Origin of the sequence: Aerococcus sp. HMSC10H05 (assembly GCF_001806975.1) — a bacterium.
Classification (GTDB): domain Bacteria; phylum Bacillota; class Bacilli; order Lactobacillales; family Aerococcaceae; genus Aerococcus; species Aerococcus viridans_B.
In genome coordinates this window covers 7432-55098 of the sequence record NZ_KV786967.1, presented here as the reverse complement: position 1 = coordinate 55098, position 47667 = coordinate 7432, and the positions used below count along the sequence as shown (strand labels likewise).

The following is a 47667-nucleotide window of genomic DNA, read 5'->3' as shown; positions in this document are numbered from 1 at the left end:
GGTCACCAACACTATTTGACACAGAACCATAATTACTCTGGTCTGCCAACCGGAGTTTTTTTATTGCTTTTTTTAGTTTAATCCACTTTATTGCATCAATGTAGTATTGGGATACTATGATAATGTAATAGTGTAATAGTAAGATAATATAATAGTGTAATAGTAAGATAGGATAATAGTATAATAGTGTAATAGTAAGATAGTATAATAGTGTAATAGTAAGATAGTGTAATAGTAAGATAGTGTAATAGTGTAATAGTAAGATAGTATAATAGTGTAATAGCGTAACTAATAGCAATAAAAAAACCAGTCCTAAGACTGGTTTTTTATTAATCTTGATAACCAAATACATTCACGCCGTAGACGTAATCTTGTACCCCTATACCTTTTGTTCCTTTAGGAGTATCTCCAATTTGGATAGATACCCACATATCTGTATAGTTAGTCATCATATTTTCGTAATGTCCTGGACTATTTTTCCAAGTATTGAATAGTTTACTAGCTAAGTATTCTTCTGAATATAGAGTGTATGGATTGCCGTTATAGATTGTAGCAGCTATATTTTCACTTCTAACGTAATTGTCCTCTAAGTAATCAAAGTCCGTTACGAATAATTCGCGTTCAACATTTTCGTTAGTAGGGCGGGTATGATCAAGTTTAGCTTCATTAGCCAGAACATAACAGTTCGCTCCTTTTTAATCGCTGTAATATTAATCTATTTTGAATGCACTTCTAGCCATGAAGAAATAGCTTCCCATGTAAGGTCTTTATCTGTAGCAATCGCTACCGTATAGTCTTCTATTTCTTTATTGCTAACGTTTAATGTCACACCGTTTAAACGTAAAAATGTATGAACCGCAACCAATGCGGTCCGCTTATTGGCATTGTGAAAACAGTGTTTCTGAACTAGTTTTTGGTACAATATGGCTGCTTTATCAAACATAGTCGGATAAAGTTCTTTATCAAATACAGCCTGTTTCGGTAAAGCGACACACATATTCAAAGCGGTTGGCTCCTTTACACCGATCTGCTCCTCAGGGCTGTAGCGTTGAATCTGCAGCGTATTAATCATAACTAATTCCCGTTCAGTTAAATAACGGATCATCGGCTAACGAGTCCTTCAAGTGCAACAGTGTAGTCATCCATCACTGCGTTAACCGTTGCTAAAAAATCGTCTTCTTTTTCGGCAGCTTTACGGATTTCAACGTGACCATCTTTGATAACATATTCAATGGAATCACCCAAGTTTAAGTTGAGTTGCTGTAAGACATCGGGTGGGAGTGTCGTAATCACGCTGTGTCCCGATTTACGTGTACTTCTTTGAATCATTTTCATATTTATCACCTCATACATATAGTATATACGTATGTATTAAATGATTCAAGTATATACGTATGTATTTTAATACCTTAATTCTGTTTGACTGGTTCTCTCACGCGTCTCTTTCATAAAATGATTAAATGGCTGTGCTTCTCCCGCTATCATTTTTTCAAGTGTCGCTATATTTTCTTGCGGCGAGGTGATTCCAGGATGTTTCTCAACAAATGCGGTAAGGGCATGCTCCTTTAACCAGTCGGTGCCACTTTTTTCTCCCGCCCATGTATGTGCAATTTCATTAGGGGTTTTTGTCGTGAGAATCCGATATTTCTGTGGTCCCGTTGTTTTTGAATGCAGCTCTAAATCATAAACACGATGTGTCCCAATCTGCGTAATGGGTTCAATCGTATGAATAGAAAAGAAAGCCTGTGCTAGCGCGCTATTTTTTGATTTTGACGCGTCTTTTAAGTTCACCTGCACATTTAGTTGTTCATGCTCTAAAAGTGTCTCTAAACGTGAAATAAGGGTATGAGAAACATGCTTTACTTCTTCCAGAGCCGTTTCGAGTTCCGTCACGTGTTCTAAATTCTGCGTCCATTGTGCCGTGTAGTGCAAGGAATGGGCTTTCGTATCTAAGCCAAACGCATGTGCCACCACATAGGCCGTCATTTCAGCTTGGTATTCTAAGACTGGTGTCTCCTGCAGCGCTTTTTCATTTTTTAAGGCTTTTGTCCCAGCCTCATTTAGAAAGCGGATTCATCGTATTTTCACATTCTTTTCACGAAGCTTTTGCTTGAAAGAGACCCACATGAGTCTTATAGTTAATTTATCAGAAAAGAAAAAGGAGAATGTACAATGAAGGAAGTACCAGAAACAAAGATTAAACTTACCGAGGCGAAAGATTTATTTGATCACGGTTATAATCTTTTATCGGTGATTCGTGAAGATGTCGATGCTCCGGTAGCAAAAGCAAAATTTTTAACTAAAGAAATAATTACGATATATGGTGAAGAAGCTGCTAAGAAATTCTATGATCCAACAAAGTTTAAACGTGAAGGGGCAATGCCTAAACCTGTATTGAAAACCTTGTTTGGAGAAGATGGCGTTCAAACCTTAGATGGAGAAGCTCATCATCATCGAAAGAATTATTTTATGGACTTAATGGTCCCAGAACGGATGGATGAGTACGCTGAAATCTTAGACAGACACCTAACAGAAAAAATGGAGGCACAATACGGAAAGTTTGAATTATTTGAGTTAGCGAATCTAGTGTTGTTTGAAGCCGTTGCAGAATGGTCTGGGATTAACTTGGATTGTTTAAGTGAAAATGAGATTAAAGATTTAGCTGAGAAACAAATTTCTATGATCAGTGGAGCAATTACCTCACCAACCGATCATATTAAAGGAATTTCTGATCGAAATGATTCGGAAGAGTGGGCACAAGAGTTAATTAAAGAAGCTCGCGAAAATCCTGTTCCAGGCAAAGAACATTTAGCTTTATATACTTTCGCTCAAGCGACAGATTTAGAGGGAGAATTATTGCCATTAGAAGTTGCGGCAGTTGAATTACTGAACATTATTCGTCCAACAGTCGCTTTAACTGTCTGGATGGTATTGATGGGACATGCTTTATTTGCTAAGGACGGTGTATATGATGAATTGAAAGCTGACTTTAAAAACTTACAAGATCCTTTCATTCAAGAGATGCGTCGATACTATCCTTTCTTCCCAATGCTACCAGCAATCGCAATTGATGATGTTGAAATCAATGGTTACCATATTCCTAAAGACACTTGGACAGTTTTAGACCTTTATGGTACGAATCATGATGAACGAACTGTAAATGACCCAGAAAAGTTTGAAATCCGTCGCTATCTAGGGCGTGCAAAAGATTTATCTTATGAAGAAGAATATGAAATGATTGCTCAAGGTGGAGGAAAATTCAGAGAAATGCACCGTTGTGCGGGAGAATGGATCACTTTACATAGTATGCGAGTATTCTCGGATCATTTAGTCAATAAGAATGAGTTCTCGATTCCGGAGCAGGATTGGGAAATTCCAATGAATCAGTTCCCAACCTATCCGAAAGATCGATCATTACTTTTTAAAGAATAAAAATAAGCTATAAGCAAAAAATAGGCTTTTGTCCCAGCCTATTTTTTATTCCTAATTACACTTTCTAAAAGACTTATTATTAACAATATAGAGAAAAATATCTCTACTTCTCTACTATCAAAAAAAACAGAAGATATTAATCCAAAAATACTAAACCAAAAAATATTCCCTTACTTTGTCCATAGCTCCTCCTTTATTTTTCATCATTTACCTTATATAAATAATCATAGAATATTTAGTATGAAGTATATCATAGTCAAAATACGCAAATTTAGGGTCGTTCATAACGTTTTATACATGATTGCATATAATAAAATACCCTATAATAGTTTTAAAACGCCTCTAACCTCCTAAATTTTCGATAGAGAATGTGCAATTTTTTCTATTTCTTTTAACAATTTATATTCTTGATTTGTAAATTTTAATTGTTCGAATAAAAAAATACTTGATAAAGTTTGATATAAAGCTCGTGATTAAGCTTCTGGAGTTTATTTACCTTTTTCAATTCTATCTTTTGAAGTATTTAATAACTTTATTGCTTGTTTTACGCCTGCATTATTTTGATTTCTGATTTAATTTCAGAAATTAAATCAGAAATCAAAATTAAAATACCTTTATCATTAGCATTTTGCAATTGTAGCACCTGCCCAACTAACTACTGAAATGTTTCCAATACAATTAACCGTTTTTCCCCAATTAACTGTACATTTTTTAGTGGTTGTATTACAAGTTACACCATTTCCATAATATACACTTTTAGCATATGCTGTTGGAGAGAAAGCTCCTACCAGACTAATTATTAAAAGTATATAGGGTACCCCAAAAATTAGTCTAACTTTTGGGGTCCCCTATATAGACTTATGTGATATGCATAAGTCTTTTTTGTATCGCCTTTTCATAGAAAGGAGATATGTCCAAAAGACAGGAATGTACCCTCATTATCTAAGTTCGAATAGGAAAGAAGTGTATTTTATAAGATTTCCTTATTTTGATTGACCTATATTAGAAAAGATATGTTCAAAGTTTTAACTTATGAATACGCATATTAATGTGATTATGGAGAATTAAGTTAGTAAATGATGCTCTATATTTTTTGGATTTGTGGATCAATATAGAGAGTTTTTCAAATATATTTGAATATATAAACGTACTAGTGTGTTTGAAAATGCCACACAGAGCAAATATGAGCTTTACACGGCATTTTTATTTTTAGAGACTACTTTCATTTTCTATTCTTTCAGCATTTTTAGATTGAGATTCATTTTCAAGATTTGAAATAACTTCACGCGTATGATAAATAGATTAATAATCTTCCAGATATATATTTCTTTCAACATTTCGCCTTCTTCATTGGTGAAATATTTAGTTATTGTAATTTTCGGAGGCGCTCTTGAATCTCTACGAATATATTTTTAGAATCTTCATCTATTTTTTCAATGGAATCATAGTTGATATTCCCATGATCCCTTTTAAATTCTAACCGATCTCATTCAACCTTCCATGGTCCCCTTTAAAATTCTAACCGGTCCTATACATCCTTTGCACGGTACCTTTAAAATTCTAACTGATCTCATTCAACCTTCCATGGCCCCTTTTAAATTCTAACTGGTCCTATACTTCCTTTGCATGATCCTTTTAAAACTCAAACCGAACCCGTAAAACCTCCCTTGATCCTCTTTAAAATGATTCAAGACCTGACTGCCTAACCTCCCATTCTCTCTTTAATCCTCTTGCCGTCCCTTTCGATTTGCCGCTTTAATTTATACCGATGGCTCTTGAAGACTTGATCAGATAAATACACCTTTTTCTCTGTTTGGCCTTGCTAGGCTTTACTAGATAAGCTAGGTATACATTGTGATTGTTAAAAAAAGGGTGGAAGAGCATAAGGGAAAATGGTGCATTTTTATCATTTTCTTGTTACAAGTTGTTACACCAATGAACCACTTTTTGCAAGTTCTTGATGCACTTTTAACCTTGATATAATAGGCTTTTGAAGCTTGTTGCATCAAGAAAAAGTTTGTGAAAAACGCCTTTTTTTCTTTAGGGCTTACACTTTAGTTAAGTAGATTTTTGAAAAAGCCTACCCATGCCTTTGGAAATTTTTTGAAGAAATTTACCTGAAGCCTAGCCTACCCTCTTTGGAGTGAATGCAAGATTTTTTCTCAAAACCTTGCCTAAGCTATTTGTATGAATATAAGATTTTTTTACAATTCCTTGGCTAAGCTTCTAATATAAATAGAAGTTTTTTTGATAAAGCTTCGCCTATCATTTTGGCTTGAACAGGAGATTTTTGGATGAAGCTTCGCCTATCATTTTGGTTTGAACAGGAAATTTTTGGATGAAGCTTCGCCAATTCTTCTGGTTTGAACAGGAAATTTTTGGATGAAGCCTTGCCTATTCTTTTGGTTTGAATAGGAGATTTTTGGATGGAGCCTTGCCTACACTTATATAATGAACAGTAATATTTTTGATGAAGCACTCGAAATATTTTTGACCTAACCCAAGCGAATGAACTAGACGAAGTGGAAGATAGTTTAGCTAAGACGGAGAATAAATGAAGTAAGGATATCATGCTGACACCCACTAGTAGTTCTGACCTTCCCACCGTATACTTAAATTGAAAAGCAAAAAATACCAGAAAGGCATTGGCCATCTGGTATCAAAAACATTATATAAAATTGTTTTACTACTGAATTGCTTGACGTTGTTCTGGATTCTGGATTGTTTGCGACTGGTTCTTCGTTCTCCGCTTCAACTTCTGAAGAAAAATCTAACGTATTCAATAGACCTTTTTCTAATGCCATAGATAAAACTAACTCACGTAGTTCGTTATCAGACATCGCAGCATCAATTGCATCCTTACGTTTAAAATTAACGTAGTGATCAAACTCTTTATCTAGTTGATCAGGAGTTCCTAGCCCCTCTTTAACTGACATCGTTAACTATGTTAGGAGATTTTGTCGGAATCGCTTGTCTGAATATCAATATAAACGAACTCTTCACCATACAAAGCAATTTGATAATTCAAATCGATGATTGTACCACGTAATCTTTTTTAGCAACTACAGTTGAAGCATTCTAAGTGATACTTAGTGACTCTTCATTTGCTTCAGTAATCAATATTTTTTTCTTTTTTTTATCTATTATCGTTTCAATTATTTCTTATAAAGTTAACATGAATAATTCTACGGGATTCATATAGAATTTCAACAATTCATCATTATACACCCTCTTAAGGTCATCCCTCTAATTGTTGATTTCTATAATTCATTAAGGCATACAGACATAATTTAAATAAATTGTTTATATAAATTATTATATGGATTTAAAAATTAATGTTGTTATATCAAGGTTAAAGGGAGGATGAACACCTAAATTGTCGGCTAGCAACGGCAAAAGTTGGCATTTATAACGATATAATGATTGGAAATTTTTAAAGCAAAAGATTTTAAAAAACTTGTTTCAAATTGCCATTTTATTGGTTTCAAATCCTGTTTGAAACCTATTTTTTTAAATTACTGGTTTCAAACTGCCATTCTATTTGTCATGCAAATGACAACCCCCCTGTTATATCAAGCTTTATTTTTACGCAAAGTACTTAAATCTTTAAATTAAACGTTATTTAACGAATAGAAATAAGGTTAAGTTACTAATTCACCGTTAAACAAATCGAACGTAAATTGGTAATTCAAACCTTTAATAGTTTATTGATCACCTTTAAATAAACCACAATAGGTAAAAAAAGTGGTTATAAATAAATAATTTCAAAACAGCTATAACAAAAGTGATAAAATGTGGTTTTTACTACGTAAAATGTTGTAATAAACACAAAACCACTTATTTAAGTTATTGTGGTGATTGATTACGTAAAATGTGGTTTTTTAACGTGCAAAAACCTTGATACATACGGCTTTTGAATTGCGTAAAGTCTTTAAATATAAATATATATATCGTTCATTGACCTGATCAGAGTGAAAACAAATACTTTCAACAAGCAGTAGCTATAAATCTTGCTTTATGTCACCAAATATTTTCGTCATTTAACCCAATAAGGACGAAAATATATGTAAAAATTTGTTAACACCACCATTATTTTTCGTCATTCCCTTTATTAAGACGAAAAATATAAATATATTCGTTTTGAATGCCAATTTCTTTCGTCATTAGAATGTAAATGACGAAAGAAAATAAAAGAATCGTCATTAACGCCCACTTTTGTCGTTATATGCAGCAATAAATAAGAAATCTCCTTTTAAATAACGACAACTTTAGACTTTTGTCGTTATCAACACCAACTTTTGTCGTCAATAATGATAAACTACAACGACAAATTTCAGATTTGTCGTCAAGGAAGACACTTTGTATATTGAGAAATCACGAGAAATTTACGTATCATATATTAAATTTTTTAGTGAAATAATGAACCTTTTATATATCGTAAATACTTTATCTTTTATACCTTTTGGATAAAAATAAACCCAATGATATCAAGGGATACAGCGATTAAATGACGAGAAAATACTGTGTTTATATGTGGATAAGACGAGAAAAAACTGTGTATTAAACGAATTGCATTAATTTTTTTCGTCCTTTGATGTATACCAAAAAATAGAGAAATCTTCCCTCCGTCCGAATACCCATTTTAGTATAAGGGTCCCTATCTCAAAAAAAATTGATGCTCATCAAGAAAATCATTTCTTAATAGACGCTAGGCTTCTCTATTAAATTCAACTGAAATAATTAAAGGTATGAAGTCATTCCCTCCAAACAAAAATTTCATTAAAGTAGGGCCTAAAAAAAGAATAGCAACTATACTTTGTCAAAAGACCTAATTGCTATTTTTTTGCTTGTTATTCTTCAATTACCAAACGTCTTGCCTTGCAGGATATTTAGGAGATATGATTCAAAAAACGGGTGGCGCAATAAAGTTAAGATTTAATCCAGAGTCTTCAAAAAAAGGCAAAAGCGGTTCTTATCGAATCATTTATTTCATTGCGATGGAAGCTATTTATGCCTTTTTAGATGTATACCCTTAAAGTAAAAAAGAGTCTTTGACAGATAAAGACAAAAAAGAAAACAAACAATTTATCACTGATTTTAAAAAATAGTTAAAAATAGGAGCTAATTAATATGCGTGATACACTAAAAGACAGTATGAGTGAATTAATAAAGTTCGCTCATAACAAACCAAATAAAGTTATGGTTAGAAAGTACACATTAAATAATCTACCGGAATACAATCCATCGGCTGTCAAAACAGTCCGTAACAAAACACAAATGACACAAAAAGTTTTTTCCAATCTTTTAGGAGTATCGGTTAGAACGGTTGAAGCTTGGGAAACTGGAAAATCACATCCAAACGGTAGTGCTAGAAGATTACTACAATTAATCGAACAAAATCCTGAATGGTTGAAGAAATCGAATATGCTTCCGCAAAAGGATAATTATTTTGGCAGCGATATATATACAGATTAGAATATCTTTTTTGTTTAGCGAGCTCTACTTTGTTCGACACAAACGACGAAAAAACTGATTGATCTTGCCTAAAAATGAGACCGAAACGGCCACATTTCAGGTCTCTTTTTTTGCTCAAAACAGCTACGTTTTGAACGGGTTTATCAAGGGTATTAGTGGGGCAGAGTGTTCCCCAACAAGGTCGTTTGCGGCACGAAGTGGCTAGTAAACATAGAATTTGCCAAACCTACAAGCCTCTTGTCCTATTAGGACAAGTTAGAAAAATTGGTGTGCTATATTGAATTTAAATACACCTAGGGGCTGATAAAATGACCACAGCAAATGCACATATTGGGGAAGGTATGAGCTACGGAGGTTTGTCTAAAAGCCATTACGAATTAGACTCTCAAGCTTCAGCAATCAGAGACCAAAAACAAATATAGCTTTCAAATTCATGAACATGTAATTTTGAACAAAACTGCGTACACAGAATTACAAGCTAAGCAGAATCAGATGATCGAGAAGAGAAACCAAAAATATATAGAACGTGGCGAACATAAGAAAGTAGACGGCAATATTGATAATTTTTTACCAAAAAGAACAAGAACACCAGAATCAATCACTTTCAATCAAATAATTTTCCGTTAGTAATTACTGCATCAAATTATGACGATTACGAAAATTTCGCTCAAGCACTAAGGGATAGTGGTGTAACTGAAAACGACTTGAGACATGCATACGTAAAGACTTTGAAGAAGTCTGTTGAAGATATCAATGGGTTAAGTATTGTTGGTTTGGAAATTGATGAGTATTACATACATGCAAACCAAAAAGGCGTACCACATTGATAATGTATATAAAAAACACAATGGAGCGATTTTGAACAAGTGCATATGCCTCCGAATAAAATAAAAAATAATCATTTACAATCACAGCAACATTTATAATAGCTGTGCTTGCACAAGCAATAATCAGCGTAAAAAAAAGAACCCCACCATATTGGTAGGGCCGTTTTTAGAATAAATCATCATGCGTGCCAGTTCTAATTAAAGTCAGGATCAATTGATCGTTATCTACTTTATAGACCAGCAACCAGTCTTTCTCAATATGTAATTCACGAAAACCAGCATATTGACCTTTTAACATATGGTCATGGTATTGTGTACGCAAAGTTTCTTTTTCACCATTGATAATGAGTTTGATAACTTGAGCAAGCTTATCCATATCATAGTGTTTTTTCTTAAACTTTTTGTAATCCCGTTTGAAATTTGAAGTCCTACTAATCTTCATTTAAATCTTCCCAAAATTCATCAAAATTTTCAAAGGTTTCTAAATGACCTTCTTTAACTTCTCGTAGGGCATTTTCAGTTTCAATATTTCTTTTAATTTCAAATGGGACTTTATTTTCACGGACACTTTGTCTTAAAAATGTATTAATAGCTGTAGACGTGTTCATACCTAAATCTTCAAATAATTCGGCAGCTTCTTCTTTAAGGTCTTTATCCACTCTTATGGTAATTGTAGAAGATTCAGATTTGTTGCTTTTTCCTTTAGTCACTCTTTTAGGTGAAGTACGTGTTTTACGAGCTTTTTCCATATCATATACCACCTTTCTTATATAAAACATTGTAACACATTAGTGTTACAATGTTAATACAATAACCTACAATCGAAACGCCCAAGTATTCAAACTAAAGGTTGCCTAGATTTGAATTGACTTTTTTTAAATGAGATTAACTCTACGAAAGTATGGAAACGCAAAAAAACACAGGATATCAAAGGACTCTTGTGCTTTTTTCAAAATCTAAAAAAATTTAGAATGAATGATGTAACTACACTAACTCAACTATTAGTTTTTTATTCGTTGCATTTGCAATAGATACAATAGTATCCAAAGAAGCATTCACTTCACGAGATTCAATTCTACCTATAGTGGACTGCGGTTTACCAACCAATTCAGCAAATTCACGTTGGCTTAAACCTAGATTTTTGCGAATATTGTAGATTTGATCTGCAATCCGATTCTGTACTTTTTCATTTTCCCATTCTTCAGCGAATCCTGGCTCTTTTAATTCTCTTTCTGCAGCATATTCTTCTAATACTCTATTCATCTGATTTCCTCCTAACAAAGTATAATTTACGCCGATTTTTCCCACGTTCAATTTCACGTTTTGGCGTTTTCTGATCTTTCTTAGTGAAGAAGTGCGTAATAATATATCGTGAATCCTTTACATGGAAGTAAATCCCACGTTGTATATTATTACTAGATTTCGACCTAATTTCGAATAAGTTATCATCCAATTTCTTAACCCATTGGTTTTCGATGGATGATTGAATGCCTCTAATTTCAATATTATCAATCATAGACATCACTTTAATTGCATCTTTTGAGGGCAATTTATCTAAGAATTTTTTAAACTCTTCTTCATCAAAAAATTCAAATTCATTTTTTTGTTAACCATATTTATATGATAGCACAGATGCTATCAATTGTCACTCCATTCATTATTAAGAGATAGCACATTAATCAACCACTTCCAAATCACTGTCTGAAGCTTTTGCTACTGCTTGTTTGATAATTTTTGAATCATCTTTAATTTCACGAAGCGATATTCGTCTGTTGCCTACTTTGAATTCTGAATCATAAGTTTGTTCTAGTTCATTCCAGTAGGCAAAATCAATATTATCAGCTGAAATTTCATCTGTATCTACAACTGTTGTGACTGAAAAAGAAGAGAAATTTGAACGTGTAGAGAAAAAGTCCAACGAAAAATGGCCAACAATAAACGCTAAAATTGAAGCTGCTAACTTACATTTTCGGAAAGTAAAAAAGCGTTAGAAGATGAAAAAATGCTAAAAAATAAGCTGAAATGGCATTGAGAAAAGAACGTCATAAATTAAGAACAGAGCGACTAGACAGTCAGCTTGATTTGTTAGATAGTGTTGAAGAATCATTGAGTATTTATGATCCAACTGGTAATTAGTATTTAAGTTATGCGGAACATCATGATTTAACTAAAGATTATCTTGTCCATTGTGCCGTGTAGTGCAAGGAATGAGCTTTCGTATCTAAGCTAAACGCATGTGCCACCACATAGGCCGTCATTTCAACTTGGTATTCTAATACTGGTGTCTCCTGCAGCGCTGTTTCTTTTTGCGCCATTTTTTTCGGATAGTGCATTGCTACATGCGCCAGCTCATGTATAAGCGTATGAATGGATTCGCTTTCATTATTACGATCACTTAATACAATCGTATGCATATCAGGCCGGTAGTATCCTTTAGCAGGACTGTTACTGATTTTCGCTGCTTGAACCCCTATCTGTTCTTCCTTGGCATAACACAATAACATTTTCTTCAAAATCACCATCTGTTTCCCCGCATACTGAAAGTCTTTTTTTCGATTTGGAAACAAATCGGGATGATCTTCTGGCTGCGCATTTGTTTGCGTCACATCAAAGACCGTCCCCAACTTAAAGCTGACCCGTTTTCGTGTCTCAACTGTTGTTTTATGGGCTGGAAAATCCTATTTTTCTTCTTTTGTGGCAACACTCAGGTTTTTCCAGGTTCCCTGTTTCGTCTTGAATTGCTTGATTTCAACCGGTACAAAAATCTTGATGCCTTTTTCCCCTTTTAAGACAGATAATCCCCAATCTTTAAACGTCTTAAAAGACGCAACGCCAAACGCACCTTTAAATTGAGAATGAATCAATAACTGATTCTTCAACGAATAATCATAAACTGACTCATAAAAACGAGAAAAGCTTCTAACTCTTTCGGATCTGTCGCATAGTTGCGTAAGTTGACATCCATCTCATCGGTTAGGCCATCAATTTCTAATTTCCGTTCTTCTGCTGTTTTCTTTTTATAGTTGTAGGCCATGACGTTTCCCCTTTCAGATTACTCAGACAACCTGCTTCAATACCGTATCAAGCATGACAAAATAGCTTTCTTCTTCTCCAAGAGATACTTCAAATTCCGCTATTAAATCATCTCTTATCGTCACCTGTATGTCTTTTTTTTCTTCCAAGAGATAAAACGTCACTGTATTTTCTTCTTCAATATTTACAAGCATCGCTAAGGCCTTCGGCATCCCGATACCCCCCTCTCACATGTTTATTCCTGTGTTCTTTTCTTGATTATTATATCTATATTTAACTTAAAATAACGGTATAAAACAAGAAAAGCTATTGACTTAAGGTCTCACTTAACCTAGCAGAGGAGAGGGAAAGGAGCAAGTGGGCATAGTTGTACCCTAGTCATGCAAAATTTAAAAAATAATTCTGCAAACTAGGGTCAACACGTGTGCTATTTATTTGAATATTTAGCGTCGGATCGGTCAGTCGCTGCTTCACATCTGTATGCGTCGGTGTTGTTCGTGCAACACACCTAAAACTCTCTTAAAATCCTCCCTAAGAGCTTCGTTTTAGGCTACCGGGCTTTCGGCCCAGCAGGATTACCACCCCCACCGTTCAATCGGCCGTAGTTGCCATTCAGGGAAAGAGTGCATACAGTGACCTCTTTTGATCCCCTATCGCTAGTTATTGAAGTGGCTAGCGCCTAACCTGTCCCCTTAGTCCCAGTTTTTCATGGCTGCAGCTTGTCCCCTACAGTTTTAAAAAAGAGGATGCGTCAAGTTACTGTTGGATTAATATATGCTAAACTAAGCGAAGGAATCCTCACTTTCGATTTTTGGTTTGCGCTTAAATTGACAATTGAAGATTCAATTTTCCAAGAGTAATTTTACGCTAACCATTATTAATGCACGAACAAACATACGTTGTATTTATAATGTTTCACGTGAAACATTATAAATACTTTTAAATATCCTAATTAATATCAAGGAGTATTTATTAATATACTTATATCTATTTATTAAAAAAAACAATCTTTCTTTCTACTATTATTTCCTATACCAGATAAATAATCTGCTTAAATATTTCAGCATTAGAATTAATATTACGCTGACTTAAATAATTTAAGTTATACACCTCAAGAATTTTTTATAATACGCATCTCTTATATAGGTATAGTGGAAGTACAAAATACTTAGACTAACATAATACTTTAAGGAAGAAGTATAACTTTCTTTTGATACTAGCTGTCCATTTTGTGTATACTCTTCTCAAAAATGAAATCAGTAAATAATGTTTCACGTGAAACATTAGTATTATGAATGATTATTTTCATGTTTTAAAAAAAGTCATCCATAATAGTCTGTAATTTGATTTTACATATGTAGTGAAAATTTTTAAAGATATACTTCAGATAACGTTAACAGGAAATAGTGAGGTAAGGTGGGTCTCACGTTGCACTTAATTTTACAATTGAAGATACAAAAAAATTAACGTTTCCCCTCTTCTATCTAAACCTCATTCAATATATAACAATATGATTATTAATTTATTTCTGATAAGAATTATGTTCATTTTTATAGATAGCTTTTAGATACTTTTCACATCTGAATCGCAGCACTATATACATTAAAATTAAATCTACCATTATTACATTATTTAGCAATTCAATTAGTCGTCAATATTAATTAGTTTTATACAATTGTTTACTTTAATCATTAAATTCCTAAACTCTAGTATAAATCATCTGAGTATAGACAAGTGAAGTTTTAGCGAATATATTATTTGGACCATAAAATATTAATAATAATGTAGACACGTGTAACAACACCACCATACCTAGTATCTATACTATACATTCAGATGACGAAATCAATATTATAGCGAATAATGATAATGCAGCTTGTTCATTGTCCTACTTTATATTACTAGTGGATACATTGTCTAGTTACAAATTTTTTAACTAAATAAATTAGATAATGAATGATTGAAGATCTATCTAATAATAGAAGTAAAATATAGTGAGTTCTCATCTTATATATATATAATAATAATGTTTCACGTGAAACATTATAGATGATATGAATTGATCTTATTATACTTACTACTTGCACGCACAGACCGACTTGGTAACTAGCATGAGTGTAGAGTATTTGATAGTAATTAAGCTACGAGAATAGGCTATAAATTAAAATTGTGTCGTATATTAGTGTTTAATCTAATTAGAGATAAGGGATAGTGGATAGTAGCTGAGCTGGTGTGTATTTGTTTTATTTTATAGTTAAGGATAAAACTAGTGTCTAGTTAGGCTTGAACTTGCTATAAGTAAAGGGAACCATGAAATCCTTATTCATCCTTCTAGTAGAGAAAATCCCCACACCTTTATTTACTTTATACCAATTCAACAATAATACCTTCCACTATAAATGATTTTCTATGATAATAAAGTTAGATGAGTCAAAATTTGTTAGACTATTAGAAAATTACTATTTTTAAGTCTTAATCAGAACTAAAAAGGGAGATAATCATGATTCTAGGGCAATATATAGTTTTTAATAAAAAGAGTAATGTTTCACGTGAAACATTACTCTTTTTTACTTCTATACAAATCTTAAAGATAGAAATAGTAGGTTATCTCTATCCAGTAAATAGGCATGTATTTCTGCTCATTTGAAGACAAATCTCAATAGATCCCCAATAATGAAATATTACGCTGTGATTTGAGGAAGAATAGAAACTAGTTATATATGCAACAATATTAAAAATATAGTGACTAATATATTATATATTACCTAGATAAAAGGAGGAAGTGCAGATAATTAATGTCTTGATAGTCGATTAAATACTACTTATACTCACATGAAATGCTATAGTTTAACAAATTACTTTCCCATTACTAGTTTATACAGAGATAAACTACTATAAAGTACGGAATAGCAATAATTCTGGAAAGTCATTTAAAATTTCTATATGACTTATTTTATCGATTAGCATCTCAAAATATTTTTATATATTACTGAACAGTAGATATATATTTGATAAACAAAGCGCCATATGACCTCATATCCCATGTTTCCATATATTTCTTTCTTCTTTTCTTTATCATCAAAATCCCTTTTATTATTAATATCCTTCTTTATAATAGAATACTTCTTTATCTTTTTTTCCAAATTTGTTTGTGAAATTTCACATCCAGTTTATTGAGTAGGGTACTATTTATTAATTATCTTCTTCTATATTTTGATTTCTTCACTTATTTACCTTTAGCTGCCCAATTATTCATCTATTTACTTTCATCCAAATTTTTATATTTTAGTTTCCATATCAAAATCATCTTTCAATTCATTTTATTCTTCTCAAAAATTACATTTTTTTCAGCTTATATTTACGCTCTGTACTACAACAATTAATAAATATTTATGTTAGAAATCCTTACATCAATAATCATTATATTTCATTTTCCTTTGTATATAGAATTATTCAATAGCAGTAGCTGCTCCTTTTATACTCTCTACAAATTACCTTATATGTTTCATGTGAAATATCATTTTAAATAATCTAGGTATTATAGCTAGTCATTTCCACATGTGAATAACTTTTTAATTTATAAAATTCTTTCAAAAACATTTTTATCCACAGCTGTTTTCCTTATTCATTATCCTTTACCGAACGTAGTTTCGCCTTAATAACAAGTTTATCCACAGATGTTTGTTTCCTTTCTGCCTTTATTTCTATCTATTACTGGATGAATGATAAGGTCTTGTATAAAATAATTATTGAAATTTTTTAAGGAGCTAAAACTACCTGTTCTATTCAATCCTTACTAAATAGGAATCTTTTTACATACAGTTTTTTAAAGATGAGCATTTTAATGCTAATGACGATAGTAGAAACACCAATTATTCCGATACTGTTCCGTCAAGAAGTTATGCCAGTAAATAACCGTATAAAATACTACGACTATGCACATAATCCAGCAGATAACTTTGGATGGTATACAGTTGAAGTAACGGCTGACGCACCTGTTTCAGAATAAGTAAGCAGTTAAATATTATTCAACTTTCAGTAGTTAAAAATTAGGGCGTATATGGACAATGTTCATATACGCTCATTTTATGAGTATTTTTTAATTTAAAATGTCTTTTATTAGATTTTTTTCATTTTACCTCTTGCAATCCATTTTATTTTACGTTATATTAAATTCACATTAGAAAACGAAAGAGGTAGTCTCATGAAAAAGACAGCACAAGTGGTCATTATTATTAATAAACAGGACTTTACGAATTAGTGGTTTTCACTAATAAAAAATCGTAAGTCCTATTCGTGCTTGTTAAATGCTGAATGGGACTTAGGCCTCCCATCAGCGTGTGGGAGGCCTTTTCTTTTGCTAATAAATTGCTGACATTATTACTTTAGATTTAAACTTAAAGGAGTTGCTCATTATGACTGACAAATTAAACTGGGATGAATTAGATTTTTCTTATACAGAAGTACCATATCGTTGGCGTGCATATTGGAAGAACGGCGAATGGTATAAAGCAGGATTAGAAACTGATCCACAATTACCAATTCATGAAGCTTCGCCTATTGTAAACTACGGTCAAGGGGTATTTGAAGGTAACAAAGCTTATGGTACAAAAGACGGTAAAATCGTTTTATTCCGTCCAGATGAATTTGGTGAACGTTTAAACCGTGGTGCTCGTCGTATGGCGATGCCAGAAGTACCAGTTGAAGAATTTGTCCGTGCTTGTAAGGAAGTTGTTAAAGCAAATCGTGATTATGTGCCACCGTATGGTCATAATGGTGCGGCTATGTTTATTCGTCCTATGTTATTAGGTATTGGTGACCACGTACAAGTATCAGCAGCTGAAGAATATTTATTTACGATTTATGTAACACCAGTTGGTCCTTTATACAAAGGTGGTCTAGCACCTCATCATTACATTATCGATCACGAGCATGACCGTGTAGCAGCTGATGGTACGGGTAATATCAAAGCAACAGCTAACTATGCTTCAACATTAGCTACTGCAAAACGTATTCAAGAAGCAGGTTACGATGATGTATTATACTTAGATCCAGCAACACATACTAAAGTAGATGAATTCTCATCAGCAAACTTCTTTGCAATCGAAAAAGATACAAATAAATTTGTAACACCTAAATCAGATACAGTATTACCTTCAATTACTAAAAAATCATTACTTTGGTTAGCTGAACATCGTTTAGGCTTAGAAGTTGAAGAGGGTGATATTAAAGTAGATGATTTTGATAGATATGCTGAAGCTGGTGCTATGGGGAATGCGGCAGTTATCTCTCCAGCTGGTTCTGTAACATACAAAGACAACCGTCATGTATTCTACTCTGAAACAGAAGTTGGTCCAGTATCACAAAAATTATACAAAGAATTAACGGGTATCCAATTTGGTGAATTAGAAGCACCTGAAGGATGGATTGTAGACGTTGATGAAGATTAATCATTTCACCAAATGCCTTTCAATCTAATGATTTGAAAGGATGACTATAAAGAAAGAAGGAAAACAAGTATGTCTCTATCAGTAAATCTACCGAATTTAACAATTGGTGTTGATGCTTTTGATGCAATCGATGAATATTGTAGTCAATATGGTAAAACTGTTGCGATTTTAGGTGGTGAAAAAGCCTTAGCAGCTAGCAAAGAACATTTAGGAGCTGCCTTAGAAAAATCATCATTAGAAGTAGTCATTGAACAAGTTTACGGTAAAGAAGCGTCTTATACCAACGTTGAGAAAATGAAAGCCATCAAAGAAGTACAAGATGCAGATATGATTTTTGCAGTTGGTGGGGGACGTGCAATCGATGCAATTAAGGTAGTAGCACGTGACTTAGACAAACCTTTATTCACTATTCCAACCATAGCCTCTGTATCTGCACCAACATCAGCTGTTTGTGTCATGTATCATGATAATCATGAAATGGCCGGTTTAGCTTATCGTAAAGCACCAGCTAATCATACCTTCATCGATACACAAATTATTGCTGAAGCACCTGTAGAGTACTTATGGGCAGGTATTGGTGACTGTATGTCTAAAGAAGTAGAGACAAGTTTTTCTTCTCGTGGTCGAGACCTAAGCTTTGAGAACCGTTTAGGGGTTAATATTGTTAAAGGTACAAATGACAAATTAATGGCTGTCGGTGCCGAAGCTTTAGAAGCTGTTCGTAACAAAGAAACAAACCAAGCCTTAGAAGATGTTGTACTTGAAATTATCGGGGCTTCAGCATATGCGTCAGTATTAGTGGAAAATGATATCAACTCAAACATGGCACATGCTTACTACTATGGCTATACCGTCTTACCACAAGCCCATGAACATTTACATGGTGAAGTAGTTTCTTATGGTATCTTATTGTTACTAACAATGGACCAGCAATTTGAATATCGTGATCGCATGAAAGCTTTCATGGAATCAATAAAATTACCAACTAAGTTAGCTGATCAAGGCGTAACAACCCAAGAAGATATTGACAAATTAGTTGATAAAGCAATGACTATGGATGACTTAACCTACTCTCCGTATACAATTACCCGTGAGAAGTTCGAACAAGCTATTAGAGATGTTGAAGCCTTAGCTTAATCCAATTTTCCTCCTTAGAACATACGATTAAAATAAATAACCAACATCCTAATATGAGATTAATTATTTTGATAACGAGTTGTGACTAGTATCACAGCTCGTTTTGTTTTATCATAAAGTTGGAAGCGCATTCTATAAACCATATTAAAGGAGGCTACATATGAAAATTGAACATATTGCATTATGGGTTGAAGACCTGGAACTTATTAAAAGTTTTTATGAGAAATATTTTGAAGCCAAAGCTGGAGACCTGTACCACAATCCAAAAACTCGTTTTTCATCATATTTTTTAACTTTTGATGAAGGTAGTCGACTAGAATTGACCAATAAGAAGCATTTAAGCCCTCATATTGCCGATGCTTTAGGTTATGGCCACCTAGCTATAGCAGTAGGGGACAAAGAGGCTGTAGACGCTAAAACCGCTCAATTAGTTGCCGATGGTTTCCCACTATTATCTGGCCCAAGAACAACTGGAGATGGCTATTATGAGTCCGTCATACAAGATCCAGAAGGAAATCTCATTGAAATTACAACCAATTAAATAAAAAAACCATTTCACCAAAAAGCGAAATGGTTTTTTTATTAGCATTAGTCTGCTGTAGTAAATGGAATTAAAGCCATAATACGAGCGCGTTTAATTCCAGCTGTTAAAGTACGTTGGTGTTTTGCACATGTACCAGTTACACGACGAGGTAAGATTTTACCTTTTTCAGAAATATAACGTTTTAATAAATCTGTGTCTTTGTAATCTACATGATCAATGTGGTTAGCGCAGAAGAAACATACTTTTTTACGTCTACGACCACCGCGGCGTTGTGCTGCCATATTTTTTACCTCCCTTACTTATACCATTAGAATGGTAAGTCATCATCGGTAACATTGATTGAACCAGAACCATCGTTAGCTGACGGGAATGGATTATCGTTACCATTGTTAAATGAAGAGGAGTTTTGATTAAAGCTGTTTCCACCAAACGGATCAGCATTTTGATTGTTATAACTGTTATTGTTTGCGTTATTGTTATTAAATCCGCCAAAACCGCTATTATTATCAGAGGTAGGGCGACTTTCAGTAACTGATTTTGGTTCTAATAAACTAAAGTTATCTACCAAAATCTCAGTAACGTATACACGTTGTCCTTGGTTATTCTCGTAATTTCGAGTTTGAATGCTACCTTCAACACCTACTAATGAACCTTTACGGGTAAATCGTGCAAAATTCTCTGCAGCTTTACGCCATATAACACAGTTAATAAAATCTGTCTCACGTTCACCTTGGGCATTTTTAAAGTTTCTTTCAACAGCAATGCTAAAAGAACCAACAGCAACACCACTTTGCGTATAACGCACATCGACGTCACGAGTTAAACGGCCGACCAGTACAACATTATTAATCATGAAATAACTCCTCTCTCACGAAATATGTATTGTTTATTAGTCTTCGATTTTAGTAATCATATGACGTAAGATATTGTCATTGATTTTAGCAAGACGGTCGAATTCATTGATTCCTTCCGCATCGTCAGCTTCTATATCAACTAAGTGGTAGATACCTTCTTTATAATCATTGATTTCATATGCAAGACGACGTTTTGCCCAGTCTTTAGATTCATTAATTGTTACACCGTTTGAAGTTAAGATTTGATCGAATTGTTCAACCAAAGCTTTTTTAGACGCTTCTTCCATATCAGGACGAATAATGTATAAAACTTCGTATTTAGTAGTGTTTTCACTCATCAGACTTTTGCACCTCCTTTTGGTCTATTGGCTCTCAACATTCTTGAGAACAAGGAGAGTATATTCATACTCACAATAAGATATATTATCAAATCATTCAATATAAATCAAGTAATACCTATAATTTGAAATGGTTATTTTTATCCTACCTCAAGTAAAAAAGGATTTGTAGCGTCTCTACTACAAATCCTTTTTCTATATGGTTTATTACTATATTATTCTTCTGATTCTTCATGATCTGGTAATGCATCATCAGCAAATTCTTGCATACGAGCAATCATTTCGTCAGATGGATCAGCTAATGATTGCTCATTCATTGTAGTTTCATTTTCTACTGGTGTTACGCCTAATGCTTCTTCAACTGCTTCCACTTTAGCAATTGCTGAAACATGTGAATCTTCAGCTAAACGTATTAAACGCACACCTTGTGTTGCACGACCTGTTTGCGAAATATTTTTCGCATGGAAACGAATAGCTACACCTTGATTGGTCATTAACATGATATCTTCATCACCTGATACAGTCGTTAAACCAACTAAGACGCCATTTTTCTCAGTTACATTAATGGTCTTAACGCCTTTACCACCACGATTCTTAATACCATATTCACTAGCTGGTGTTTGTTTACCATAACCTTTTTCAGTAACGACTAAAACATTATCATCTGGTCCAAGTACAGACATACCAACCACTTGGTCGCCGTCATTTAAACGAATACCGCGGACACCTGTGGCTGTACGTCCCATACTACGTACATTTGTTTCTTGGAAACTAACAGCATAACCATCTTGTGAAGCGATAATAATGTTGTCATCTCCACTTGTTAAGACTACTTTAACTAGTTCATCACCTTCAGCTAATTTCAAGGCAATTAAACCGTTGTTTCGAATATTGAAGTAATCACTAGCATTGGTACGTTTAACGGTACCATTTTTCGTAACGAATAATAAGTGTTCTTTCACTTCTTCTTCTTCAATAGGGGTTACATTAATCATCGCTTGGACAGTTTCATCTTGTTGTAGATTTAGTAGGTTTACAACTGGAATTCCTTTGGCAGCACGACCAAACTCTGGAATTTCATATCCTTTAGATTGGAACACACGTCCAGTATTGGTGAAGAATAATACAGAATCATGGGTTGAGGTTGATAGCATGGTTTCAACGAAATCATCGTCATTCATACTCATTCCTTTAACACCTGTCCCCCCACGATTTTGTGCTCTAAATTCTACATCATCAATACGTTTGATATAACCATTTTGAGTTAGGGTGACAATCACATTACTTTCTTCAATTAGGTCTTCATCATCAATATTGTGGATTTCTCCAACCATCAATTCGGTACGACGTTCATCACCAAATTTATTTTCTATTTCTACTAATTCATCATAAATAATTTGATAACGCATCGTTTCTGATGCTAGTACCTGATTTAAGTAATCAATTTGTGCCATTAATTCAGCATGCTCTTTATCAATTTTCTCACGTTCTAAACCAGTTAGACGAACTAAACGCATGTCTAAAATAGCTTGTGATTGTTTATCTGATAATTTGTAATCTTCAATAAAGCGTGCTTTCGCTTCATCACCTGAACGTGATGTACGTAATATATTCACGATTTCGTCGATATAGTCTAAGGCAATTTGTAAACCTTCTAGGATATGGGCACGCGCTTCAGCTTTGTTTTTCTCAAAGATCGAACGACGACGAATGATTTCTTCTTGATGTAGTAGATAATTCTGCAAGATTTCTTTCAAGCTTAATGTGTGGGGGACACCATTTACGATGGCCACCATGTTAATCCCGAAGTTAGTTTGTAATTGTGTGTATTTATATAAATTATTAACGATTACAGATGCACTTGCATCTTTTCGACATTCAATTACGACACGCATACCTTCACGGCCTGATTCATCTCGGACAGCAGTAATACCTTCAACACGCTTATCTCGGGCTAATTCAGCAATACGTTCAACCAATTTGGCCTTATTTACCATATATGGAATTTCATGGACGATAATACGTTCTTTACCAGAAGACAAGGTTTCAATATCTAATTTAGCACGGACAATGATTGACCCTTTCCCTGTCTCATAAGCCTTACGGATACCTGATTTTCCAATTACAATACCACCAGTTGGGAAGTCTGGACCTGGTAAAGCTTCCATTAACTCATTGGTTGTAGCATCAGCATTTTGCATTAAGATTTTAATAGCACTGATAACTTCACTTAGATTATGCGTTGGAATATTTGTTGTCATCCCAACAGCAATACCAGTTGTTCCATTAACCAAAAGGTTAGGGAAACGAGATGGTAATACCTCTGGTTCCCTTTCTTCACCATCGTAGTTAGGAATAAAATCAACGGTATCTTTATTCATATCCCGAACCATTTCGTGGGCAATCTTACTCATTCTTGCCTCTGTATAACGCATGGCTGCTGCTTGGTCACCATCGACTGAACCGAAGTTTCCATGGCCATCAACTAGCATATAGCGATAAGAGAAGTCTTGAGCCATACGAACCATTGATTCATAGATAGCCAAATCCCCATGTGGATGGTATTTACCCATTACATCTCCGACAATACGGGCTGATTTTTTAAAGGGTTTATCTGATGTTACCCCTAATTCATTCATCCCATAAAGGATACGACGGTGAACAGGTTTTAAACCATCACGGACATCCGGAAGGGCACGAGCCACAATAACAGACATGGCATAATCAAGAAATGACGTACGCATCTCTTGAGATATCTCACGTTGTGGAAATTGTTCTTTTATTTCTTCACTCATGAAACATTTCCCTCCTTAATTATAAATCGATGTTAGCGTAGGTAGCATTCTCTTCGATGAAGTCACGTCTTGGTTCAACGTGGTCACCCATCAACATATTAATGATTTTGTCTGCTTCTACTGCATCCTCTACGTTTACTTGTAATAATGTTCTGTTTCTTGGGTCCATTGTTGTTTCCCAAAGCTGTTCAGCATCCATCTCACCTAAACCTTTATAGCGTTGAATAGCTGGTTTTGGTGTAGCTGGAATTGTTTGTAGGTAGTCTTCTAATTGTTTATCCGTATCTAGATAGACAACTTTCTTCCCTTGACGGACTTGGTATAAAGGTGGCACCGCAATATAAACATAGCCTGCATCCAATATTGGACGCATATAGCGGTAAATCAAAGTTAATAGTAGGGCACGAATATGCGCACCATCGACATCAGCATCGGTCATGATAACCAATTTATGATATCGTGCTTTGGTAATATCAAACTCATTTTGCCAACCTGTACCCATTGCAGTAAATAGTGAACGAATTTCCTCGTTAGCTAAAATTCTGTCCATCGAAGCTTTCTCTACGTTCAATATTTTACCTCGAATTGGCAGAATTGCTTGGAAATGACGAGAACGACCTTGCTTAGCAGAGCCTCCGGCAGAGTTCCCTTCAACAATAAATAATTCAGATTCTTCTGGATTACGACTTGAGCAGTCTGCTAGTTTACCTGGTAAGTTAGAAATCTCTAAACCTGATTTCTTACGGGTCATTTCACGCGCACGTTTAGCCGCTAGACGTGCCTTAGATGCGACAGTTCCTTTATCGACAATACGACGAGCAATTTGCGGATTTTCCAGTAAGAACGTTTCAAAAAGCGTCGCAAATAAATTATCGGTAATCGTCCGAACTTCAGAGTTACCTAATTTAATTTTAGTTTGACCTTCAAATTGAGGATCTGGGTGGCGGATAGATACTATTAATGTAATCCCTTCACGTACATCTTCACCAGTTAAATTATCTTCATTTTCTTTAATGAGTTTTTGTGAACGAGCGTAGTTATTAATTACACGTGTAAGAGCAGTCTTAGCGCCTGATTCATGCGTACCACCTTCAAAAGTGTGGATATTATTCGCAAAACTTAAGATATTTGAGTGGAAGCCATCTGTATATTGTAAAGCTACCTCAACTTCAATCCCATCTTGTTCATCTTCAAAATAAATCGGTTCTTCAAACAAAACATCTTTATCTTGATTCATATATTCAATATACTCTTTAATACCACCTTCATAGTGGTAAGAAACTGTTTCTGCTTCCTCTGATCTGGCATCTGTTAATGAAATACGTAGACCTTTATTCAAGAATGCCAACTCACGAACGCGACGATTTAAGACATCAAATTCAAATACTGTTGAATCTGTAAAAATCTCTGCATCTGGTTTAAAATGTACAACTGTACCGTGGGTATCTGTTTCACCTGTTTGTTCAACATCTGATACAATAGCCCCTTGACGAAATTCTTGGTGGTATATAAGACCATTTTTATGGACATAAACATGTAGCCATTCGGAAAGGGCGTTTACGACAGATGCCCCAACCCCATGAAGACCACCGGATACTTTATAACCGCCTCCACCGAATTTACCTCCGGCATGTAGGACGGTAAAAACAGTTTCTACCGCTGGACGTCCAGTATTCGCTTGAATATCAACAGGAATCCCACGTCCATCATCTACTACTGTAATGGAATTATCTTTTTCAATCGTTACTTGTATGTGACCTGCAAATCCGGCCAAGGCCTCATCAATTGAGTTATCTACAATTTCCCATACTAAATGGTGTAAACCACTTGCAGATGTAGAACCAACATACATTCCTGGTCGCTTACGTACAGCTTCAAGTCCTTCTAATACTTGAATTTGACTAGCATCATAATCTTTTGCTAGTTCATTTTTCTTAGCAATTTTTTCTTCCTCAGAAACAAGATCTGTTGGATGAAGCACTTCTTCATTCGTAAACATTTCGTTTTCTTCGTTTGCCATTTTCCCACTCCTATTTCGTGAATTATTCCATCTCAATAGCGCCATGGGACTTTAGGCTACGCCTCACCCGCATGTTCACTTATTCCGCTATCGCACCTGCATCAATATTGAAAACGCTTGGTTCTTCAATGAATTCTCTTTGAATACCATCTAAACTTGTTGTTGTTAAAAAGGTTTGGACTTTTGACTGTATAGATTTTAGTAAATGCGTTTGGCGTTCATTATCTAATTCACTCAGGACATCATCCAATAATAAGATAGGATATTCGCCTAGTATTTCATGCATACATTCAATTTCTGCTAATTTCATACTCAATACAGTCGTTCGCTGTTGGCCCTGCGAACCAAATTTTTGTACATCTCGTCCATTCACCTTAAAGGTTAAATCATCTCTATGTGGACCAACTAAAGTAACGCCTCTAGCTAATTCATGGTCTTTTTTCTCTTTATATTTAAGCATTAATTGTTGGTAGATGACATCTTCAGTCATGTCTAAGGTCAGTTCAATTGGCCCTCTGTAAGCTAGGGTGAGTTCTTCAAGTCCATGCGAAATGGTTGAATGAATTGGTTTAGCCCACGATTCCAATTGATTTACAAAACGTAAACGTTGATAAATGACATGAGTGGCTGATGTTGCTAACTGTTCAGTTAAAATATCTAAATATATTTGGTCTTGGGTTTCTTTATATAATAGTTGTTTAAGATAAGCATTTCGCTGCTTCAATAATCGATTATATTGGACTGATTCATACAAATATTTAGGACTCATTTGTCCAAGCTCCATATCAATAAACTTTCGTCTAAACTGTGGGGCTCCTTTAATCAGTTCTAAATCCTCTGGCGCAAAAAGAACAACATTCAATTTGCCTATATAATCGCTCATTCGGTTTTGGTTCAAGTGGTTTACTTTTGCATGTTTTCCAGATTTGGTAATGGTCAACGTCAATGGTAATTCTGGATTCGTTTTTGTTGATATACTACCTTCAATCCGTGCAAATTCTTGTTGCCAACGAATCGTATCTTTTTCATTGACTGTACGATGACTTCTTGCAAGTGACATCATGTAGATGGCTTCCAATAGAGAGGTTTTCCCCTGAGCGTTCTCGCCTATAAAAACGTTCACCCCTGGAGAAAAACTAACAGCTAAATCAGCATAATTCCTAAAGTCTTTTAATTTGATGTCATTCAGCTGCATGACCATCACCATGCGTTTCATGGCTTTTGATGATAAATTCACCTTCATCAGGTATCAAAACTACCATATCTGGATATAGTTTCCGTCCGCGACGATTTTCTATTTCACCATCTACAACAACATCATTTTCCTGTAGATACCATTTCGCTTCACCACCAGTACCTATAGCACCAGAAATTTTCAATAATTGACTCAATGTAATGTATGCTGTTTCAATATTTACGATTTCAGCCATCATTTCACCCCGCATTCATGCCCTAGATTCAGTCTTCACATAAAATAAATCGTCTCTTCTTGCCTTTTTAGGACTCAGCTAGTGATCCTTAGCAGATTCAACGATTTCACTTTTATTAATACAGTTTAATTATACGCTAATTTGCCGTATTAAGCAAATAAACGCCCTGTATTAAAAATTAACATTTTAGATAGGGAAATACCTACAATCTTATTTAAAGGGCTTAAAAGTCAAAAATTGGCACATTTATATATATAGATAGAAAAAAAGGACCAAAACCAATAAATGATTTTGATCCTTTTATCAATCAAGAAATTAACCTCTTGGTGTACGAATAGGTGTAATCAGTTGGACAAAATTGAAATTATCAATTTGATCACTTGGTAATAGGGTAAATGGATGTGAAGATGATTGGAAACCAATTTGAACATTTTGTTGACCAAATGATTTTAATGCTTCACGCAAGTAATCTGGGTTAAAAGAAATTTCTAAAGCTTCACCTTCTGCTTTAACTACATTAATTTCTTCTTCTACATTCCCCACCTCAGCAGATTGACTTGAAAGTATAATATCTTGGTCTGAGATGTTTAATCGTACAACATTATTTTTACCTTCATGGCTTAAAATTAAAGCACGTTCAACAGCATTCACTAATTCACTTGCAGATACCTCAATAATTGTAGCGTGGTCATTTGGTAATAAGCGATCAGTATTTGGATAATTCCCTTCTAGTAAGCGAGAGTATAAGTAAATATTACGCGCTTTGAATAATACTTGATTATCAGTCACCATCATTTCAATATCTTCATTACTATCTACAATACGAATCAACTCTTGTAGTGAGCGACCTGGAATATTGATATCTAATACCGTATCACCAGCTGATTCAGGCATGGTTAATGGCATGATACGTTGACTTAAACGATGTGAGTCAGTAGCTACAGCTTTTAGTTCACCATTACCAATTTCAAAATGAATCCCTGTAAAAATAGGGCGTATTTCTTGGTTAGATACAGAAATAATTGTTTGGTTCACGACTTGTTTGAAAGTATCTGTTGGTAAAATATAAGTTTGTTTTGCATCAATCTCAGGTAAGCGCGGATATTCGCTACCGTTAATCCCATTTAATGTAAATGATGCTCGGTCAGATGTAATTTCTGTTTGGAAATTATCTACTACTTCTAAATTCATCATATCAGAAGGTAATTTTTTAACAATTTCACCTAAGAAACGAGAAGGTAAGACAATATCACCTGTTGATTCAATTTTTAATTTATTATCATCGTCTTTCGCATCAATAAATGCTTCAATTGAAATTGTTGCATCAGAACCAGTTAAATAAAGACCTTCTTCTTTAACTGAGATTTTAACACCTGTTAAAACAGGGATAGTTGTTCTTGAACTAATAGCTCTTTGAACATCGGTCAAATTATGAATAAAAACGGAACGATTAATAGAGAATTTCATCTGGACACTCCTTGTATATATATTAATTATGTATAAAAAATAGTAATAGTAATAGGTCTTGTTAATCCTGTTGATAACTTAAAAGAAGCTTGTTAAAATGTATTTTTCCACATGTGTATAACCTGTGGAAAAAACAGAGAGGTTATGAACAATTATCCACAACCTCTTTTTCTTATCTATATTTTAGCATAAGTCTTTTCATTAATAGACTAAGATGATGTAGATAAGCTATTATTTTTCTAATAAACGACGAATACTGTCAACATCACGTTCTAATTCACTTTTTTCGTCAATATCTTTTTTTATCTTATCGTAAGCATGAAGTACTGTTGTATGGTCTTTCCCACCAAATTCTTGACCAATTTTTGGCAAGGAAGCATCAGTTAATTCTCTACTTAGATACATGGCAATTTGTCGTGGTATAACAATTTGTCGTACTCTTTTCTTACCTTTAAGATCAGAAACTTGTAAGTTAAAGTATTGTGCCACTGTCTCCAAGATATTTGGAATGGTTGGAGAATTACTTTTCACATTACTCTTATAATTTCTCAAGGCTTTAGCAGCTGTATTAGGCGTTAAGTCTTCCTGATTCATGACTGCAAAGGCTTGTACACTAGTTAGAGCACCTTCTAATTCACGAATATTGGAATCAATTTGTCCAGCAATGTATGAAAGTGTATCATCTGGAATTTGTAAGCCATTGACATTCGCCTTATTACGTAAAATAGCAATTCTTGTTTCTAAATCGGGTGGTGTGATGTCCGTTGATAAGCCTTGCTTAAACCGAGAAACTAATCGATCTTCTAACTCAGGAATCTGACTAGCATCACGGTCACTGGTTAGGACGATGTGTTTATTATTGTTATAAAGCACGTTAAAAGTATGGAAGAATTCTTCCTGAGTAGATTGTTTGTTCCCAATAAACTGAATATCATCCACTAATAACATATCAACTGTTCGATATTCTTGGTGGAATGCGTCTGTAGTGTTCTTTCTAATGGCATTGATAAAGTCATTTGTAAAGGTTTCACTAGAGACGTATTTTATTTTAGCGTTAGGATTTGTCCGTAACACCTCATGACCAATTGCTTGCATCAAGTGGGTTTTACCTAACCCTACGCCACCGAAGAAGAATAGGGGATTATAGTCGCGTCCAGGGCCTTCAGCTACTGCTAATGCAGCTGCGTGAGCCATCTTATTCCCTTCACCGACGACGAAGTTATCAAAGGTATATTTTGGATTTAATAAATCTGAACCGTTGTCTTCAATATTGTCATTATAACCATTTACTTGAATTTGATTCGCAGATTGCGGGCGATCATCTTTTAAACTCACTACTAAGTTGACGTCATGGTTTAAGTATTCAAATAAAACTTGTCGAATTTGTATCGAATAATGTTTTTCAATATGGTCCTTGTGCAGCACTGAAATAGCTTTTAAATACAAGGTATCATTCTCAAAGGCAACTGGATCTAGGTCTTTAATCCAAGTATCAAAACTTGTTTTAGGTAATTCTTCTTTGAAGTATTGGGTGACGTAATCCCATAATTGGTTTAATTCACTCATATATTTCCTAGCTCCTTAGTATACAAAATTTTTACATCAGATATATATATACATATATTCAATTAAAACGAATATATACATTTTGGTAAGCTCATTCATAATATCATGAAAAAAAACAGTTTTCCACAGGAAAATGAGGATGTGTATAAAAATAATCCCAATTTTTGATAATTGTTATCCACACACTGTGAATAAACTTGTTGGTAGTTTATTTTTTTAAAGGACTTGTGTATAATTTAGAAAGAGAAAAAGGCATGAGGCTAGGATTTATTTATAGTTATTAACAATTGTGGAAAAGTTTTGCAAAACTGTGGATTTGTTGAAAAGTCTTTTAAAAAGTTTGGGGATTATTTTATACAAACAAACAATAGTCACAGGATTGTGCAAATTTCGTACACACTTTGTGAATAAAAGTTTACCACTTTTTATTTCACATAGTTTGTGAAAAATCAAAAAGGTGTTTGTGAAAAAAGAGGCGTTTTTTATATTTTTTTAGCAGGGATATTTGTTGTAGTGTAAATGCGTCTTGATAGTCGAAACTTTGAAAAAACCAATATTTGTACAAAAAGTATTGTGATATGGGATATATTATGTTAAAATTTTGATTACGAGTGTGAATTTCATACCTGAAATTGAATTTCGACTTTTTATTGTATATAATATTACAGTCGTTTTATATTAATGAAAAAACGAAAGACTTAATCGCAACAGGAGGTGCAATGAATGAAAAGAACATACCAACCTAAAAAACGTCATCGCCAAAAAGTTCACGGTTTCCGTAAACGTATGAGCACTAAAAACGGTCGTCACGTTTTAGCAGCTCGTCGTAGAAAAGGAAGAAAAGTTATTTCTGCATAAGATCACATAATTATGTGGTCTTTTTTTATTAAGGAGGCGAACTTACGTGCGGAAATCTTATAGAGTGAAGTCTGAAAAAGATTTTGGCAAGGTATTTCATAACGGTCACAGCACTGCAAATCGCCAGTTTGTCATTTATCGATTAGAAAAAGACCAACCGCATTTTCGGATTGGTATCTCTGTTGGTAAGAAAATTGGAAACGCTGTTACTCGTAATGCAGTGAAACGAAAAATTCGACAAAGCATTACCGAACTCAAGGCAGGTATTGATCCGTCTAATGATTTTATCGTCATTGCTCGTAAGCCAGCTGCAGATATGACAACAGCAGAAGTGAAAAAAAGTTTAATTCATGTGCTATCTTTGGCGAAAATTTATCATCCAATAAATGAACATACTAAATAAAGCCATTACCACATGAATAATAGAATTCGTGGAGGATTTGTAAAAATTGAATATTCGAAGTAAAAAAATGTGGAAGATTTTAGTAATCACCATAATGGCTGTTATCTTTCTAGCGGCTTGTGGGACAAGTCCAATCGATGAAAATTCGACTGGTTTATGGGACCGCTACATCGTCTATAACTTTTCACGTATTATTGTGTGGTTATCAGACATTTTTGGTAACTATGGTGTAGGGATTATTGCTTTTACCTTGATCATTCGTATCATTTTAATTCCTTTAACCAAGTATCAAATGCAAAGTACTGAAAAGATGCAAATGATGCAACCTGAGCTAAAAGCTTTGCAAGAAAAATATGCATCTAAGGATCCAGAAACACAGCAAAAATTACAGGAAGAAACAGCCAAGTTAAATGAAAAATACGACTATAATATGTGGTCTGGTTGTTTACCAATGTTGATTCAATTGCCAATCTTGATGGCTTTATACCAGTCAATTTCTAGAACTGAAGTATTAAGTCAAGGGCACTTCTTATGGTTAGAATTAGGTAAACCTGATCAACTATTTATTTTACCAATTATTGCTGCTGTATTAACTTGGTATAATACACGTTTAACAACGATAGGTACACCAAACAGTAATTCATCAATGGCTATGATGCAATGGACAATGCCAGTGATGATTTTATTCATGGGTATAACTTTACCATCAGCGATTTCACTTTACTGGGTAGCTTCAACAGGATTTACAATTCTACAAACACTATTAATGAATAATCCATATAAGAAACGCGATGCTCGTGAAGAACAAATTCGTAAAGAGAAAGAACTAGAACGTCGTTTGGAAAAAGCAAAACGTAATCCAAAGGGTAAGAAGAAATAACAGGAGGTTCTTGTATTGAAAACTGAAAGATTTGAAGCGACTTCAGTCGATGCTGCTGTTGCCAAAGGATTGCAACAACTTCGGTTGTCGCGAGAAGATGTTGAAGTTCAAGTAATTCAAGAAGCCAAAAAAGGATTTCTCGGTTTAGGTGCTAAGGATGCCATTGTTGCTATCCACTATTCTGAACCAGAAGTGGTAGAAATGGATGCAGCAACGGATGATGTATTTTCTAGCTCAACCAAAGAAAACACATCTCAAGTAGCAATATCTGAAGCAATTAATGTTGAAAATGACCGACCAGTTGTTGAAGATGAAGCGATAAGATCTGAAACACCAACAGTAGAAGTTGAAAATAAAGCAAAGGTTGAAGAAGAAGTCATAGAGGATATAGATGCTGATGAAATATCTGAACCTGCTACTACTGAAAATTTATCTGTTGAGGAAGAAAACAACGTTGAAACAACTGAGGTTATACCGGAAACATCGTTAAATGAAGCAGCTGAAGAAACGATTCATGAGGATGAAAGTCTAGAATTCGTTGATGATAACTTCAAAGATGTCGAATTCGTTGCAGAATATCTAATTGATGTGTTGGCTTCTTACTTAGTAGATGCCACTATTGAGGTTGAGGACCGTGGACGTACTGTTGTTTACAATATTCAAACTGAGAAAAAAGGATTGGTAATAGGTAAACACGGTAAAATTATTAATTCATTAGAAACCCTTGCACAAGTCATGACGCATCAACATGTTCGTCCGCACGTAAAAGTAATTGTGAATGTGGGCAATTATCGGGAGCGACGACAAGAAACCTTAGCTAGATTAGCACAAAAAACAGCTGATCAAGTATCCAAATCAAAACAACCTGTTTTCCTAGATCCACTACCAGCTGCCGAACGTAAAATTATTCACGCACAACTTGCTAAATATTCATCTATTTCGACACATTCTGAAGGGAAAGAGCCACATAGATATTTAGTTGTGTCGTATAAAGACTAAAAGAACCGGACATCATTATTGTTGAATAGTGATGTTCGGTTCTTTTAAAATTTGTATTAAATAAATTGACCATGGTCTACATCGTAAAGTCCATTGTCTGTTAAACGAAGTTCAGGGATAACTGTTAAAGAAATAAAGGATAAGGTCATGAATGGATCAACTGATTCAGGAACACCTAGCGCTCTAGCGTGTGCCACCATTTTGTTCAACTGTTCTTGAACGAATTTTGCTGATCGTATACTAATAATGCCAGCTAATTCTAGAGGTAAGGTCGCTACAATTTTACCTTTAGAAGCAATGACGTACCCTCCTTGAATGCGGTCAAGTTCTGCTACAGCTAATAAAATATCTTCATCGTTATCTCCTACAACCGTAATATTATGCGCGTCATGTGAAACGCTCGTTGCAATCGCACCATTTTCAATGTTATACCCCTTAATGGCACTAACACCGATACCACCAGCATGTCCGTGACGTTCAATCACACAAGCCTTATTAAAAATTTTATTCGCTTGGAAAAATTGATCTTTGACAGGTAATATTTCTTCAGACTCTCTTGTTAAAATAGAATGCGCTACTAAATTGATTACTTTGACGGGACGATTATCCACTTGTAATGCTATTTTATCTTGATTGATAAATGGTAGTTTTACAGAATGTAGAAGGTCAGTATCTGTAACGGGTGTATTATTTTTTTGATGTAGCGTATCGAAATCAATGATTTCACCATTTTTGATGACCTGTTCAATTGTTACTTGTTCAACATCATCAATAATAAGTAAATCGGCTAGATAGCCCGCTGCAACCGCACCAAGATCATACAATTGATAAGCTCGAGCAGCATTATAAGAAGCCATTTTATAGGCTGTCGCAACAGGTACACCTAATGCAATGGCTTTTTTTACGCAAAGATCAATATGACCTTCTTTTTCAATATCTTCAAGATGTTTATCGTCGGTACAAAACATACAATTATCTAGAGCAATATTATTCGCAATAAAGCCCTTAATGATTGCATCAAGATTTCTAGCTGCACTACCCTCACGAATCAGCAATTTGAATCCAGCTCTTAATTTTTCAATTGCTTCTTCATAATTTTCACATTCGTGTTCTGTATGGATTCCGGCAGCACGATAAGCTTGTAATGCTTTGCCAGTTAAACCAGGTGCATGACCGTCAATGATTCGATCTTTAAAAAGAGCCAGTTTATCTAATACTTTTTCTTCAGCATTTACAACATCATCAAAACGCATCATTTCAGCTAGACCAAAAACCTGATTAGTATTTACATAAGATGTCATATCCTTGGCAAGTATTTCACCTACACCATTATTATCGATATCTGTTGCTGGTACACAAGAAGGCATCATGATATGCGTTGTCATAGGGGTTTCTTGGATACTTTCAAGCATAAAGTCTAATCCTTTTTGTCCAACTACATTGACTAGTTCATGTGGGTCAGCAAAAATAGTCGTCGTACCTTTTGCTAGGGCGTACTTTGAAAATTCGAGAGGTGTAACCATAGCTGATTCGATATGCATGTGGGCATCAATTAGACCGGGAGCAATATATTTACCAGTACAATCAATGGTATGTTTCCCTTCATAAGCACCTAAACCAGCAATACGATTGCCAGTAATTGCTACATCGGTTTGAATGATTTCTTCTGTAAAGACATTAATAACATAGCCATTTTTTAAGATGATATCGGGTAATATTTTACCATTAGCGACGTGAATTAAATCTTCCATACTTTTCCCCTTTTATGTTGCATATTTTTCTAAAATGACTGAACTGTGAATCCAATAAACATTTAACTACTATAAAATGCTTCTTAATAGTTTTTACGAACATTACAGGTGATCATAAAGTAAACGTTATTGGATTTGGAAATTTGAATAGTATTATAACAACAAATCGCCTTAAAAGTATATAGAAAATTATCAAAAAACACGAATTATAAACTAAAAGCAATATAAAAGTGTTCTTATAAAAATGAATCAATTTGTTGAAATAGGTTGGTTTTTAACAATAAATAAAATTTACACATTTTATTACATATAGAAAAAGGGCTGTGATTTCAAAACATCACAGCCCTTTTTACTTTTTAACCTAGGATAAAATTGTATATTTATTTTCTTTCGATAGGATGACCACCAAATCCGGAACGAAGAGCAGAAACTACTTTATTTGAAAAACTATTTGGTAATTGACTATCATTTCGTACGAATAATGATTGTGCAATGATAGGCACTGGGACTTCTAAAGCTAATGCTTCTTCTACAGTATATTTTGCTTCACCACTTGAATCAATTTTCGCTACGATATTATCTAATTGATGATCTTCATTAAAACTTTCTTCTAATAATGCCATTAACCAAGACCGGATAACTGAACCGTTGTTCCAAAGTTTAGAAACTGCAGCAAAATCAAAATCATAATGTGAAGCTTCTAGCACGCTGAATCCTTCACCTATAGCTTGCATCATGCCATATTCGATGCCATTGTGGACCATTTTTAAGTAATGACCAGAACCTGCAGGACCGCTATATAAATAACCATCTTTACAAGCAATATCACTAAAGAAGGGTTCTACTATTTTAAATGCTTTTGGATCGCCACCAATCATTAAGTTTACACCATTTCTTGCGCCATCAATACCGCCAGAAGTACCACAATCTAATAAGTAGATGCCTTTATCTAATAATTCTTCCCCTCTAAGAAGCGTGTCTTTATATTTTGAATTACCACTGTCAATAATGATATCACCAACTTGTAATTTTGAAGCTAAATCTTGAAGAATCTGATTGGTCACTTTTCCTGCCGGTGTAGATAGTAAAACAATCTTTTGTTGGTCTAATGCATCTAATAAGTCTTCTTGACTATCTACCGTGGGAATTTCTTGCTGTTTTGCAGTTTCTCTAGCTTGGGCTGACGCATCGTAGCCAATAATATCCCAATTATGATCGAGTGCATTTAACGCTAAATTAGCACCCATTTTACCAAGGCCAATAATACCGATTTTCATTTCTTCCACTCCTTTTCTTAAGTCATCTAAATATTAGCACGAAAAAATGAGGGCTTCATTTCAACTTTGGCACACTTAATGGCGACAAATATAGCGCTTTCAAACGATTGAATAAAGGAATTGTAAGTTTTATGATGAATGTAACTTAAAAAGGTTGAGGAGGAATGACGATGTCAGAAGCGAGTTCAAATATGACTAATCAAGAAATGTATTCAAATAAAAAAGTATCTATGAAAACACGGATACAAAAATTTGGTTCTTATTTAAGTAGTATGATTATGCCAAATATTGGAGCATTTATAGCTTGGGGAATTATTACGGCCTTGTTTTTGGCCACTGGATGGCTGCCAAATGAAGAATTAGCACAAATGATTGACCCAATGAAGAATTATTTATTACCTTTATTAATTGCCTATAGTGGTGGTAGTTTAGTACACGGCCAACGTGGTGCTGTTGTTGGTGCTATTGGGACTATGGGGGTTATTGTTGGTTCTGAAATTCCAATGTTTCTTGGTGCGATGTTGATGGGACCTTTTGCAGGTTGGTTGTTAAAGAAATTTGATAACAAATTTGCAGATAGTATTCCTCAAGGTTTTGAGATGTTAGTCAATAACTTCTCGTCTGGTATTTTAGGTTTTATTCTAGCAGTATTGGGTTATTATTTTGTAGGACCAATGATTGGTGCGATTACTGATATTGCTTCCATTGGTATTCAAGCTATTATTTCCGATGGCTTCTTACCATTAGCAAACGTGATTACTGAACCTGCTAAGGTTATCTTTTTGAATAATGCTGTCAATCACGGTATATTTACACCATTAGGTGCACAGCAAGCACAAGAAGCAGGTAAGTCAATTCTTTATTTAGTATCGATTAATCCAGGTGTTGGTGGCGGTATGCTATTAGCTTATATGCTTTTTGGCAATGGATCAGCTAAATCTTCAGCGCCAGGTGCCTTTATTATCCAATTCTTTGGTGGAATTCATGAAATGTACTTCCCTTATGTATTGATGAAACCATTGATGGTATTAGCTGTAATTGGTGGCGGAGTGACAGGTACAGCTATCTTTCAATTATTTGATGTAGGACTTGTTGGACCTGCGTCACCAGGATCTATTATTTCTGTGGTTGCGATGACACCACCGGGAGATTTATTAGGTATTTTACTAGGTGTATTTGGCGCATTCTTAGTATCCTTTTCAATTGGGGTTGCCATTTTAAAATTCGACCGTTCAGAGGCTAAGGATTTTGAAGCGTCTAAAAATGCCGTGCAACAAGAGAAACGAGCATCTAAAGGACAAACGACTGTTAGTAGCCAAATTACTGAAAATGTCTCAGATATACCAAAAGCTGAAAATGTCCATAAAATTATCTTCGCTTGTGATGCAGGTATGGGTTCAAGTGCCATGGGCGCATCTTTACTACGTAAAAAAGCAAAAGAAATCAACTTAAATATTCCAATTTCAAACTCTGCTATTAATAACTTAAAAGATGAGTCTGGTACCTTAGTGATTTCACAATATGAATTAACACCTAGAGCACGTCGTCAATCTCCATCTGGTATGCATGTATCAGTGGATAACTTTTTAGATGGTGATCGATATGATGAAATTTTAGGCGCTATGCTGTCAAAACCAATTGAAGAGAAGCAGACAACAAATAGCTTGGAAACTAGCCACTCTATTGAAGCAATTCAATATATATACTTTCCATATGAAAATAAAGTTGGCAAAACCACAATGGCTGCGTCTTTGTTACGCAATAAATTGAAAGAGACTGATAGCAAAGATATTACTGTGAAAGCAATCGCCATCGAAGAGCTAGCTAACTTAGACTTGATGCATACGTTGGTGATTGGAAATCAAAATATGGTACAAAGCTTACAAGACTTATATCCAGATTTAACAAGTTTCGTGGTTGAAGATTTACTAGAAGCGAGAGCTTATGATCAATTAGGCGCTTAATATATAGACAATAACTTTAAGAAAAGGAGTGGATACTGGTTGTATCTATCACAACGAGAAGCCATCATATTAGATCAGTTGTTATATAACCATTCGGGCATTCCCATTTCTTCTTTTCAAAGTTTATTACAAGTGAGTAGACGGACCGTCTATCGTGAAATTACTAATCTAGAGGAGTCCTTGAAGACTTTGAATATTCAGATTGTGAACGAAAGAAATAAGGGCTATAGACTAGTAGGAAACGCGGAAACCCTTGACATGTTGAGAGAAGAGAATACGGCAAGAAATCAATATGTATTTTCAAAAGATGAACGTCAAGATGGTATTGTAACGACCTTGTTGGTGAATGAATCCCCAGTGACAGCTGAAGCTTTAAGTCAGCAATTTGGTGTTAGTTTAAATACGATTTACCAAGATATAGATGCAATTGAAGATAATTTAGGGATAATTAGGCTCAACCGATTGCCTGCTCAAGGTTTTATGATTCAAACAGATGAAATTACTAATCGTAATATTGTGGCGACAAATATATACAATAATCTATCATCAACGAATAGTATAGCTTACTTATCCGACTTAACTGAAATTGGTGCATCACTTGATAAACCTTTTTTTCTCACTTTTATTTCAGACATCAGTCTAAAAACCGTGCTAGAAAGTTTTAACCAAAGTGATATGACAGCGGATAGAAAAATGAACGATAATCAGATAAGACCAGTCCTCATCCAGTTGGCATACGCAATTGACCGAATGAAAGCTGGTTATGCAATAGCTGATATTGTGCATATTCATCAGAATGTGCCAAGTGATGTCATAAACTTGGCTTATCAAATAACTGGCTATATTGCAGAACAACTAAAGATGAACATTCCAATCAATGAGCGGAATTTACTAGTAAATCAACTTGAAGGCATCAATTTTAAAAATAAGGAATCTATTTTTAATGTAAATTTTGATACCCAATTATCCTATAAGGTCCAAAAACTTATCCGTTTGGTTTCTGAAAAAACAGCTAACGATTTTAGGAAAGATAAACGCTTATATAAAGGCTTAATTTCGCATATCCGAGCAGCTTTAAAAAGAATTGAAAATGATCCAATTACTACTTTTAAAGATACTAGTTTAGAACTGGTGGTTGACCAATATAACGATTTATATGCTCAGGTAGAAGCAAGTTTTAAGGAGGTTTTTGCAACTGATATTTCTCACGAAGAAGTCGCTTATATTCTAATGCATTTTGCAGCCGCTTATGAAGCAGGCCCAACATTCAATTACCAACCGCGGTTGTTGGTGATTGTTTCTCATTATGGTGGTACTGGAAAGATTATTAAAGAGCGAATAGATAAACAGTTTCATGATATTTTTCAAGTGGATATTACACAATTATCCGACATTGATCAATTAGATGTTGGGACTTATAGCATGATTTTGTCGACGACAACTTTAAAGCATTTTCCTGTAGAGTATCATTTGATTTCACCAATATTTAGTGAACATGACATTGAGCTGTTAAAAGATTTTATAGCAACCTATAAAATTGGTCATAAAAACCAGCTGACCAATCAATTTAGTAATGATAATTACAAGCTTACTTTTGAAGAAATGCGGGATTCCATCATGATTGCAGATGGTCTATTAAAGCAATTTAAGGTGGTAGACGTTGAAAGTAAGGCTAGTGTAGAAGAAACAATCCAAAGTCTTATTCAGACATTAGAACCAGTAGAAGTATCAAGCAAGGAATTGGTAGCGCAAGCCATTATTAAAAGATATAAGACAACACCTATTGGTATACCAAATACGAATATGTCACTCTTTCATAGTGTGCACGCAAATGTGAAACGACCGTTATTTAAAGTTTACAATTTATCGACACCTTTTAGTGTAGAGGGTATGGATAGGCAAACGATACAACTACAGCGTGTTCTTTTATTACTAGCACCAGCCCCTTTAGATACAAATGTAAAGACTGTATTAGGTTGGATTAGCCAGTCAATTATTGAAAATAATATTAATACCGATTTATACAATAAGGGAAACGAAGAGGCGCTAAGGAACTTATTAAGTAGACTATTTGTTGAAGCAATACAGGAATCAGGGAAGGGTGATGATTAAATGTTATTGAATAAAAATATGATCAAAATAAACCAACATTATCAATCAAAAGAAGAAGCAATTCGTGCAGCAGGTAATCTATTAGTGGAAAATGGACATGTTGATGCTTCTTATGTGGAAGCCATGTTAGAGCGTGAGAATGAAGTAACGACCTACATGGGAAATTTTATTGCCATTCCACATGGTACAGATGTAGCTAAGGAGAGTATCCATTCAACCGGTATTTCTGTGATACAAGTACCGTTTGGTGTAGATTTTTCCGATGATCCTAGTGAAGAAAAATTGGCCATGGTAGTATTTGGTATCGCAGGGGTAAATAACGAACACTTAGATTTACTTTCTAAAATTGCTATCTTCTGTTCAACAGTAGATAATGTGGTGAAATTAGTGAATGCTGAAAATGAAGCAGAAATGATTGCTTTGTTGGATAGTGTTGAAGCGGCTTAAAAATTAAAAAAGATATGAGGCTGAGACAAAAATGTCTCAGCCTCTCTTTACTATATAAGAACGTTTATCATCGGGTTTTGGTCCAGTACGTCAATGCTAAACGGCTTTTGCCACACCTTCTTTTGGATATTATCGGATATATCATAACCATTTTTTAAAGGTTTAAAATACAATAATGTCTAATTTTGTATTTATAATGTATGTTTTATATAAATAAAAAACTTAAAACCCCATTACGATAAAGGTTATAAAATAACCCAAAGTATATCGCGTGAATATCACTTATAAATATAGTAAACTAGAATTAGTCTTAAGGAATTCTTTATTTTTGAAGATTTCCAAAAAATGAAGTTTAAGTAAAAGGAGATGGAAAAAATGGATTTAGCAGGTTTATGGGCTAGTCTAGCTGCTAGCATACCAGCTTTTATTGGTGGTATTTTATTAATTATTGTTGCGTGGATAGTAGCGGTTTTAGTTAAAAAAGCTGTTGCAAAAGGTTTACGAGCAGTAGGTTTAGCAAGTCGCTTCGTAAAATGGCATATTGCAGAAACTGAGGATCAAGCAGAAACAACCTTTGATACTATTGCACAAATTTTATACTACATTGTATGGGTGTTATTCTTACCAGGTATTTTTGATATGTTTGGTTTAACCTCAATTGCGACACCAATTCGTGATATGACGGCAAATGCTTTGGCGTTTATCCCTTCTATCGTAGGTGCAATCATCATTATGGTTGTGGCAGTAGTGGTCGCACGTTTAGTGAAACAATTAGTTTATTCATTAGTAAAAACAGTGAATATTGATAAATATGTAGCTAAATTTACTGGGAATAAAACACAAGATGGACAAGCGGCAGATACGATTGCAAATGTACTTTCTTATGTAGCATATATTGTTGTCTTTATTCCAATTGCGGTTGTAGCGCTTGAAACATTAGGTATTTCTTCAATTGCGACACCAATTATTGGCGTATTAAACAGTGTTGCCGCTGCAATTCCAAATATTTTAGTAGCTGTTATTTTACTAGGTGTTGGATTTGCAATTGCTAAAGTGATTGGTGACTTAGTACAAAACTTGCTTGAAGGTACTGGTTTAAATAACTTATTTAACCGTGAAGCGAGTGCAAGTACAAAAAATATCAATGTGTCAGAAATCATCGGTCAAGTAGTTGCGGTAGTGATTGGTTTATTCTTTACAGTTGAAGCGTTAAATGTATTAAACTTAGCTATCTTAAACACTATTGGTGCAGCAATCATTGCTTACCTACCTAATGTATTAATTGCTTTAATTATCTTAGGTCTTGGTATCTTTGGTGGTCGTTTCGTTGGTGACTTAGTGAATAAAGCCACTCAAAGTAAATGGGTGGGTGAAATCATTAAAGGCGTATTCGTGGTATTCTCAGTATTTATGGCATTAGATCAATTGAACTTTGCGAATAATATTGTGAACATGGCCTTCCTATTCATTATCGGTGGCTTATCAGTTGCCTTTGCCTTATCATTTGGTTTAGGTGGACGCGACTTTGCGAATAAACAATTAGAAAAATTAGATAAAAAAATTGAAGAAGAATCTGGTCAAACTGATCATAAAGATTAATTCTAATCACAATGAAGACTGTACCCCTGGCTGTAAAGTTGGGGGCTTTTTATTTGTTTCTGAGTCATTAAGTCTTCTATAAGCTTTAGCATAAACCTTTATATATTATATGAAAATGTATATAATATAAGTAATAAAATATGAATAGATGATTGTAGGAGGTGTTAAAATTGAAAAAGAAAGTAACCTGGTTTCTACTATTGAGTACGTCATTAGTGTTAGGTTCATGTTCTTGGTTTAATAATGCAGCGGACGTTTATGATGAAAGCGAAGTGTCTTCAACAAATCATGCAAGTTCGTCAGTAGATGCTTCAGCTAGCCAATCTAGCTCGCAGGCAGAAAGTGAAGCAAGTAGTGGCATGAGTGAGTCTAGTGTATCTGAAGAAGTGTCAGCTTTAGGGGTGATTGACTATTTTCCAATGAGAGAAGGTTATCAGGCGGTATTTGCTGGTGATGGAAATGAATTTGCAGGATTTACTAGGACCTATGATTTTATTCGTGATGATTTTCTAACGATGCGGACTGCAACTGGTGGTACCACAACCTTAGAAGTAGTCGCCATTACACCAGATAGGGCTGAAGTGTTGGTGACTAAGCCTGAAACTTACAGTCATGAAGAGCTTACATACGATATGATTACGCAAACTGGTGAGCCTGTTAAGACTTTGATTGAAGGGCCAATCGAAGTCGGTCATACTTGGGATAGTGACGGTCGTCAAAGGGAAATTACGGGGATAGATGTCCCCGTTGAAACGACGACGGGTAGCTATGAAGCACTTGAAGTGACTGAATACGGAGAAGATAGTGAAAGAAGAGAGTATTATGCGCCGGATGTAGGGTTAGTTTATGTGGCAGATGAAAGTACAGATCCGGATGCAACTTATCTTGTGACTCAGATATTAGCTCAGTTGTCCTTTGAAGGCTGGGGGGAAACGATTACCTTCTACTATCCAAATGGTGAAAATAGATTTGAACAAGTAACTGATACTATTCAGATGACTACCAATGATAAGATGGCTTTAAAATTCACACAGCTGTTTCAGGGTGGCAATAGTGCTGACCAACAATTAATGGGTAAAAGTGTTGAAATAAATACTATCGACGTAAATAGCCAAAACCCTGGTCAAGGTAAGACCGTCAACATTGACTTTAATGAACATATTCGTAAATTGGCAGATGATCCACAAGGAAAGGCCAAATTGGATGCCATAATGGCCAGTATTCAACAATATTATAATGCTGATGAAATTCGACCAACTATTGAAGGTGAATATATGGTTATTGATGGACTTGTCACTTTAACAGCTGAAAAACCCTTATACTTAGTGCCCGAAGATGTCTATCCTTATTAAGGCAAAATGAACGCTCATCCTCTATTTGGCTGGGCGTTTTTTCATGTTAGTCCAAAAGATCTATTTCGTCTTTTTCAAAGGGTTATTGGTAGCGTGAAAAAGTCGCAATTTCTGAGTAGAATTAGTTTACTTTTAAATATAGATTGCGTATAATACCGAATGTATAAAAAAAGTAGTTTGACAGTCAAAGTGTCTTTCTAGTCCAACCAGGTAAATGGGAGGGGTAGATTGGGCGCTTTTTTATTTGCACAAATACGAACAATAGTAGATAAATTTAGTTAGAAAGGAATAGATTTAATGATTACTCGTGGTTTTGATACGATCGCAGCGATTTCTTCTGCCCCAGGTGAGGGTGCCATTGGGATTGTACGTCTTTCAGGTGATGATGCCTTAGCAATTGCGGATAAGGTTTATAAATTAGGTAGCAAAAAATTGAGTACGCAAGACAGCCATACGATTCACTACGGCCATATTGTAGATCCAAAAGATGGTCAAGAGATTGATGAAGTGATGGTTTCAGTAATGCGGGAACCTAAAACTTTTACACGAGAAGATATTGTTGAAATTAACACCCATGGAGGAATTGTAGCGACAAATCGCGTGTTAGAGCTTGTTTTGCGTGAAGGCGCTAGCTTAGCGGAGCCAGGTGAATTTACTAAACGGGCCTTTATTAATGGGCGGATTGATTTAACGCAGGCAGAAGCTGTGATGGATTTAATCCGTGCCAAAACAGACCGGTCAATGGATTTAGCTGTAAAGCAATTAGACGGAAAGTTATCTCATTTAATTGAAAATCTGCGTCAAGATATCTTAGATACGTTGGCGCAAGTTGAAGTGAACATTGATTATCCTGAATATGATGATGTGGAAGAAATGACACTTAAATTGTTGGGTGAGAAAACCCAAATCATAAAAGAGCGAATTGATGGTCTATTATCTACTGCTAAACAAGGGAAAATCTTGCGTGATGGGATATCAACTGCTATTGTAGGACGTCCAAATGTAGGAAAATCTTCTTTATTAAATGCCTTATTAAGAGAAGAAAAAGCGATTGTAACAGATATCGAAGGGACAACCCGCGATACGGTTGAAGAATATATTAATATTCGCGGTGTTCCTTTGAAATTGGTGGATACAGCAGGTATTCGTGATACAGAGGATGTTGTGGAACAAATCGGTGTGGAGCGGTCGAAGAAAGCTTTAGCTGAAGCAGAATTAGTCTTACTATTATTAAACCAGTCTGAACCTTTAACAGATGGTGACCGTGAACTTTTAAACTTAACTCAAGGCCACAAGCGTATTATTGTCATGAATAAAATGGACTTACCTAACCAACTTCTAAAGGAATCTTTATTAGAGTGGGTTGACGAGGATGAGGTGATTGCAACATCAATGATGACTCAAGAAGGTATCGATGCTTTAGAAGAAAAAATAGCGGATTACTTCTTTACCGGTCAATCTGGTGAAAAAGATGCTACTTATGTGTCTAATGCACGTCATATTGACCTTTTACAAAAGGCGAGTCAATCACTAGATGAAGTAAAAAATGGGATTGATATGGGTATGCCGGTTGATTTGATTCAAATCGACTTCACCCGTGCTTGGGAAATCTTAGGTGAAATTATTGGTGAAAATGCACCGGATGAACTATTGACGCAACTATTCAGTCAATTCTGTTTAGGTAAATAAAAGAAAGTTAGAAAGGATGAGACGATGCAAACTTATGAAGCAGGAAAATATGATGTCATTGTAGTTGGTGCTGGGCATGCCGGAAGTGAAGCAGCCTTAGCCGCAGCTCGTATGGGTGCAGAAACAATGTTAATTACGATTAACATTGATATGGTAGCCTTTATGCCTTGTAACCCGTCTATTGGAGGACCAGCAAAAGGGGTAGTGGTTAGAGAAATTGATGCCCTTGGTGGTGAAATGGGTCGTAATATCGATAAGACCTATATTCAAATGCGTATGCTAAATACAGGTAAAGGACCAGCTGTCCGTGCCTTACGTGCGCAAGCAGATAAAGAGGCATACGCTAAAGAAATGCGTAAAACGATTGAAAATCAAGAGAGGCTAACCTTGCGTCAAGGATTAGTTGATGACTTAATCATTGAAGATGATACAGTTAAAGGAATTGTTACCAATACTGGTGCAATTTACCGAGCTGATGCAGTCATTTTAACTACTGGTACAGCAGCCCGTGGTGAAATTATTATTGGCGAATTAAAATATTCTTCAGGTCCAAATAACTCACAACCTGCTGAGAAGTTAACTGGTAATTTGGCTGAAAAATACGGTTTTGATATTGCCCGCTTCAAAACGGGTACACCACCACGTGTTGATAAACGTACGATTAATTATGAAGAAACAGAAATTCAACCTGGTGATGACACGCCTAATCATTTTTCATTTATGGCTAAAGATGAAGATTATTTACCATTAGCAGACCAAGTACCTTGTTTCTTAACGTATACAAACGAAGCCACCCATGAAACAATTCGAGAAAACTTACACCGTGCGCCGATGTTTACAGGTATTGTTGAGGGTGTTGGTGCCCGTTACTGCCCGTCAATTGAAGATAAAGTTGTACGTTTTGCAGATAAACCAAAACATCAAATCTTCTTAGAACCTGAAGGGTTAGATAATGAAGAGATTTACGTTCAAGGACTATCTACTTCACTTCCAGAAGATGTTCAAAATGATATGATTCATTCCGTTAAAGGATTAGAAAATGCTCGTATTATGCGTAGTGGCTATGCGATTGAGTATGATGTCGTGAAACCAAATCAATTAAAGGTAAATTTAGAAACTAAACAAATTGCTAATTTATTTACTGCTGGTCAAACGAATGGCACTTCTGGTTATGAAGAGGCTGCTGGTCAAGGATTGTATGCGGGGATCAATGCTGTATTGAAAATCCGTGGTGAAGAACCGTTTGTAATTGGTCGTGATCAAGGCTATATTGGCGTAATGATTGATGATTTAGTCACTAAAGGTACTACTGAACCTTATCGTTTACTCACATCTCGCGCTGAATACCGTTTACTATTACGCCATGACAATGCAGATACACGTTTAACAGAAAAGGGTTATGAATTTGGCTTAGTTTCTGAAGAACAATATAACCTATATAAGTCAAACCAAGCAGAAGTAGCTGAAGAATTAGATCGTCTAATGAATGTTCGTTTGAAACCAACGCAAGCATTACAAGACTTTTTAGCAGAAAAAAATTCAGCTGCCTTAAAAGATGGGATTATGGCGAGTGATTTATTACGTCGTCCAGAGCTAAAAATTGATGATATTTTAAAATTTGCGCCAAGTGATAAAGCATTATCACGTCAAGTAAGAGAGCAAGTTGAAATTCAAATTAAATATGCTGGCTATATTGTAAAAGAACAACGTAAAGTAGAGAAATTACATCGTTTAGAACAAAAAGAAATTCCTGCTGATATCGATTGGGATGCTATTGACAGCTTGGCTACTGAAGCACGTCAACGCTTGAAAGAGATTGGTCCCCGTACCTTAGCTCAAGCTAGCCGTGTATCAGGAGTAAATCCTTCAGATGTATCCATTATCATGGTTTACCTACAAGGTGGTCACGTCGCACGCATTTAAGTCAAATGATATCAAAAGAAGGTGAGACAAAAGTCGTTTAGCATT

Annotated in this window: 45 protein-coding genes; 19 read left to right on the top strand and 26 right to left on the bottom strand. The window is 34.8% G+C overall.

All coding sequences use genetic code 11. The features are described from left to right. Nucleotides 1-329: 329 nt before the first annotated feature. The 4 genes from HMPREF3116_RS09280 to HMPREF3116_RS03265 all read right to left on the bottom strand — a co-directional run bounded on the left by HMPREF3116_RS09280 (nucleotide 330) and on the right by HMPREF3116_RS03265 (nucleotide 1986). Nucleotides 330-452 (bottom strand): hypothetical protein, encoded by a 123-nt coding sequence (locus HMPREF3116_RS09280; RefSeq protein WP_256365716.1) that lies wholly within the window; start codon nucleotides 450-452, stop codon nucleotides 330-332. A gap of 263 nt (nucleotides 453-715) precedes the next feature. Continuing rightward, on the bottom strand, nucleotides 716-1105 hold the full coding sequence (locus tag HMPREF3116_RS03275; protein WP_083272744.1) for a type II toxin-antitoxin system death-on-curing family toxin: 390 nt from the start codon (nucleotides 1103-1105) through the stop codon (nucleotides 716-718). After that, nucleotides 1102-1329 (bottom strand): AbrB/MazE/SpoVT family DNA-binding domain-containing protein, encoded by a 228-nt coding sequence (locus HMPREF3116_RS03270; RefSeq protein ID WP_148129216.1) that lies wholly within the window; start codon nucleotides 1327-1329, stop codon nucleotides 1102-1104. The genes HMPREF3116_RS03275 and HMPREF3116_RS03270 overlap by 4 nt, the downstream gene beginning before the upstream one ends. A 72-nt stretch (nucleotides 1330-1401) precedes the next feature. Next, a complete protein-coding gene (locus HMPREF3116_RS03265; RefSeq protein WP_070467769.1) occupies nucleotides 1402-1986 on the bottom strand; it encodes a hypothetical protein in 585 nt (194 codons plus the stop codon). Between the two features lie 186 nt (nucleotides 1987-2172). Here HMPREF3116_RS03265 and HMPREF3116_RS03260 point away from each other — a divergent pair, with 186 nt between their 5' ends. After that, on the top strand, nucleotides 2173-3432 hold the full coding sequence (locus tag HMPREF3116_RS03260; protein ID WP_070467768.1) for a cytochrome P450: 1260 nt from the start codon (nucleotides 2173-2175) through the stop codon (nucleotides 3430-3432). Nucleotides 3433-4052: 620 nt separating this feature from the next. Here the strand turns inward: HMPREF3116_RS03260 and HMPREF3116_RS08875 are convergent. Then, nucleotides 4053-4223 (bottom strand): leucocin A/sakacin P family class II bacteriocin, encoded by a 171-nt coding sequence (locus HMPREF3116_RS08875; protein ID WP_246819038.1) that lies wholly within the window; start codon nucleotides 4221-4223, stop codon nucleotides 4053-4055. A gap of 1821 nt (nucleotides 4224-6044) precedes the next feature. Next, the gene (locus tag HMPREF3116_RS09145) at nucleotides 6045-6368 is read right to left on the bottom strand and encodes a hypothetical protein (RefSeq protein WP_246819036.1); all 324 of its coding nucleotides are present in this window, start codon (nucleotides 6366-6368) and stop codon (nucleotides 6045-6047) included. A 1962-nt stretch (nucleotides 6369-8330) separates the two neighbouring features. Between HMPREF3116_RS09145 and HMPREF3116_RS08970 the strand changes: the two genes are divergently transcribed. The 3 genes from HMPREF3116_RS08970 (at nucleotide 8331) to HMPREF3116_RS09275 (ending at nucleotide 9534) form a co-directional block, all read left to right on the top strand. Then, nucleotides 8331-8468, top strand: a complete 138-nt coding sequence (locus tag HMPREF3116_RS08970; protein WP_168125779.1) for a hypothetical protein — start codon at nucleotides 8331-8333, stop codon at nucleotides 8466-8468. A 94-nt stretch (nucleotides 8469-8562) separates the two neighbouring features. Continuing rightward, nucleotides 8563-8907 carry a helix-turn-helix domain-containing protein gene (locus tag HMPREF3116_RS03245; protein ID WP_070467766.1) on the top strand — a complete coding sequence of 115 codons (345 nt, stop codon included), beginning with the start codon at nucleotides 8563-8565 and terminating at the stop codon, nucleotides 8905-8907. A 492-nt stretch (nucleotides 8908-9399) separates the two neighbouring features. Then, entirely contained in the window at nucleotides 9400-9534 is a 135-nt protein-coding gene (locus HMPREF3116_RS09275; protein ID WP_256365715.1) for a hypothetical protein, read from the top strand. A 366-nt stretch (nucleotides 9535-9900) separates the two neighbouring features. Here the strand turns inward: HMPREF3116_RS09275 and HMPREF3116_RS03240 are convergent, their stop codons facing one another. From HMPREF3116_RS03240 to HMPREF3116_RS03205, 9 genes are all read right to left on the bottom strand, one after another. Continuing rightward, complete coding sequence (locus HMPREF3116_RS03240) at nucleotides 9901-10176, bottom strand: type II toxin-antitoxin system YafQ family toxin (RefSeq protein ID WP_003143327.1); 276 nt, start codon at nucleotides 10174-10176, stop codon at nucleotides 9901-9903. After that, nucleotides 10166-10483, bottom strand: a complete 318-nt coding sequence (locus HMPREF3116_RS03235; RefSeq protein ID WP_050774130.1) for a type II toxin-antitoxin system RelB/DinJ family antitoxin — start codon at nucleotides 10481-10483, stop codon at nucleotides 10166-10168. Before HMPREF3116_RS03235 ends, HMPREF3116_RS03240 begins: the two co-directional genes overlap by 11 nt. Before the next feature lie 235 nt (nucleotides 10484-10718). Next, nucleotides 10719-10997, bottom strand: coding sequence for a helix-turn-helix domain-containing protein (locus HMPREF3116_RS03230; protein ID WP_070467765.1), 279 nt, complete (start codon nucleotides 10995-10997; stop codon nucleotides 10719-10721). Then, nucleotides 10990-11250, bottom strand: a complete 261-nt coding sequence (locus tag HMPREF3116_RS03225; protein ID WP_371440299.1) for a type II toxin-antitoxin system RelE/ParE family toxin — start codon at nucleotides 11248-11250, stop codon at nucleotides 10990-10992. The genes HMPREF3116_RS03230 and HMPREF3116_RS03225 overlap by 8 nt, the downstream gene beginning before the upstream one ends. Before the next feature lie 159 nt (nucleotides 11251-11409). Next, nucleotides 11410-11652, bottom strand: a complete 243-nt coding sequence (locus tag HMPREF3116_RS03220; RefSeq protein WP_070467763.1) for a hypothetical protein — start codon at nucleotides 11650-11652, stop codon at nucleotides 11410-11412. 256 nt (nucleotides 11653-11908) lie between these two features. Further along, on the bottom strand, nucleotides 11909-12340 hold the full coding sequence (locus HMPREF3116_RS03215; RefSeq protein ID WP_070467762.1) for an ImmA/IrrE family metallo-endopeptidase: 432 nt from the start codon (nucleotides 12338-12340) through the stop codon (nucleotides 11909-11911). A 72-nt stretch (nucleotides 12341-12412) separates the two neighbouring features. Beyond that, nucleotides 12413-12598 carry a hypothetical protein gene (locus HMPREF3116_RS03210; RefSeq protein ID WP_070467761.1) on the bottom strand — a complete coding sequence of 62 codons (186 nt, stop codon included), beginning with the start codon at nucleotides 12596-12598 and terminating at the stop codon, nucleotides 12413-12415. 11 nt (nucleotides 12599-12609) lie between these two features. Further along, on the bottom strand, nucleotides 12610-12768 hold the full coding sequence (locus HMPREF3116_RS08965) for a hypothetical protein (RefSeq protein WP_168125777.1): 159 nt from the start codon (nucleotides 12766-12768) through the stop codon (nucleotides 12610-12612). Between the two features lie 22 nt (nucleotides 12769-12790). Continuing rightward, entirely contained in the window at nucleotides 12791-12979 is a 189-nt protein-coding gene (locus HMPREF3116_RS03205; protein ID WP_070467760.1) for a hypothetical protein, read from the bottom strand. A gap of 3632 nt (nucleotides 12980-16611) precedes the next feature. Between HMPREF3116_RS03205 and HMPREF3116_RS08960 the strand changes: the two genes are divergently transcribed. The 4 genes from HMPREF3116_RS08960 (at nucleotide 16612) to HMPREF3116_RS03190 (ending at nucleotide 19895) form a co-directional block, all read left to right on the top strand. Beyond that, on the top strand, nucleotides 16612-16776 hold the full coding sequence (locus HMPREF3116_RS08960) for a hypothetical protein (RefSeq protein WP_168125772.1): 165 nt from the start codon (nucleotides 16612-16614) through the stop codon (nucleotides 16774-16776). 406 nt (nucleotides 16777-17182) lie between these two features. Further along, nucleotides 17183-18217 (top strand): branched-chain amino acid aminotransferase, encoded by a 1035-nt coding sequence (locus HMPREF3116_RS03200; RefSeq protein ID WP_070467759.1) that lies wholly within the window; start codon nucleotides 17183-17185, stop codon nucleotides 18215-18217. 69 nt (nucleotides 18218-18286) lie between these two features. After that, a complete protein-coding gene (locus tag HMPREF3116_RS03195) occupies nucleotides 18287-19354 on the top strand; it encodes an iron-containing alcohol dehydrogenase family protein (RefSeq protein WP_070467758.1) in 1068 nt (355 codons plus the stop codon). A gap of 160 nt (nucleotides 19355-19514) precedes the next feature. After that, nucleotides 19515-19895 (top strand): VOC family protein, encoded by a 381-nt coding sequence (locus HMPREF3116_RS03190; RefSeq protein WP_070467757.1) that lies wholly within the window; start codon nucleotides 19515-19517, stop codon nucleotides 19893-19895. Between the two features lie 47 nt (nucleotides 19896-19942). Here the strand turns inward: HMPREF3116_RS03190 and rpsR are convergent, their stop codons facing one another. The 9 genes from rpsR to dnaA form a co-directional block, all read right to left on the bottom strand. Beyond that, a complete protein-coding gene (gene rpsR / locus HMPREF3116_RS03185) occupies nucleotides 19943-20179 on the bottom strand; it encodes a 30S ribosomal protein S18 (RefSeq protein WP_003142905.1) in 237 nt (78 codons plus the stop codon). 26 nt (nucleotides 20180-20205) lie between these two features. Next, complete coding sequence (gene ssb / locus HMPREF3116_RS03180; RefSeq protein WP_070467756.1) at nucleotides 20206-20751, bottom strand: single-stranded DNA-binding protein; 546 nt, start codon at nucleotides 20749-20751, stop codon at nucleotides 20206-20208. A 36-nt stretch (nucleotides 20752-20787) separates the two neighbouring features. Continuing rightward, nucleotides 20788-21090, bottom strand: coding sequence for a 30S ribosomal protein S6 (gene rpsF, locus HMPREF3116_RS03175; RefSeq protein WP_070467755.1), 303 nt, complete (start codon nucleotides 21088-21090; stop codon nucleotides 20788-20790). Between the two features lie 215 nt (nucleotides 21091-21305). Next, nucleotides 21306-23885 carry a DNA gyrase subunit A gene (gene gyrA / locus HMPREF3116_RS03170; protein ID WP_070467754.1) on the bottom strand — a complete coding sequence of 860 codons (2580 nt, stop codon included), beginning with the start codon at nucleotides 23883-23885 and terminating at the stop codon, nucleotides 21306-21308. Nucleotides 23886-23904: 19 nt separating this feature from the next. Beyond that, nucleotides 23905-25884 (bottom strand): DNA topoisomerase (ATP-hydrolyzing) subunit B, encoded by a 1980-nt coding sequence (gyrB, locus tag HMPREF3116_RS03165; RefSeq protein WP_070467773.1) that lies wholly within the window; start codon nucleotides 25882-25884, stop codon nucleotides 23905-23907. Nucleotides 25885-25984: 100 nt separating this feature from the next. After that, complete coding sequence (gene recF, locus HMPREF3116_RS03160) at nucleotides 25985-27100, bottom strand: DNA replication/repair protein RecF (RefSeq protein ID WP_070467753.1); 1116 nt, start codon at nucleotides 27098-27100, stop codon at nucleotides 25985-25987. Further along, complete coding sequence (yaaA, locus tag HMPREF3116_RS03155; protein ID WP_070467752.1) at nucleotides 27087-27335, bottom strand: S4 domain-containing protein YaaA; 249 nt, start codon at nucleotides 27333-27335, stop codon at nucleotides 27087-27089. Before yaaA ends, recF begins: the two co-directional genes overlap by 14 nt. Before the next feature lie 315 nt (nucleotides 27336-27650). Further along, a complete protein-coding gene (gene dnaN, locus HMPREF3116_RS03150; protein ID WP_070467751.1) occupies nucleotides 27651-28802 on the bottom strand; it encodes a DNA polymerase III subunit beta in 1152 nt (383 codons plus the stop codon). Nucleotides 28803-29033: 231 nt separating this feature from the next. Continuing rightward, the gene (dnaA, locus tag HMPREF3116_RS03145; RefSeq protein WP_070467750.1) at nucleotides 29034-30368 is read right to left on the bottom strand and encodes a chromosomal replication initiator protein DnaA; all 1335 of its coding nucleotides are present in this window, start codon (nucleotides 30366-30368) and stop codon (nucleotides 29034-29036) included. A gap of 723 nt (nucleotides 30369-31091) precedes the next feature. On the opposite strand from dnaA, the gene rpmH reads away from it, so the two are divergent. From rpmH to jag, 4 genes are all read left to right on the top strand, one after another. Beyond that, nucleotides 31092-31226 carry a 50S ribosomal protein L34 gene (gene rpmH / locus HMPREF3116_RS03140; RefSeq protein ID WP_003142921.1) on the top strand — a complete coding sequence of 45 codons (135 nt, stop codon included), beginning with the start codon at nucleotides 31092-31094 and terminating at the stop codon, nucleotides 31224-31226. Nucleotides 31227-31272: 46 nt separating this feature from the next. After that, nucleotides 31273-31629, top strand: a complete 357-nt coding sequence (gene rnpA / locus HMPREF3116_RS03135) for a ribonuclease P protein component (RefSeq protein ID WP_070467749.1) — start codon at nucleotides 31273-31275, stop codon at nucleotides 31627-31629. A gap of 67 nt (nucleotides 31630-31696) precedes the next feature. Further along, nucleotides 31697-32509, top strand: coding sequence for a membrane protein insertase YidC (gene yidC / locus HMPREF3116_RS03130; RefSeq protein WP_210382472.1), 813 nt, complete (start codon nucleotides 31697-31699; stop codon nucleotides 32507-32509). Between the two features lie 15 nt (nucleotides 32510-32524). Next, nucleotides 32525-33508 carry an RNA-binding cell elongation regulator Jag/EloR gene (jag, locus tag HMPREF3116_RS03125; RefSeq protein WP_070467748.1) on the top strand — a complete coding sequence of 328 codons (984 nt, stop codon included), beginning with the start codon at nucleotides 32525-32527 and terminating at the stop codon, nucleotides 33506-33508. A gap of 56 nt (nucleotides 33509-33564) precedes the next feature. Here the strand turns inward: jag and ade are convergent, their stop codons facing one another. Next, the gene (gene ade / locus HMPREF3116_RS03120) at nucleotides 33565-35259 is read right to left on the bottom strand and encodes an adenine deaminase (RefSeq protein WP_070467747.1); all 1695 of its coding nucleotides are present in this window, start codon (nucleotides 35257-35259) and stop codon (nucleotides 33565-33567) included. 380 nt (nucleotides 35260-35639) lie between these two features. Then, nucleotides 35640-36545, bottom strand: coding sequence for a phosphogluconate dehydrogenase (NAD(+)-dependent, decarboxylating) (gene gnd / locus HMPREF3116_RS03115; RefSeq protein ID WP_256365714.1), 906 nt, complete (start codon nucleotides 36543-36545; stop codon nucleotides 35640-35642). A gap of 161 nt (nucleotides 36546-36706) precedes the next feature. On the opposite strand from gnd, the gene HMPREF3116_RS03110 reads away from it, so the two are divergent. The 7 genes from HMPREF3116_RS03110 to mnmG all read left to right on the top strand — a co-directional run bounded on the left by HMPREF3116_RS03110 (nucleotide 36707) and on the right by mnmG (nucleotide 47622). Beyond that, entirely contained in the window at nucleotides 36707-38500 is a 1794-nt protein-coding gene (locus tag HMPREF3116_RS03110) for a PTS mannitol transporter subunit IIBC (protein WP_246819035.1), read from the top strand. A 39-nt stretch (nucleotides 38501-38539) separates the two neighbouring features. Further along, nucleotides 38540-40612 (top strand): BglG family transcription antiterminator, encoded by a 2073-nt coding sequence (locus HMPREF3116_RS03105; protein WP_070467745.1) that lies wholly within the window; start codon nucleotides 38540-38542, stop codon nucleotides 40610-40612. Next, on the top strand, nucleotides 40613-41059 hold the full coding sequence (locus HMPREF3116_RS03100; RefSeq protein ID WP_070467744.1) for a PTS mannitol transporter subunit IIA: 447 nt from the start codon (nucleotides 40613-40615) through the stop codon (nucleotides 41057-41059). It abuts the gene before it with no gap. 375 nt (nucleotides 41060-41434) lie between these two features. Beyond that, on the top strand, nucleotides 41435-42658 hold the full coding sequence (locus HMPREF3116_RS03095) for a mechanosensitive ion channel (protein ID WP_168125775.1): 1224 nt from the start codon (nucleotides 41435-41437) through the stop codon (nucleotides 42656-42658). A gap of 170 nt (nucleotides 42659-42828) precedes the next feature. Beyond that, nucleotides 42829-44010 (top strand): hypothetical protein, encoded by a 1182-nt coding sequence (locus HMPREF3116_RS03090; protein WP_070467742.1) that lies wholly within the window; start codon nucleotides 42829-42831, stop codon nucleotides 44008-44010. A 297-nt stretch (nucleotides 44011-44307) separates the two neighbouring features. Continuing rightward, complete coding sequence (gene mnmE / locus HMPREF3116_RS03085; protein WP_070467741.1) at nucleotides 44308-45699, top strand: tRNA uridine-5-carboxymethylaminomethyl(34) synthesis GTPase MnmE; 1392 nt, start codon at nucleotides 44308-44310, stop codon at nucleotides 45697-45699. A 24-nt stretch (nucleotides 45700-45723) separates the two neighbouring features. After that, complete coding sequence (mnmG, locus tag HMPREF3116_RS03080) at nucleotides 45724-47622, top strand: tRNA uridine-5-carboxymethylaminomethyl(34) synthesis enzyme MnmG (protein ID WP_070467740.1); 1899 nt, start codon at nucleotides 45724-45726, stop codon at nucleotides 47620-47622. Nucleotides 47623-47667 lie beyond the last annotated feature (45 nt).

Excerpts from the sequence above, each read along its gene's own strand:
- HMPREF3116_RS08960 (WP_168125772.1), top strand. The coding sequence starts at position 16,612 with ATGCTAATGACGATAGTAGAAACACCAATTATTCCGATACTGTTCCGT.
- HMPREF3116_RS08970 (WP_168125779.1), top strand. The coding sequence starts at position 8,331 with ATGATTCAAAAAACGGGTGGCGCAATAAAGTTAAGATTTAATCCAGAG.
- HMPREF3116_RS09145 (WP_246819036.1), bottom strand. The coding sequence starts at position 6,368 with ATGTCAGTTAAAGAGGGGCTAGGAACTCCTGATCAACTAGATAAAGAG.
- rpsR (WP_003142905.1), bottom strand. The coding sequence starts at position 20,179 with ATGGCAGCACAACGCCGCGGTGGTCGTAGACGTAAAAAAGTATGTTTC.
- dnaN (WP_070467751.1), bottom strand. The coding sequence starts at position 28,802 with ATGAAATTCTCTATTAATCGTTCCGTTTTTATTCATAATTTGACCGAT.
- HMPREF3116_RS03205 (WP_070467760.1), bottom strand. The coding sequence starts at position 12,979 with ATGCCGAAGGCCTTAGCGATGCTTGTAAATATTGAAGAAGAAAATACA.
- HMPREF3116_RS03195 (WP_070467758.1), top strand. The coding sequence starts at position 18,287 with ATGTCTCTATCAGTAAATCTACCGAATTTAACAATTGGTGTTGATGCT.
- mnmG (WP_070467740.1), top strand. The coding sequence starts at position 45,724 with ATGCAAACTTATGAAGCAGGAAAATATGATGTCATTGTAGTTGGTGCT.
- HMPREF3116_RS09280 (WP_256365716.1), bottom strand. The coding sequence starts at position 452 with ATGATGACTAACTATACAGATATGTGGGTATCTATCCAAATTGGAGAT.
- HMPREF3116_RS03270 (WP_148129216.1), bottom strand. The coding sequence starts at position 1,329 with ATGATTCAAAGAAGTACACGTAAATCGGGACACAGCGTGATTACGACA.
- HMPREF3116_RS03260 (WP_070467768.1), top strand. The coding sequence starts at position 2,173 with ATGAAGGAAGTACCAGAAACAAAGATTAAACTTACCGAGGCGAAAGAT.
- HMPREF3116_RS03235 (WP_050774130.1), bottom strand. The coding sequence starts at position 10,483 with ATGGAAAAAGCTCGTAAAACACGTACTTCACCTAAAAGAGTGACTAAA.
- recF (WP_070467753.1), bottom strand. The coding sequence starts at position 27,100 with ATGCAGCTGAATGACATCAAATTAAAAGACTTTAGGAATTATGCTGAT.
- mnmE (WP_070467741.1), top strand. The coding sequence starts at position 44,308 with ATGATTACTCGTGGTTTTGATACGATCGCAGCGATTTCTTCTGCCCCA.
- yaaA (WP_070467752.1), bottom strand. The coding sequence starts at position 27,335 with ATGGCTGAAATCGTAAATATTGAAACAGCATACATTACATTGAGTCAA.
- HMPREF3116_RS03275 (WP_083272744.1), bottom strand. The coding sequence starts at position 1,105 with ATGATCCGTTATTTAACTGAACGGGAATTAGTTATGATTAATACGCTG.
- rpsF (WP_070467755.1), bottom strand. The coding sequence starts at position 21,090 with ATGAGTGAAAACACTACTAAATACGAAGTTTTATACATTATTCGTCCT.
- HMPREF3116_RS03265 (WP_070467769.1), bottom strand. The coding sequence starts at position 1,986 with ATGACGGCCTATGTGGTGGCACATGCGTTTGGCTTAGATACGAAAGCC.
- HMPREF3116_RS08965 (WP_168125777.1), bottom strand. The coding sequence starts at position 12,768 with ATGGCCTACAACTATAAAAAGAAAACAGCAGAAGAACGGAAATTAGAA.
- HMPREF3116_RS03230 (WP_070467765.1), bottom strand. The coding sequence starts at position 10,997 with ATGAATAGAGTATTAGAAGAATATGCTGCAGAAAGAGAATTAAAAGAG.
- HMPREF3116_RS03190 (WP_070467757.1), top strand. The coding sequence starts at position 19,515 with ATGAAAATTGAACATATTGCATTATGGGTTGAAGACCTGGAACTTATT.
- ssb (WP_070467756.1), bottom strand. The coding sequence starts at position 20,751 with ATGATTAATAATGTTGTACTGGTCGGCCGTTTAACTCGTGACGTCGAT.
- HMPREF3116_RS03245 (WP_070467766.1), top strand. The coding sequence starts at position 8,563 with ATGCGTGATACACTAAAAGACAGTATGAGTGAATTAATAAAGTTCGCT.
- dnaA (WP_070467750.1), bottom strand. The coding sequence starts at position 30,368 with ATGAGTGAATTAAACCAATTATGGGATTACGTCACCCAATACTTCAAA.
- rpmH (WP_003142921.1), top strand. The coding sequence starts at position 31,092 with ATGAAAAGAACATACCAACCTAAAAAACGTCATCGCCAAAAAGTTCAC.
- HMPREF3116_RS03225 (WP_371440299.1), bottom strand. The coding sequence starts at position 11,250 with ATGATTGATAATATTGAAATTAGAGGCATTCAATCATCCATCGAAAAC.
- yidC (WP_210382472.1), top strand. The coding sequence starts at position 31,697 with ATGTGGAAGATTTTAGTAATCACCATAATGGCTGTTATCTTTCTAGCG.
- HMPREF3116_RS03200 (WP_070467759.1), top strand. The coding sequence starts at position 17,183 with ATGACTGACAAATTAAACTGGGATGAATTAGATTTTTCTTATACAGAA.
- HMPREF3116_RS03110 (WP_246819035.1), top strand. The coding sequence starts at position 36,707 with ATGTCAGAAGCGAGTTCAAATATGACTAATCAAGAAATGTATTCAAAT.
- gyrB (WP_070467773.1), bottom strand. The coding sequence starts at position 25,884 with ATGTTTACGAATGAAGAAGTGCTTCATCCAACAGATCTTGTTTCTGAG.
- HMPREF3116_RS03095 (WP_168125775.1), top strand. The coding sequence starts at position 41,435 with ATGGATTTAGCAGGTTTATGGGCTAGTCTAGCTGCTAGCATACCAGCT.
- HMPREF3116_RS09275 (WP_256365715.1), top strand. The coding sequence starts at position 9,400 with ATGATCGAGAAGAGAAACCAAAAATATATAGAACGTGGCGAACATAAG.
- ade (WP_070467747.1), bottom strand. The coding sequence starts at position 35,259 with ATGGAAGATTTAATTCACGTCGCTAATGGTAAAATATTACCCGATATC.
- HMPREF3116_RS03240 (WP_003143327.1), bottom strand. The coding sequence starts at position 10,176 with ATGAAGATTAGTAGGACTTCAAATTTCAAACGGGATTACAAAAAGTTT.
- HMPREF3116_RS03100 (WP_070467744.1), top strand. The coding sequence starts at position 40,613 with ATGTTATTGAATAAAAATATGATCAAAATAAACCAACATTATCAATCA.
- gyrA (WP_070467754.1), bottom strand. The coding sequence starts at position 23,885 with ATGAGTGAAGAAATAAAAGAACAATTTCCACAACGTGAGATATCTCAA.